50 protein-coding genes and 1 tRNA gene are annotated in these 50,752 nt (G+C 51.6%); 29 read left to right on the forward strand and 22 right to left on the reverse strand.

Translation table 11 applies throughout. The annotated features are described in order from the left end of the window. Positions 1 to 545: 545 nt before the first annotated feature. From McpCs1_RS08710 to McpCs1_RS08750, 9 genes are all read left to right on the forward strand, one after another. Positions 546 to 758, forward strand: a complete 213-nt coding sequence (locus tag McpCs1_RS08710) for a hypothetical protein (RefSeq protein ID WP_338096868.1) — start codon at positions 546 to 548, stop codon at positions 756 to 758. A gap of 339 nt (positions 759 to 1,097) precedes the next feature. Beyond that, positions 1,098 to 1,577, forward strand: coding sequence for a hypothetical protein (locus McpCs1_RS08715; protein ID WP_338096869.1), 480 nt, complete (start codon positions 1,098 to 1,100; stop codon positions 1,575 to 1,577). Beyond that, positions 1,574 to 2,119, forward strand: coding sequence for an HNH endonuclease signature motif containing protein (locus McpCs1_RS08720; protein ID WP_338096870.1), 546 nt, complete (start codon positions 1,574 to 1,576; stop codon positions 2,117 to 2,119). The genes McpCs1_RS08715 and McpCs1_RS08720 overlap by 4 nt, the downstream gene beginning before the upstream one ends. Beyond that, on the forward strand, positions 2,112 to 2,360 hold the full coding sequence (locus McpCs1_RS08725; protein WP_338096871.1) for a hypothetical protein: 249 nt from the start codon (positions 2,112 to 2,114) through the stop codon (positions 2,358 to 2,360). Before McpCs1_RS08720 ends, McpCs1_RS08725 begins: the two co-directional genes overlap by 8 nt. Next, positions 2,357 to 2,860, forward strand: coding sequence for a hypothetical protein (locus tag McpCs1_RS08730; RefSeq protein WP_338096872.1), 504 nt, complete (start codon positions 2,357 to 2,359; stop codon positions 2,858 to 2,860). The genes McpCs1_RS08725 and McpCs1_RS08730 overlap by 4 nt, the downstream gene beginning before the upstream one ends. Next, complete coding sequence (locus tag McpCs1_RS08735) at positions 2,857 to 3,054, forward strand: hypothetical protein (protein WP_338094744.1); 198 nt, start codon at positions 2,857 to 2,859, stop codon at positions 3,052 to 3,054. Before McpCs1_RS08730 ends, McpCs1_RS08735 begins: the two co-directional genes overlap by 4 nt. 519 nt (positions 3,055 to 3,573) lie before the next feature. Beyond that, complete coding sequence (locus tag McpCs1_RS08740) at positions 3,574 to 4,731, forward strand: LL-diaminopimelate aminotransferase (protein ID WP_338096873.1); 1,158 nt, start codon at positions 3,574 to 3,576, stop codon at positions 4,729 to 4,731. A gap of 1 nt (position 4,732) precedes the next feature. Beyond that, entirely contained in the window at positions 4,733 to 6,034 is a 1,302-nt protein-coding gene (lysA, locus tag McpCs1_RS08745; protein ID WP_338096874.1) for a diaminopimelate decarboxylase, read from the forward strand. 2 nt (positions 6,035 to 6,036) lie between these two features. Beyond that, positions 6,037 to 7,332: a hypothetical protein gene (locus tag McpCs1_RS08750; protein WP_338096875.1), complete on the forward strand. Its 1,296-nt coding sequence runs from the start codon at positions 6,037 to 6,039 to the stop codon at positions 7,330 to 7,332. A gap of 4 nt (positions 7,333 to 7,336) precedes the next feature. On the opposite strand, the gene McpCs1_RS08755 is transcribed toward McpCs1_RS08750, so the two are convergent. Continuing rightward, on the reverse strand, positions 7,337 to 7,522 hold the full coding sequence (locus McpCs1_RS08755) for a hypothetical protein (RefSeq protein ID WP_338094748.1): 186 nt from the start codon (positions 7,520 to 7,522) through the stop codon (positions 7,337 to 7,339). A 781-nt stretch (positions 7,523 to 8,303) separates the two neighbouring features. Between McpCs1_RS08755 and radA the strand changes: the two genes are divergently transcribed. Next, positions 8,304 to 9,296, forward strand: a complete 993-nt coding sequence (gene radA / locus McpCs1_RS08760; protein ID WP_338096876.1) for a DNA repair and recombination protein RadA — start codon at positions 8,304 to 8,306, stop codon at positions 9,294 to 9,296. Positions 9,297 to 9,312: 16 nt separating this feature from the next. Continuing rightward, a complete protein-coding gene (locus tag McpCs1_RS08765; RefSeq protein WP_338096877.1) occupies positions 9,313 to 9,996 on the forward strand; it encodes a phosphoglycolate phosphatase in 684 nt (227 codons plus the stop codon). Between the two features lie 62 nt (positions 9,997 to 10,058). Here the strand turns inward: McpCs1_RS08765 and McpCs1_RS08770 are convergent, their stop codons facing one another. Both McpCs1_RS08770 and McpCs1_RS08775 read right to left on the reverse strand, forming a co-directional pair. Beyond that, positions 10,059 to 10,310 carry a PRC-barrel domain-containing protein gene (locus McpCs1_RS08770; RefSeq protein ID WP_338096878.1) on the reverse strand — a complete coding sequence of 84 codons (252 nt, stop codon included), beginning with the start codon at positions 10,308 to 10,310 and terminating at the stop codon, positions 10,059 to 10,061. Positions 10,311 to 10,822: 512 nt separating this feature from the next. Further along, positions 10,823 to 11,701 (reverse strand): CBS domain-containing protein, encoded by an 879-nt coding sequence (locus tag McpCs1_RS08775; protein ID WP_338096879.1) that lies wholly within the window; start codon positions 11,699 to 11,701, stop codon positions 10,823 to 10,825. Between the two features lie 52 nt (positions 11,702 to 11,753). On the opposite strand from McpCs1_RS08775, the gene McpCs1_RS08780 reads away from it, so the two are divergent. Beyond that, on the forward strand, positions 11,754 to 12,779 hold the full coding sequence (locus tag McpCs1_RS08780; protein WP_338096880.1) for an NOG1 family protein: 1,026 nt from the start codon (positions 11,754 to 11,756) through the stop codon (positions 12,777 to 12,779). A gap of 92 nt (positions 12,780 to 12,871) precedes the next feature. Here McpCs1_RS08780 and serS read toward each other — a convergent pair whose 3' ends face one another. Continuing rightward, the gene (gene serS, locus McpCs1_RS08785) at positions 12,872 to 14,149 is read right to left on the reverse strand and encodes a serine--tRNA ligase (RefSeq protein ID WP_338096881.1); all 1,278 of its coding nucleotides are present in this window, start codon (positions 14,147 to 14,149) and stop codon (positions 12,872 to 12,874) included. A gap of 387 nt (positions 14,150 to 14,536) precedes the next feature. On the opposite strand from serS, the gene alaS reads away from it, so the two are divergent. Beyond that, complete coding sequence (gene alaS, locus McpCs1_RS08790) at positions 14,537 to 17,275, forward strand: alanine--tRNA ligase (protein WP_338096882.1); 2,739 nt, start codon at positions 14,537 to 14,539, stop codon at positions 17,273 to 17,275. Positions 17,276 to 17,591: 316 nt separating this feature from the next. Here alaS and McpCs1_RS08795 read toward each other — a convergent pair whose 3' ends face one another. Genes McpCs1_RS08795 through McpCs1_RS08830 form a run of 8 tightly spaced genes read right to left on the reverse strand, consistent with a single transcriptional unit; the run spans position 17,592 to position 23,274 of the window. Then, the gene (locus McpCs1_RS08795) at positions 17,592 to 18,170 is read right to left on the reverse strand and encodes a cobalt-precorrin-7 (C(5))-methyltransferase (RefSeq protein WP_338096883.1); all 579 of its coding nucleotides are present in this window, start codon (positions 18,168 to 18,170) and stop codon (positions 17,592 to 17,594) included. Beyond that, the gene (locus tag McpCs1_RS08800; protein WP_338096884.1) at positions 18,167 to 19,186 is read right to left on the reverse strand and encodes a cobalt-precorrin-5B (C(1))-methyltransferase; all 1,020 of its coding nucleotides are present in this window, start codon (positions 19,184 to 19,186) and stop codon (positions 18,167 to 18,169) included. Before McpCs1_RS08800 ends, McpCs1_RS08795 begins: the two co-directional genes overlap by 4 nt. Further along, positions 19,183 to 19,845 (reverse strand): precorrin-8X methylmutase, encoded by a 663-nt coding sequence (locus McpCs1_RS08805; protein WP_338096885.1) that lies wholly within the window; start codon positions 19,843 to 19,845, stop codon positions 19,183 to 19,185. Before McpCs1_RS08805 ends, McpCs1_RS08800 begins: the two co-directional genes overlap by 4 nt. Continuing rightward, positions 19,793 to 20,554: a precorrin-3B C(17)-methyltransferase gene (gene cobJ / locus McpCs1_RS08810; RefSeq protein ID WP_338094715.1), complete on the reverse strand. Its 762-nt coding sequence runs from the start codon at positions 20,552 to 20,554 to the stop codon at positions 19,793 to 19,795. The genes McpCs1_RS08805 and cobJ overlap by 53 nt, the downstream gene beginning before the upstream one ends. A gap of 5 nt (positions 20,555 to 20,559) precedes the next feature. Next, the gene (gene cbiG / locus McpCs1_RS08815; protein ID WP_338096886.1) at positions 20,560 to 21,429 is read right to left on the reverse strand and encodes a cobalt-precorrin 5A hydrolase; all 870 of its coding nucleotides are present in this window, start codon (positions 21,427 to 21,429) and stop codon (positions 20,560 to 20,562) included. Further along, positions 21,426 to 22,139: a precorrin-4 C(11)-methyltransferase gene (gene cobM / locus McpCs1_RS08820; RefSeq protein WP_338096887.1), complete on the reverse strand. Its 714-nt coding sequence runs from the start codon at positions 22,137 to 22,139 to the stop codon at positions 21,426 to 21,428. Before cobM ends, cbiG begins: the two co-directional genes overlap by 4 nt. After that, positions 22,136 to 22,747: a cobalt-factor II C(20)-methyltransferase gene (locus McpCs1_RS08825; RefSeq protein ID WP_338096888.1), complete on the reverse strand. Its 612-nt coding sequence runs from the start codon at positions 22,745 to 22,747 to the stop codon at positions 22,136 to 22,138. The genes cobM and McpCs1_RS08825 overlap by 4 nt, the downstream gene beginning before the upstream one ends. Next, positions 22,741 to 23,274: a bifunctional cobalt-precorrin-7 (C(5))-methyltransferase/cobalt-precorrin-6B (C(15))-methyltransferase gene (locus McpCs1_RS08830; protein ID WP_338096889.1), complete on the reverse strand. Its 534-nt coding sequence runs from the start codon at positions 23,272 to 23,274 to the stop codon at positions 22,741 to 22,743. The genes McpCs1_RS08825 and McpCs1_RS08830 overlap by 7 nt, the downstream gene beginning before the upstream one ends. 150 nt (positions 23,275 to 23,424) lie before the next feature. Between McpCs1_RS08830 and McpCs1_RS08835 the strand changes: the two genes are divergently transcribed. Beyond that, positions 23,425 to 24,192, forward strand: a complete 768-nt coding sequence (locus tag McpCs1_RS08835) for a protease inhibitor I42 family protein (protein WP_338096890.1) — start codon at positions 23,425 to 23,427, stop codon at positions 24,190 to 24,192. 543 nt (positions 24,193 to 24,735) lie between these two features. Here the strand turns inward: McpCs1_RS08835 and McpCs1_RS08840 are convergent. Further along, positions 24,736 to 24,981 (reverse strand): YwbE family protein, encoded by a 246-nt coding sequence (locus McpCs1_RS08840; RefSeq protein WP_338096891.1) that lies wholly within the window; start codon positions 24,979 to 24,981, stop codon positions 24,736 to 24,738. Between the two features lie 27 nt (positions 24,982 to 25,008). Here McpCs1_RS08840 and McpCs1_RS08845 point away from each other — a divergent pair, with 27 nt between their 5' ends. Genes McpCs1_RS08845 through McpCs1_RS08860 form a run of 4 tightly spaced genes read left to right on the forward strand, consistent with a single transcriptional unit; the run spans position 25,009 to position 27,985 of the window. After that, entirely contained in the window at positions 25,009 to 25,479 is a 471-nt protein-coding gene (locus McpCs1_RS08845) for a Holliday junction resolvase (protein ID WP_338096892.1), read from the forward strand. Positions 25,480 to 25,510: 31 nt separating this feature from the next. Next, a complete protein-coding gene (locus McpCs1_RS08850; RefSeq protein ID WP_338096893.1) occupies positions 25,511 to 26,626 on the forward strand; it encodes a methanogenesis marker 9 domain-containing protein in 1,116 nt (371 codons plus the stop codon). Further along, positions 26,607 to 27,437: a triphosphoribosyl-dephospho-CoA synthase gene (locus tag McpCs1_RS08855; protein ID WP_338096894.1), complete on the forward strand. Its 831-nt coding sequence runs from the start codon at positions 26,607 to 26,609 to the stop codon at positions 27,435 to 27,437. The genes McpCs1_RS08850 and McpCs1_RS08855 overlap by 20 nt, the downstream gene beginning before the upstream one ends. Then, positions 27,425 to 27,985, forward strand: a complete 561-nt coding sequence (locus McpCs1_RS08860) for a DUF447 domain-containing protein (protein WP_338096895.1) — start codon at positions 27,425 to 27,427, stop codon at positions 27,983 to 27,985. Before McpCs1_RS08855 ends, McpCs1_RS08860 begins: the two co-directional genes overlap by 13 nt. Positions 27,986 to 28,270: 285 nt before the next feature. Here McpCs1_RS08860 and McpCs1_RS08865 read toward each other — a convergent pair whose 3' ends face one another. Then, on the reverse strand, positions 28,271 to 29,497 hold the full coding sequence (locus McpCs1_RS08865) for an ABC transporter substrate-binding protein (RefSeq protein ID WP_338096896.1): 1,227 nt from the start codon (positions 29,495 to 29,497) through the stop codon (positions 28,271 to 28,273). A gap of 208 nt (positions 29,498 to 29,705) precedes the next feature. Here McpCs1_RS08865 and McpCs1_RS08870 point away from each other — a divergent pair, with 208 nt between their 5' ends. The 7 genes from McpCs1_RS08870 to npdG all read left to right on the forward strand — a co-directional run bounded on the left by McpCs1_RS08870 (position 29,706) and on the right by npdG (position 36,935). Beyond that, entirely contained in the window at positions 29,706 to 30,614 is a 909-nt protein-coding gene (locus McpCs1_RS08870; RefSeq protein ID WP_338096897.1) for a ketopantoate reductase family protein, read from the forward strand. Beyond that, a complete protein-coding gene (mobA, locus tag McpCs1_RS08875) occupies positions 30,611 to 31,243 on the forward strand; it encodes a molybdenum cofactor guanylyltransferase (RefSeq protein ID WP_338096898.1) in 633 nt (210 codons plus the stop codon). Before McpCs1_RS08870 ends, mobA begins: the two co-directional genes overlap by 4 nt. Before the next feature lie 424 nt (positions 31,244 to 31,667). Next, positions 31,668 to 33,905, forward strand: coding sequence for an efflux RND transporter permease subunit (locus tag McpCs1_RS08880; RefSeq protein WP_338096899.1), 2,238 nt, complete (start codon positions 31,668 to 31,670; stop codon positions 33,903 to 33,905). A gap of 305 nt (positions 33,906 to 34,210) precedes the next feature. Beyond that, positions 34,211 to 34,480, forward strand: coding sequence for an acylphosphatase (locus McpCs1_RS08885; RefSeq protein ID WP_338096900.1), 270 nt, complete (start codon positions 34,211 to 34,213; stop codon positions 34,478 to 34,480). Positions 34,481 to 34,494: 14 nt separating this feature from the next. Next, positions 34,495 to 35,082, forward strand: coding sequence for a pyruvate kinase alpha/beta domain-containing protein (locus McpCs1_RS08890; protein ID WP_338096901.1), 588 nt, complete (start codon positions 34,495 to 34,497; stop codon positions 35,080 to 35,082). Between the two features lie 5 nt (positions 35,083 to 35,087). Next, positions 35,088 to 35,960, forward strand: a complete 873-nt coding sequence (locus tag McpCs1_RS08895; protein WP_338096902.1) for a hypothetical protein — start codon at positions 35,088 to 35,090, stop codon at positions 35,958 to 35,960. 315 nt (positions 35,961 to 36,275) lie between these two features. Beyond that, entirely contained in the window at positions 36,276 to 36,935 is a 660-nt protein-coding gene (gene npdG / locus McpCs1_RS08900) for an NADPH-dependent F420 reductase (RefSeq protein WP_338096903.1), read from the forward strand. A gap of 222 nt (positions 36,936 to 37,157) precedes the next feature. Here the strand turns inward: npdG and McpCs1_RS08905 are convergent, their stop codons facing one another. Then, positions 37,158 to 37,511, reverse strand: a complete 354-nt coding sequence (locus McpCs1_RS08905; protein ID WP_338096904.1) for a hypothetical protein — start codon at positions 37,509 to 37,511, stop codon at positions 37,158 to 37,160. Between the two features lie 37 nt (positions 37,512 to 37,548). Here McpCs1_RS08905 and McpCs1_RS08910 point away from each other — a divergent pair, with 37 nt between their 5' ends. Both McpCs1_RS08910 and McpCs1_RS08915 read left to right on the forward strand, forming a co-directional pair. Then, positions 37,549 to 38,799 (forward strand): Glu/Leu/Phe/Val family dehydrogenase, encoded by a 1,251-nt coding sequence (locus McpCs1_RS08910; RefSeq protein WP_338096905.1) that lies wholly within the window; start codon positions 37,549 to 37,551, stop codon positions 38,797 to 38,799. 124 nt (positions 38,800 to 38,923) lie between these two features. Further along, positions 38,924 to 39,259 (forward strand): winged helix-turn-helix domain-containing protein, encoded by a 336-nt coding sequence (locus McpCs1_RS08915; protein ID WP_338096906.1) that lies wholly within the window; start codon positions 38,924 to 38,926, stop codon positions 39,257 to 39,259. Positions 39,260 to 39,400: 141 nt separating this feature from the next. Here the strand turns inward: McpCs1_RS08915 and McpCs1_RS08920 are convergent, their stop codons facing one another. Continuing rightward, positions 39,401 to 40,234, reverse strand: coding sequence for a fructose 1,6-bisphosphatase (locus McpCs1_RS08920; protein WP_338096907.1), 834 nt, complete (start codon positions 40,232 to 40,234; stop codon positions 39,401 to 39,403). Positions 40,235 to 40,237: 3 nt separating this feature from the next. Continuing rightward, positions 40,238 to 41,128 (reverse strand): class 1 fructose-bisphosphatase, encoded by an 891-nt coding sequence (locus McpCs1_RS08925; protein WP_338096908.1) that lies wholly within the window; start codon positions 41,126 to 41,128, stop codon positions 40,238 to 40,240. A gap of 376 nt (positions 41,129 to 41,504) precedes the next feature. Here McpCs1_RS08925 and McpCs1_RS08930 point away from each other — a divergent pair, with 376 nt between their 5' ends. Both McpCs1_RS08930 and McpCs1_RS08935 read left to right on the forward strand, forming a co-directional pair. Then, the gene (locus McpCs1_RS08930) at positions 41,505 to 42,638 is read left to right on the forward strand and encodes a double-cubane-cluster-containing anaerobic reductase (protein ID WP_338096909.1); all 1,134 of its coding nucleotides are present in this window, start codon (positions 41,505 to 41,507) and stop codon (positions 42,636 to 42,638) included. Continuing rightward, a complete protein-coding gene (locus McpCs1_RS08935; RefSeq protein ID WP_338096910.1) occupies positions 42,635 to 43,396 on the forward strand; it encodes an acyl-CoA dehydratase activase in 762 nt (253 codons plus the stop codon). The genes McpCs1_RS08930 and McpCs1_RS08935 overlap by 4 nt, the downstream gene beginning before the upstream one ends. A gap of 267 nt (positions 43,397 to 43,663) precedes the next feature. On the opposite strand, the gene McpCs1_RS08940 is transcribed toward McpCs1_RS08935, so the two are convergent. The 5 genes from McpCs1_RS08940 to McpCs1_RS08960 form a co-directional block, all read right to left on the reverse strand. Continuing rightward, positions 43,664 to 44,611 (reverse strand): AAA family ATPase, encoded by a 948-nt coding sequence (locus tag McpCs1_RS08940; protein WP_338096911.1) that lies wholly within the window; start codon positions 44,609 to 44,611, stop codon positions 43,664 to 43,666. Between the two features lie 15 nt (positions 44,612 to 44,626). Further along, positions 44,627 to 44,710: transfer RNA gene (locus McpCs1_RS08945), tRNA-Leu, on the reverse strand. 299 nt (positions 44,711 to 45,009) lie between these two features. Then, the gene (gene glnA, locus McpCs1_RS08950; RefSeq protein WP_338096912.1) at positions 45,010 to 46,338 is read right to left on the reverse strand and encodes a type I glutamate--ammonia ligase; all 1,329 of its coding nucleotides are present in this window, start codon (positions 46,336 to 46,338) and stop codon (positions 45,010 to 45,012) included. A 501-nt stretch (positions 46,339 to 46,839) separates the two neighbouring features. Beyond that, positions 46,840 to 49,257, reverse strand: coding sequence for a DNA-directed DNA polymerase (locus tag McpCs1_RS08955; RefSeq protein WP_338096913.1), 2,418 nt, complete (start codon positions 49,255 to 49,257; stop codon positions 46,840 to 46,842). Further along, entirely contained in the window at positions 49,257 to 50,114 is an 858-nt protein-coding gene (locus McpCs1_RS08960; protein ID WP_338096914.1) for a malate dehydrogenase, read from the reverse strand. The genes McpCs1_RS08955 and McpCs1_RS08960 overlap by 1 nt, the downstream gene beginning before the upstream one ends. Between the last annotated feature and the right edge of the window lie 638 nt (positions 50,115 to 50,752).

Consider the following 50,752-nt stretch of genomic DNA (forward strand, 5'->3'; position numbering starts at 1 on the left):
CCCCCCCTCCCGAGCACTTTCACACCACGCGCCCCTCCCTTCATATACTCTCCCCGCAAATCACATCAGTACCAGCTCTCCTTTCGCACCAACCCAGTGCCCAACGAAGAACAACCCTCAGCAGCAACCCACAAAAGCTCCGGTCGCATAACCCCGCCCAGGGAAACACAACCGCGAACAAGCCTCACGATCATGACCGAACAGATCCTCTGAGCCCGGATGTCATCATGGATTCCCAGCTGAGGACAACCGGAACAAAACTATCCGGTGCAACCAGGGAAACGGGACACAAACTCCCGATCAAACTCATCAAACCAAACCAAAAACCACTCCAAAACAGCCTACGCCATTTGAAAAAAATCGCAGATGCAGGAACTTCTCAAAAGTACCGCAGAAAGCAGGACATACCCACACAAACCGCACAAAAACACCAAAAACCAAACAAAACGTGTCAGAAAAACCACTCGTTAAACCAAAGTAGAACCTATTGAATACTGGGGAAGCGGCACCCCACAAAACACACAGCCGCAGACATAGATAACATCATGACACATCAGAGAACAAGAATCCGAAAAAACCTCGGTCAGCTCATGCAGGAAACCTCCCGCCAGAACTACACCGTCAACATCCATGTCCTCACAACCGAAGAAATGGCAGCAGAAATCGTCAACACCATCCGCACAACCGGCATGACACGAAGCGACACCATCCGCCATATCCTCAAAACAGGACTCGACCAGATCAAAAAGGCACCATGACAACAAAAAACAGCGTCTGCCCCATTCCCCGAGTCAAAGCAGGAAACAGAACAGACACTCACTTATTTGTCGTCACCACCTAATCACCGTATCGGACAACAACCGACACGGCCACTCACCCTTTTTGAACCATCAAAATGATGCTAGATACCAGATACCATCTCTCACATCTCAATCCAAAAACACACAACTAAAAAAAATCCCGCACACTCACAAAACACACAACAGTGCTCCGTAAGTACTCTCGTGTTATATCTTTCTTTCTAAAAATATATAAATGTGAGTATTATCTGGATAGAAAAAAACCACCATCACCATCTCACCAAACAGTTGTGAGAAGTGGCATCAAGCATCAAGCATCAAATCTCCACCATCGAGACCATCATGCGAAAACACATCTACCTGATACTCACCAAAGAAGAAAACGACCTTCTTGACGACATCGTTCGCAGTGCAGGATTCAGCACCCGCACCGAATACATCGCCGCCGCCGTAAAAACCACACTCTACGGACTCAACACCGGAGAATGGATCGAAAAAATCCGCAAACTCGCAACCGACAAAAATCGGGCCGAAACAGTATTCTTCGCACTCCTCACCGAACTCGCCTTCCCTGCAATCGCCATGAAAGGCAGCAAAATCGCCCTTGAAGCACTCATCGAAGAACTCAAAAGCGAAATGTACAACAGAACCGGCATCGTCCCTGAAACCAGCGAACTCGAACTACTCGCAGGCGAGTACGAAACCCTCTACCGACCTGAACTCCTCGCATACCGAACCGAAACCCGCACACGCACCTATCTGGAGGAAAACCCATGACCACCGCCCTCTCCCTCATCTCTCCTCCCCCAACCCGCTACTCCCCGCCCCCGCTCATCCACGCAGGCGACTACGCAGCATGGTACAAACACGCAACCGGTGAATGGATCTACGACTTCGTGAACGGCCAGATCACCAACCGCCGCACCGGACGCCTCGTCCCCTTCCGCGTAAAACCGAACGGTTACCTCGAAGCAGACGTCATCGTCAAAGGCGTCCGCATCCATGTCAGAAAACATCGTGCAATCTGGCTTGCGGCGCACGGCATCCTCGCAATCCCGGTCGATTACGCACTTGAAGTTGACCACATCAACCACAACCGCTTTGACTGCCGGCTCGAAAACCTCAGACTTGTTCGGCCCGAAGAAAACCGAAAGAATCGAATCCGCTTCTTCGATGATCCCGCAGTTCGCGAAATCCGCAGACGTCACCGCGAAGAGTCTGCCTCCTTCACCGAACTTGCCCGCGAGTTCGGCGTCTGTGCAAGCACCATCAGCCGCATCGTCAAACGCCAGACCTACAAGGGGGTCTCTGATGACTGACTATCGCGAGACTATCTACACCTGTCCCTCCTGCGGGACCGCCGTCAAAATTCCTGAGTTCGGTGATGAACTGCCGGCGACCGAGCCGATTCTGCTCTGTCCCCGTTGCGGCTGCTTTGCGTACCGCACCAGTTCTGAAGAGCAGTATGTTCTGCAAAGCTTCTGCCGATGCAGAAGAGAGGCAAACACTATCATTACCAGCCGAAATGTGGAGAAAGCGGCAGGAGACAACAGACGATGAAGCTCGCAAGCGAACTTCTCGACTGTGTCGCGAAAGCCTACCCCTGTCCAGAAGTTGAAGCAGATGCCTATGCGGCAGCTTACTGGCATCAGGAGATCGAGTATCTTCTGACCGCGGCCACAGAACTACTCAACGCCCGTCATCAGGAGATTCTTCAGATCATCGAGGACGAGCATCTGGTGTCCGATGCTTTCAGCATCCAGACTCCGGCAGTTCCGATTCGATTCGTAGACGGAGCTGCCCTTCGTGCGGCTCTTCCCGCGGTCTACGATGCAGTCGTCCGCATTCGTGCAACCGATGCTGAGCGGTTTGTGGGACGAAGAAAGCTGTATGAGCTTTCCCGCGAAGTTGCGGGCGCTGAGCGGCTTCGCTCCGCGGAGTTTGTGAATCTCGGCGATCTGTTCCGCGAGCTTCCGGTAAATGAGGCGGAAAACTTTGTTCGGGTTAGGTATAAACCCGGTAAAACCACCGTCATCCGCATTTCCGAGGAGGAAGAATGATCTGGCATCAGTATCCCGAGCTGGTTGACCGCCGCATTCTCTGGGGCTATGTGCAGGAAGGTCTCTCCGTGCGGGAGATTTCTGTGCGGGTCGGCTGTTCCCGCAGCTCGGTCGAGAGTGCTCTCAAAGCGCACGGCATCAGGCGTCCGGTTGTCTCCGTGCCCGAGGAGATGCGGGAGAAGCTTCGGCTGTGAAATTTTATTTTATTTTTTTGAGAAATAGTATAAGGGAGCGGGGGTTTCGTATGTGGCTTCGCTTGGAGTAACCACGGAATGCACGGAAATTTCACGGAGTTTCACGGAAATCGCATGCCTGCGGCCTGCTCACCGCTTCGCGGGAATGCACGGAGAACGCCTGCGGCGCCGGATTCGCATGCCTTCGGCCTGCTCACCGCTTTGCGGGAATGCACGGAAGAATTAAGAGTATGAGTATGTGTTGTCTGCTATTGTTTAGAGATGCCAATCTCCTTATTTCTTCCGTGCATTCCCGCAAAGCGGTGAGCAGGCCGAAGGCATGCGAATCCGGCGCCGCAGGCGTTCTCCGTGCATTCCCGCGAAGCGGTGAGCAGGCCGCAGGCATGCGATTTCCGTGAAGCTCCGTGAAATTTCCGTGCATTCCGTGGTTACTCCAAGCGAGGCCAAGGATAGTTTCCCGAAGCAAACACCACCCTTTCCGTGACTCTTAACTATGTCAAACGCTAACATACTTACATAATGTACGCAAAACGCCTGGACAACTTACCACCCTATCTGTTTGCCCAGATCGACGCCATCAAAGCACAGAAACGTGCCGAAGGCGTTGACCTTATCGACCTCGGTGTAGGGGACCCTGACCTCCCGACCCCCAAACACATCGTTGACTCGCTCTGCGAAGCAGCCCGCGACTCATCCACCCACCACTACCCTGACTACCTCGGCATGCTCGACTACCGCAAAGCAGTCGCCCAGTGGTACAAGAACCGATTCGGCGTCACCCTTGATCCCGTCAAAGAAGTACTCGCCTTAATCGGATCCAAAGAAGGCATCGCCCACATCCCCGAAGCATTCGTCAACCCGGGCGAATACGTCCTCGCATCCGACCCAGGCTACCCGGTCTACAAAACCTCGACCCTCTTCGCCGAAGGAAAATGTCACCTCATGCCGCTCCTCGAAGGCAACAACTTCCTGCCTGACTACGACGCAATCCCAAGAGACGTACTCAAAACCGCAAAACTCATGTTCATCGGCTACCCGAACAACCCTACCGGCGCAGTAGCCCCCATGAAATTCTTCGACGAAACCGTAGAATTTGCCAAAAACCACAACATCATCGTCGTCCATGACAACGCCTACTCCGAAATCTCCTACGACGGCTACATCGCCCCCTCCTTCCTTGAAGCAAGCGGAGCAATGGATGTCGGTATCGAGACCCACTCACTCTCCAAAACCTACAACATGACCGGATGGCGTATCGGCATGGCAGTCGGCAACGCCAACCTCATCGGCGCATTCGGCCGCGTCAAAACCAACATCGACTCAGGCGCATTCGACGCAATCCAGCGTGCCGCAATCACCGCACTGACAGGTCCCCAGGACTGCGTGGCGCAAGCCTGTGCCATCTATCAGGAACGCCGCGACGCACTCGTCGCAGGTTTACAGTCCCTCGGATTCAAAGTCCATGTCCCAAAGGCAACGTTCTACGTCTGGATGAAAGTTCCAAACGCAGTTGAGTTCACCTCAAAAATGATCAACGAAGCAGGAATCGTTGTCACCCCCGGAACCGGATTTGGACCAAACGGCGAAGGCTACGTCCGCTTCGCCATTACGAGACCGGTCGCACGCATCAACGAAGCAATCGAACGCATGAAAAAACTCGGCATCACAGGTACCTGAAATGAAACTCCCGGAATCCCTCGCAATCAAAAGCGGCCACCTCTACTGCGGCGACGTTGACACTGTTCAACTCGCCGAAAAGTTCGGGACCCCGCTCTATATCACCAACGAACGCCATGTGATCAAAAACTACCGCCGCTTTGAAGCAGCCCTCAAAAAATACGTCGACAACGTCCAGCTGCTCTACGCCGCAAAAGCAAACGAAAATCCGGTCCTCATCCAGACCCTCGCACGCGAAGGTGCGGGTGCTGACGTCTTCTCGCTCGGCGAACTGCGTGCAGCCCTTGAAGGCGGCATGCCGGCCGACAAACTGCTCTTCAACGGCAGTTCAAAAACCCAAGCAGACCTCCGTGCCGCAGTAGAACACGGCATCAAAATCTCGGTCGATTCTGTCGACGAACTCCGCCAGCTTGACGCAATCACGCAGGAACTGAAAAAACCGGTCAAGATCGGATTCCGTATCAACCCGGAGATCAACGTCCCGACCCATCCAAAAATTGCAACCGGCATCAAAAACAGCAAATTCGGCATTCCTGCTGAAATGATTCTTGACGCATATAAGGAAGCCCTCGCCTGCAAGTACATCACTCCGGTCGGCATGCACTGCCATATCGGATCCCAGATCCTTGAGATCGAGCCGTTCGCAATCGCCTGCGGCGTCATGATGAAGGTGGCAAAAGAGGTAACCAAACTCGGCGTGAAGCTGGAGTTCGTCGACTTCGGCGGAGGACTCGGCATTCCCTATCACCGCGGAGAAAACCCTGACAAGGCTCCAACTCCGGAAGAGTATGCAGCAGCCGTTATGCCGGTGTTTGTTGCGGCCTGCAAAGAAGCAGGAATCTCTCCTGCGTTCTGGGTCGAGCCCGGACGCTGGATGGTGGGCGAGTCGACCGTTCTTCTGACCAAGGTCAACTCGGTCAAACGCGTTCACAAGACCTTCATCAACGTGGACGCAGGATTCAATCTCCTCATCCGTCCGGCGATGTATGACTCCTGGCATGAGGTCATTGTTGCAAACAAAGCCGACGCTCCCGCAAAAATTACGGCAACCGTTACCGGCCCGATCTGTGAGACCGGCGATATTCTTGCAGCAGACCGGAATCTCCCGGAAACCGTGACCGGCGATATCGTCGCGGTTCTCGATGCAGGAGCATATGGCTATGCGATGTCTTCGCAGTACAACAGTCGTCCGCGGTGTCCTGAGGTTCTCGTGAACGGCGATAAGGCTGAACTGATGCGTCGTGCCGAAACCTATGAGGACATGACGGCAACGGTTGTTTACCCGTCCTGGCACAGGAAATAATCATGCATTACGCACTTGTCTCCGACCTGCTGACCAAAGAAGCGTTTGATGAGCGGGTGGAGAACAAGTGCGAGCAGCTTTGCGGCGCAGTTGACGAAGTCTGCGCCGCTATGCTGGTGGTGGAGGAGCTTGGTCGAAGCCATATTCGAATCGGTGCGATCAAAAGCACCACGACCGCACTCGTGTCTTTTTTTGGAAAAATTCTGGAGGTAACTCCTCCCCGCGAGTTTTCCCGCGAGGGAGGGGGAGGGAGAGAGGGCGAGGAGGCTGAGCCGGGACTCGTCGCCTCGATGATTCTCGGCGATCCGACGGGAACCGTGAAGATGACGCTCTGGGATGCGCAGGCCGCGGCAGTCTCTGAGCTTGAGGTAGGCTCAGTTGTTGAGGTGATTGCAAAACCTCGTTCCGGATACCGGAACGAGGTGACGTGCGCAGCTCTTAGGCCCAGTCAGGTTCGAATCGTTGAGACGAAGCGGCCGCCGAAGTCTGAGGCGATGACGGTCCCGCTCGCAGCAAAAATTCTTTTTATCGCACCGGTTCGCGAGATTCCCCGACGTGATGGTTCGATGTCTGAGCTTCTGGAGATAATTGTCGGCGATTCATCCGGCACGGCACGGATTATCACCTGGTCGCCCGAACTTTTCGAGGAACTCGAAGAGGGAATGTCCGTGAGTTTTGCGGGTCTTACCAGAAAAGAGGAGGAGGATGTGGTTGAGTACGTGGCAGGCGACAATGTGGTGATAACGCCGCATGCCGACATATCTGTCCTCTCCTGCGATGCAGGAGATGTCGTCGAAGGCCAGACCTCTGTTGTCACGGGCGTTGCACTTTCTGCTTCGCAGGTCAGGACGTTTGTTACCAGACGCGGGAACGAATCCCGCGTGAAAAATATTCGGCTCGGCAGCGAGAAAGGCACATCCTTTGTCAATGTTGCCTGCTGGAACGAGGCTGCGGACGCCGCAGTCGTTGCCGGAGATCTGCTGGAGGTCATCAATGCTCAGGCGAAGCTGAACAAATACGGCGAGATTGAGCTGTCGATCGGGCGCGGTTCGGTTCTGCGGGGACGCGAGGGCACGGGAGTTTTTGGAACCGCCGCAGGCATGATAATCCCGCGAGCGGAAGGACTGACGATTGATGACGGTACATGCGCCCGGATTCTTTCCGGTGATACCAAACTTCCTCCGGCAGCGATGGCGAGAGTTTCCGGGTTGTGCACAAACTCCCGCATCTTGGTTGAGGAGGCAGAGGTCGAGGAGCTTTCGCCAGCCGCTCTTCGCGAGCGGCTTTTGCGGCTCTGATTTTTCAGAGTCCTACTTTTTCTTTTATCCGTCTTTTGGCATATGCGGCGAATGCGTCGCGGCATTCGGGTGAGGAGAGGAAGTCGTAGGCTACCTGTTCGATGACCGGCCCAATGACCGGATTTTTTGCGAGATCTCCTGCTGCGCTGAGCAGTGCGGATTTGAAGGATGCGTCGTTGGTTTCTGGCATAGTTTAGGGTGTGATGAGATTGCATATGAGGGTATGGATGGTGACTATTTGCGTGCTTGGTCGTGCTTTGTTGCTCCGCCCACGGAAAATCGGAATACGCGGAAAAACATCACGGAGCAGACGTGAACATCACGGAAGAAAAATTATTTTGGAATAGGACTTACGCGATATGAAATACCATAAGAAAAAGGGATTCTCCGTCCTTGATTTTATTTGGGGTAACCACGGAACACACTGAACACACGGAATTCCACGGAAAAAAAACACAGAATACCGCTTCGCTTACGGAAAACACGGAAAGCCTAAGTGTACGGGTATCGTGTATCTGTCACCGCTTTGAGATGCCAACTTTCTTAGGCTTTCCGTGTTTTCCGTAAGCGAAGCGGTATTCTGTGTTTTTTTTTCCGTGGAATTCCGTGTGTTCAGTGTGTTCCGTGGTTACTCCAAGTGAGACCACCTACAGAAAAATTCCAAACAATGAAACTCATCACCGCGTAACTTCTATTGGAATTTTTGTTATGTCCTTGTCTGCTCTATGATCTTTTTTTGTGAAATTTCCGTGCTGTTCACGTCTGCTCCGTGATGTTTTTTTCGTGTGTTCCGCTTTTCCGTGGGCGGAGCTGACCAATCCCAAACTGTATTCACCAATAAACGAATGTATGATCAAAGCTGATGAAGACAAAAAGGAGCACTTTCACCCCACGCGGTCTGGGGTTTATATGCCGGTCTGTCGATGTTAATAGTATATCTCAACAACATCAAAGAAAGGAGAAAAGAAGATATGACAGCAACTGATATTGAGGACATCCCGGGCGTTGGACCGGCAACTGCCGACCGCCTTCGTGAAGCAGGCTACATCACTGTTGAAAGCATTGCAACCGCAGCACCCGTCGACCTCTCCGAGGCAGCAGAGATCGGTGAGTCAACGGCAAAAAAGATCATCAAAGCCGCACGCGAGATCGCAGATATCGGCGGGTTCAAAACCGGAACTGATGTTCTTGCACGCCGTCAGGAGATTCTCAAACTCAGTACATTTGTTCCTGAGGTGGACGAGCTTTTAGGCGGCGGCATTGAGACGCAGGCGATCACCGAGTTCTATGGTGAGTTTGGTTCCGGAAAGTCGCAGATCGTTCACCAGCTTGCGGTGAACTGCCAGCTTCCCCGCGAGGTCGGCGGTCTTGGCGGCAGCTGTCTGTATATCGATACGGAAAATACCTTCCGTCCTGAGCGTATCGAACAGATGGTTGCGGGCCTCGAGTTTGAAAAACCGGTCCCCGAAGGTTATGAGATTCCGAGCGTGGAAGATTTCCTCGCAAACATCCATGTCGCCCGTGCTCACAGTTCGGACCATCAGATGCTCCTGATCGACTCGGCCCGCGATCTTTCCAATGAGCTGAAGGACAGCGATATGCCGGTAAAGCTGGTAATTGTCGACTCTCTGACCGGTCTGTTCCGTGCAGAGTATGCAGGCCGCGGAACCCTTGCAGGCCGCCAGCAGAAGCTGAACCGTCACCTGCACGACCTCTTCAAGCTGGTGGACGACTTAAACGCAGTCGCTGTTGTGACAAATCAGGTCATGTCAAATCCGGGCGTCTTCTTCGGTGACCCGACCAAACCAATCGGTGGAAACATCGTTGGCCACTCGGCGACGTTCAGACTGTATCTGCGCAAAAGCAAGGCAGGAAAACGTATCGCAAGACTTGTGGACAGCCCGAATCTTCCTGAAGGCGAGGCCACGTTTATGGTCGAAACCGCAGGTATCAAATCCTGCTGACCCAAATATATTTTTCATGCCCAAAGCCTTCATCACCGACATCGATGGAACTCTCACTGATGACCGTCGTCGTCTTTCCACTCGTGCGGTTGAAGAGATCCGCAGAGTTGTGGATGCAGGCATTCCGGTAGTTCTCGCATCCGGCAACACCCTCTGTTTTATCGATGCTCTTTCCAAAATGATCGGAACCGAAGGCGACGTGATCGCAGAAAACGGCGGAGTCTACCGTCACGGCTATACTGGCGACCGCCACTCGGCCGGAGACCGCGAACTTTGTTTTGCCGCATATCAGAAAATCATCGACACATTCCAGCCGAAAGGCGAGGAACTTCGTCTCTACAGCAATGACTACCGGTACTCTGACGTCGCATTTGCCCGCGACGCTGACGTTGACGAAATAAAAAAACTACTTGCAGATATGCCGGTACAGGTAGTTGACACCGGTTTTGCCATTCATCTCCAGTCGGAAGGACTCTCGAAAGGTGCGGCTCTTGAAAAACTCGCAGAACTCATGGGACTTGTGCCCGCAGACTTTCTTGCCGCAGGAGACTCGATCAACGATGTCTCCATGCTGAAAGCGGCAGGCATCGCCGTTACCCCGGCAAATGCCGGACCTGAAGCACGGGCTGCCGCAGACTTTGTTATGAGTAAACCGTTCGGCGAAGGAACAGCTGACGCTCTTGCCAGGTACTTCCCCTGAAAAAATCATGAAGAGATTCTCCAGCCAAAATTTGGAGAAAATACTATTGTAAAATCGCTGCTTTATCGCAGCATGTAACGGTCAACGACAATATAGTCAGTGATGTCTTTTACCGCCTCGAACGGCAGAGTAATCGCATCGCCGTCGAGTTTGTATCCTGATGTGTCAAACATCTGGTCAGGGCGCACCAAAAGATTCAGCAGCTGCCCGGTCGCACTGTCAAAAGAAATGTTCTTGATCTGACCGATAATTTTTCCATCAGTGCTCATCACTCTCTTTTTTCGGATAGAATGGGTAAACTGCTCGCTCTTCATTGTAATCAGTAGTTTTGTATTGAGGACGAAAGTATTTATCAGTTTTGAATGTACTGGCTTCGCATCTTTTGTTCTGCTCCGCCCACGATTCGCATGCCTTCGGCCTGCTCACTGCTTCGCAGGAACACACAGAGCTTCACGGAAATGAATTATTGTATATCATAAAATATTTTATTGGTTTTGTTTCGGAAATTTTTCTGAATAGGAGTTACGCGAAATGAAATAGCATAAGAAGAAAGGGTTTCTCTGTCTTCGGTTTTCCGTGGTTACTCCAAGCGAGGCCACATACAAAAAATTCGATCTCCTTATTTTTCTGTGCATTCCGTGGTTATTCCGAGCGAGACCACCTACAGAAAATCCCAAACAATGAAGTTCATCACCGCGTAACTCCTATCTGGAAAAATTATCGCAGAAATATTTTCATGACATAAAAAAATAAAAAAAAATACTTTTGAATTTCGTGCAGTTCACGTCTGCTCCGTGTTTTCCGTGGGCGGAACGACGAAATAATTTCACAGTGTCGGAAACACCCGAATAATATCCGAGTGCGTGAGAATACCGATCGGCTTCTCCTCATCCATCACAATAACCCGTCCGATATCCTGCTCCTTAAACCTGCGGATGACCTCATACAGCCGCATATCGCCCGGGATGGTTACCACATTACGCACCATAATCTCGCCCACGGATTCTTCCATCGCAAGCCCGCGGTCGATTGCCGCAACAATATCGGTCTGCGTAACAATTCCCAGCAGCTGGCCGTTTTCAATGACCGGAGCGCCGTGAATCCTTCGCTGTAAAAGCGTCTTCATCGCATACGCGATCGTCATATCGGTCTCAAGAGCGATCAAGGGGCTTGTCATATACTCTCTGATCGCAAGTTTTGGAAGAGAGGTCATCTCTGAAGTTGAGATCAAAAGAGCGCTGTTGATCTCATCCTTCCCAAAGACCTCTCCTTTGATCAGAAGCTTGTTGACCGGTGTTGGGCCGATCGTAATTTTGTCACCAACCTCAAACACTCTGACATTGCCGATGACCTTGATCAGCGCATGACAGAGGTCAGCATGCGTGAGCGTGGTAAAATCGATCTCATTCACCCGCACGCCCTCCGTGACCTCTCCATTGCGTAAAATCGCGACCTCGCTCTCCGAGTCGTCAGCGGTTACATGCAGCTCGGTGTAGGCGCGTGCGGTTGGATGATACCCTCCTTTGGGTCCGGGAACGCCGTCCACCAGACCCAGCGCTTTGAGAGCCTGCATCTGATTGCGCACCGTTCCGGGATTACGCTTGATGATATCGGCTATTTCTTCTCCTTTTATCGGATGCGAATATTGATGATAAAGCGAGATAAGAGTAATAAGGATATCTTTTTGGATCAGTGACAAATCCATACTGATTGTTCAGAGCGCCACCCTAATAAAGAAATCGAGTGATTCAACGAAAATGTATTTTGATAATATCCCCACCGTCCCCACCGCCGAGGAGCTTCTGGACCGCAGCTTCCGTCGTGCTGCAAAAAAGATGCAGGAGAAAAGCGGCAGTAAAAGCCGGGCAGACGAGGAGTTCGTTCGTGCCATTACCCAGGCAACGCATGATAAACTGGTCAGTATCATTCAGAGCTTTCCAGAGTTTGAGCAGCTGCCGCCATTTTATCGTGACCTGTGCGATATTCTGTTCGGCATGGATAATCTCAGGAAAGCTCTCGGCATGGTCGGCTGGGCTGCGAAGAATGTGCGTGATGTAGGAAAGAGCATCTCCCGCGGGATGCGGCGTGCGGATTCGCTGACGGAACGCAGGCGTGCGGTCGCGCGAATTGCATCCATTGTGCACCGCTCGGATGAGGCTCTCCGCTACCTGAATGATGTAAGAAATGTGCTTCGGAAATTGCCGGTTATCAGTGCGGATGAGTTTACGATTGTGGTTGCAGGCTATCCGAATGTGGGCAAGTCGTCGTTCATTCGTCTGGTCTCAACTGCGGAGCCTGAGATTGCGTCGTATCCGTTTACAACGAAAGGAGTCATTGTCGGCCACCGGAATGCGGAGCGAAGAAGGCGTATTCAGTTCATCGATACGCCGGGTCTTCTTGACCGGACCGATGAGGAGCGCAATGTGATTGAGAAGCAGGCGCTGAATGCTCTGGTGTATGTTGCGGATCTGGTGCTGTTTGTGATTGATGCGAGCGAGCACTGCGGTTACTCGGTTGAGGCACAGGAAAAACTTCATGATGAGATTGCAGGTATTGTGTCGGTCCCGATGATTACGGTTGTCAACAAGTCTGATCTCAAGAAGACGGAAGGCCGCTTTAATATGTCAACGGTGTCGGGCGAGGGAGTGGAAGAGGTTCTTGCCGAGCTTCTCCGCTTGCGCGGCGAGCTGATGCATGATGAGATTGTTGATATCCGCAGTGAGCTGCCGATGCCTGAGATGAAGCGTCGCGGCGGCCGCTCCGAGATGAAGACTGATTACTAATTTTTTTTTATTTTTTTGAATCTGACTCGCACGATGCAATTTTTATCTGTGTGGTTACTCGAAGTAAAACAACACAAAAAAAGAAAAATAAATCAGAGATATTCCAGATTCTGCATATATGGGCGCAGGACTTTTGGAATCTCGACTCTGCCGTTTTCGGTCTGATAGTTTTCCAGAATACAGCGAAGGGCACGCGACGTTGCAATCGCCGTTGAGTTCAGGGTATGCAGATACTGCTTGGACTCAAAGTCATGCGCATCGCGGACGCGGATGTTTAAGCGGCATGCCTGATATGCAGTACAGTTCGAGCAGGAGACAACTTCACGGTACTCGTTGTCTCTCGGCATCCATGCCTCGATATCGTACTTCTTTGCAGCAACAATACCGATATCTCCGGTACAGATGTTGACCACATGATACGGAAGTCCGAGCTTGGTGAACAGCTCTTCAGAGTTTGCGAGAAGTTCTTCCTGCATCTCCCAGGAGTTCTCCGGCATGCAGTAGATGAACTGTTCGACCTTGGTAAACTGGTGGACGCGGAAAAGACCGCGTGAGTCAAGACCGTGCGCTCCGATCTCGCGGCGGAAACATGGAGAGATGCCGACCATCTTCAAAGGCAGATCTTTTTCCTCAAAGATCTCATCCTGATACATGGCAGCCATCGGGTGTTCGGCGGTTGCGATCAGATACTCGTCGTCGCCGTCAATCTTATACATCACTTTCTCAAAGTCTGCGAGATCGGTTACATCCTCGTAGGATTTGCGGTTCAGCATGTACGGCGGAATGATCGGAGTATAGCCTTTGGCGATAAGCAGGTCAAGCGCAAACCGCTGCAGGGCAAGGTCGAGCATGGCGAGGTTGCCTTTCAGGAAGTAAAATCCTGCGCCTGAAGTTTTAGTGGCACGTTCAAAGTCAGCCCAGTTGTTGCGGACGGCAAGCTCTCCATGGTTGACGAGTTCGAACTCGAACTTTTTCGGAGTGCCGACAGTTCGAATCACGACATTTTCCGTGTCGTCTTTGCCGTACGGAACTGATTCGTGCAGAATGTTCGGCAGCCGCATCAGGTAGTAGCGAACCTGTTCGGTTGCTTTTTCCATGATGTCGTCGTTGTCTTTGATTCTCTGCGGCAGCGCTTTTGCTTCGGCAAACAGCGGGGCCGGATCCTCTCCGGACTTTTTGGCCGCGTTGATCTCTTTGGCAATCGTGTTTCTGCGTGCCCGCAGTTCATTATTTTTTACGGTGAGTTCGCGGAACAGTTTGTCCTGTTCAAGAACGGTATCGACCCATGCAAGTTTCTCGGTGTCGTGGCGTTTTTCCAAGTCCGCACGAACAACCTCCGGATGCGCCCGGACAAATTTGATATCCAGCATACTTGGCATCATTATATGCGGTTGAAGATGAAGAGGATTTGTATATTTACTCATGAGCCGCCCACGGAAAAACGGAGAGTGCGGATTTTTACGGAAATAAAAACATCACTGAGAGGCGTGAACATCACGGAACTTACAATTTTAAAACGATATTTGGTATGAAAATTAAATCTCAATCTACTTTCATCGGAGAACTTGATACGAAGTATCAGAAATATTTCCGTGCTGTTCACGTCTGCTCCGTGACGTTTTTCCGTGAGATTTCCGTGTGTTCTGATTTTCCGTGGGCGGAGCAAAATCAAAGACACACAACATTTCCGAAGCGAATTATTATCTCACCTCCAGACCAACCTATAGTGGTTATTAACCTCAATTAGTGGTTTCTTCATGCTTGAGAATGAATATCAGCTTGACTATTTCAAGCGGGAAGGATTTGTCCGCAAAATCTGTAAAAAATGCGGAATGCCGTTCTGGACACGGGACCCCGAGCGTGAGATCTGTGGCGACGCTCCGTGCGAACCCTACCAGTTCATAGGCAACCCTCTGTTCAAAAGACACACCGTCGAAGAAATGCGTGAGGCATACCTCTCCTACTTCGAGAAAAACGGCCATACTCGCGTCGGCAGATACCCAGTAGCCGCACGATGGCGTGATGACATCTACTTAACTATCGCATCCATCGCCGACTTCCAGCCGTACGTGACGAGCGGAGTCTGCCCTCCTCCGGCAAACCCCTTAACCATCTCCCAGCCGTGTATCCGGTTAAACGACCTCGACAACGTCGGACGGTCAGGCCGCCACTTCACCTGCTTTGAGATGATGGCACATCACGCGTTTAACACCGACGAAAATACCATCTACTGGAAAGACCACTGCGTAGAACTGTGCAGCGGCTTCATCGAATCAATCGGCGGTGACTTAAACAATCTCACCTTCAAGGAAAACCCCTGGTTCGGCGGAGGAAATGCAGGAGCAAGCGTTGAAGTCCTCATGGGCGGACTCGAGGTTGCAACGCTCGTCTTCATGAACCTGTCCCGCAAAAACTCCGGCAAACCACAGGTCATGATTGACGGCAAAGACTACTATGAGATGCCGCTTCGAATCGTAGATACCGGATACGGTCTGGAACGGTTCGCCTGGGCATCGCAGGGAACGCCGACAGCATACGACGCAGTCTTCCCGGAGATGATTCCGCGACTGCTGAACTCTGCCGGCATGGAAGACACGCTCGACAACCCGGAAGTCGCCCGCATTCTCGGCATGAACGCAAAGTTCGCCGGACTCATGGACATTCGCGGAGAAAAGATCCGCGATCTCCGACAGAAGGTTGCTGACGCGACTGGTGTTTCCCTTACAAAGCTCGAAGAGATCATCATCCCCATGGAGAACATCTATGCTCTCTGTGACCACACCCGCTGCCTTGCCTACATGCTCGGCGACTTAATCGTTCCATCCAATGTTCGCGAAGGCTATCTTGCACGGCTCGTGTTGCGCCGCAGCATCAGAATGATGCAGGAAGCAGGCGTGGACGAGGACTTGGGCGATCTCATTATCGCACAGATGGAAAAGATCGGTCTCTCCCAGTTTGAACAGGAGCCGTCAATCGTTCGCGAGATCATCAGCCGCGAGGTTGAGAAGTACGATGCAACGATTGAGCGAGGAACCCGCACGGTTCAGCGCATCGGCCAGAACTATGTCAAGAAGAGCCAACCGGTTCCGCTTGACGAGCTTATCACGCTGTATGACTCGCACGGCATTCCAGTTGAGCTGATGAAGAAGATTCTGACCGAAACTGGTGCAGAGTTTGAGATTCCTGACGACTTCGACTCCCAGATTGCAGATATGCACTCGGAAAACGAGGGAGAAAAACCCGAGTCCCCGCTTGCAAAGTATGCAGAACGGATCGCGGTTCTTCCGGCAACCCGCAAGAGCTACTATGAACGGCCGAGCGATATGGAGTTTGAGGCAACGATCATTGATGTCATCGATGAGTATGTGATTCTGGATCACACGCTGTTCTACCCCGAAGGCGGAGGTCAGCCGTCTGATACCGGTACGTTCGTCAGCACAGACGCGATGGTTCGGGTTGATGAGGTGCTGAAGTCAGACGATGTGATTCTGCACAAAGTGCGGACACAGGGTCTGAAACGCGGCGACCGGATTAAGGGCGTCGTTGACGAGGAGCGACGCTGGGCACTGATGCGTCACCACTCAGGAACCCACGTTATCCTGCGTGCGGCAAAGGAGATTCTCGGCCCCCATGTTCATCAGGCTGGATCGCAGCTTTCAACCGATGCGGCACGGTTAGATATCAGGCATTATACGCATATCACGCCTGAGCAGCTGAAGCAGATCGAGATTGTGGCAAACCGTCTGGTGATGGAGAATTTGCTGGTTATGATCAAGGTGGAGCCGCGAACGAAAGCTGAGCAGAAGTTCGGGTTTGCTTTGTATCAGGGCGGTGTTCCGCCAGGAAAAGAGCTGCGTGTGGTTCAGATGGGTGCTGAGGTTCAGGCATGTGCGGGAACGCACTGTCAGAGCACAGGTGAGATCGGCCCGATAAAACTTCTGCGGCTTGAGCATATTCAGGATGGTGTTGAGCGTATTGAGTTTGCGGCAGGGTTTGCAGCACTTGATGCGATGCAGCATCTTCAGACGCTTCTTGCAGCGTCTGCTGATACGCTGTCGGTGCAGACTGAAAATCTGCCGAGTTCGGTTGAGCGGTTCTTCTCTGAGTGGAAGGATCAGCGAAAGGAGATCGAGCGTCTGCGTGCGAAGATTGCTGAGCTTGAGTTGTCACGTCTTGAGGGTGTGACAGTTTCAGGCGTTGAGGTGGTGGTGAAGCAGGTGGATGTTTCAAGAAAAGAGCTGGTAACAGTTGCGGGCGCGGTTGCAGGCCGCGGCGGCGTTGCGGTTTTGATCACAACAGCTGACGGTGTTGGGGTTGTGGCGTCATCTGGTGTTCCTGAGAAGGTGAATGCCGGTAAGCTGGTCTCTGAGGTCTGTGCTGTTCTTGGCGGCAAGGGCGGCGGAAAGGAGAGCCTCGCACAGGGTGCGGGCGTGGACGCTTTAGCAGTTCCGGCAGCATTGACGAAAGCGGAAGAGCTGGTTTCTGCCTGGCTCTGAGTATTTTTTTGTGAGGGGTTTTCCCCTCAGATTTTTTTTAGTAGAAATTACGCGATGTTATTTTTGAAACGCGAATTACGCGAATAAAAAAATCGCCAATGGCGATTTTTTAAAAAATAAATTGTCTGTGTGTCTCATAACGGATGCATCTGTATGAAAATAAATTATTTTTGTAAATCTCAAAAATTGCCATTGGCGATTTTTTATTCGCGTTATTCCGCGAAGCTGCGAAGCAGTGAGCACGACGGAACGGCGTGCAAAGCGGTGAGCAGGCCGCAGGCATGCGATTCGCGTTTTAAAATCTCATACAAAAAAATCAGTACCCGACAACCACGCAGAACAATCTGCTCCGCACGTCCGGCGGCTGAACAACTGTCCCTTCAGCAACGCGCTCGTACGAATACCCAAGATCCTCACAGACCGCAATCCGCATATCAGCAGACACCGCAGTTAGAGCCTTGGCAAGTTCGGCAACCGAAAAGTCCGGGTCCGCGATCACAAACACCGAGTGGCCTGCCGCAGCATCGGCTACCGCACGAGAAATCGCTGACGCATGATCCTTTCCATGGGCATTCACTACCGCAACATTCGTCCATGATGCCTTCAATCGTGCAAATGCCACCTGCATCGAAGAAATTCCAGGAATTACTTCGCCTGGCAGATACCCGAGTCCTGCCATGAGCGGATCACCGGTCGACAAAACGACCGCGTCGTCTGGAAGCGTGCGGAGAGCCTTGTAGTCGGTTATCTCAATCAGTTCCGCATCAACTGCTGCGTAAGGTTTTGCCAGTTCAATCGCCCGGTCGGACCCATAGATCAACTTCGCCGCACGAATTTTTGCAATCCCCTCTTCTGTCAGCATGCCAGTTCCTGCTCCAACTCCGACAATAATCATGATTCCTCCTCCGAATCGATCAGGACCGCGCCAGAGCGATCGATAATCACAATTCGCAGATTTGAATATCGGCGTTTTGCATCCGCCACCTCAGCAGCAAGCGCTGCAGGTCCTTGTTGAGACGCCATCAGTTCCTCAACCGTTGCAAATCCCCGCGAGGTCGCAGTTTCCGGATGAAAGAATCTTAAAATCAGGCCAGGCAGTCCGCAGATGACAACGTTCCGGCAACTCGCTGCTGCGGCAAGCGCTTCACTGATCTTTGAACCCGCAAGCACCACCTCGTAGTCCGGAAACAGCAGGCGGGAAAACCGCAGACCGGTTCGTCCGGTCGTAATCACTACATCTTTCGCCGCCGAGATCCGCTCGGCAAGCGTCTCGGTCAGATGATCATCCCAGGGTTCCACAAAACCTGTTGTCCCGACAACTGAGATACCGTCAAGCACGCCGACTTTCGGATTCAGCGTCAGGGCACCGATACGTCGTCCGTCTGGAATCGTCAGCAGGACTTCTGCTGCCGCAATGCCTGCCGCACGGCATGCAGATTCGATCGCCGACAAAATCTCATCACGTGCCTGAGGACTGATTGCAGGTTCGCCTTCTGCATAGCGGGGAGTTGCGCGGCTGAACCTGCCGATTCCCTCTCCCGCGATGAGCGTCGTTGCATCAGCAGGCTTTGCTTCTGCACAGATCAGAATACCTGCCGTGATATCATCTGGATAATCGCCGGCAAACTTTCGTGCCTCGCCGCGTCCGTTGCGTCCCTTTGCCGGAACGTTTGCCATAATATTGCAGGGAAGAGTAATCTCCGCCTCGGCGATATCTTCTCCATGAAGTGACGCGACCGCAGCAAACGCTGCTGCGGCCGCGGTCGTTCCGGTCGTAAACCCGCGGCGGAGCACAGTTCCATTCGCCGTCAGAACCCCAACGCCGCTCTCGGCAAGTTCGAGGGCCGCGGGCTCGTCACATTGTGCAACCCAAGCCTCAGGATAGGGAAAACCGCTTACCGGATCGATCATTTCTGCTGTTCTGCAAACATCGTAATAATTTCATTCAGCGACGCAACCGCGATCGGCGTTCCTCCGCGAGTGCCAACGTTTGAAACTGACGGCACGTTTTTCGTGCGGAGAATCTCCTTTGACTCTGCCGCATTCACAAACCCGACCGGTGTTCCCACAATCAGTGCCGGACATATGCCCTCATCCACAAACGAACAGACCGTCAGAAGAGCGCTCGGTGCATTTCCAATAACCACGATCGATCCGGCGAGTCGTTCTTTCAGAGCGACAAAACCTGCCGAGCTGCGGGTGATGCCAAGTCTTTCCGAGATATCTGCGCCGTAATCCAGCGCACACTCCACACTGCATGAGTGGCCGCGCTTCTGAATGCCGGTCAGAACCATTCTGATATCGGTGAAGATCGGAGCGCCTGATTTGATCGCCGCAAGACCTGCGGTGATTGGATCATTCTCGAACCGCAGGAGGTCCGCCATTGCCCAGTCGCCGACAGCAATCGAACATCTCTGACGAATGCGGTCTTCTGGCGTTGCATTGCCAACCATCTCACGCGCCAGACTTCTGCTGCGCGAAGAGATCGAAAATCCCTCCGGCGTATCAGCGCCGATATCAGTATACGTACTTTCGGTGGTAACCGCGGGGTGTAATAATTCCTTTGACATCTCCGTTATCCTCCCAGAATCTGGTTTCTTCGCCGCCGATGATTAAAATCGAGTGCATGTCAACCAGTTCATCATTTTCTCCAAGCGATGCAAGTGTCACGCAGAACGCCTCTTCGCCGTCACGGAACACATTCTTCACCACACCAACAGGCGTCTCGGGCGAGCGGTACTGCATGGCAATATTGATCGCTTTCCCAAGGTTCAGCGGCCGTCCCCTGCTCTTTGGATTGTAAAGTGCGACCGGCACGCCCATCTGGAACGCAAGGTTCAGCCGCTTTTCAATCATCTCCCAGGGTGTTAACAGATCCGACAGGCTGAGGGTTACATAGTCTCCGGAAAGCGGTGAGCCGAGACGTGAAGCAGCCGCAGTAGCCGCGGTTACTCCCGGAATCACCTCAACGTCAGTGTTCGGGAACTCGTGCTCAACAACTTCGAGCACAATGCTTGCCATACCGTAGACGCCGGCATCGCCGCCGGTAATCATTGCCACATTATGGTCTGCTGCGAGGCGTGCGGCTTCTTTTGCACGGTCAACCTCTTTTCCCATCGAGCTTCTGATGACCTGTTTATTCCTTATGAGCGGTTCAAGCATCTCGAGGTAAAACGCGTTGCCGATGATCACATCGGCTGTGGCGATTGCCTTGATTGCGGCCGGAGTCAGTTGTTGCAGACTTCCGGGTCCTGAGCTTACGATCCAGAGAGTTCCCATGATTATTATTGTCCTATGGCAATGGTGACGCGGCCATAGACGGTCTTGTTCAGTATCAGAGTTCCTGACTTTGCGAGAGCCAGAGCACAGGGCTCGGCAACGCCCGCAAGTCCCAGCATCTCCGCGCGGGACGGACTCTGCGGTACTTGTGCGTTAACTGTTTCGTCATCCAAAAAGATGAGATTGCCGGATAAGGACCTGACAGCCTCATGAAGTCCGGCCTCATGAAATTTTTTTACGGTTGTGGCAAATATCGTCACGTCCGCAAGCGATACATCCGCAGTTTTGCATGCAGAGTCGATTGCTGCGAGGATTTCTTCAGCGGTTGTGCCAAGCCGGCAGCCGATACCAATCACGTAGGGTGAACTGTTGACGAGAACTGAAACTCCCGGATTTGCGATGACGATGTGCGGAGGATTTACCCGCACGATTGGAACTTCGCTGTCAAGGATCGCGCCGTTCACCTCACGGGTTGAGGAGCGGTTGACGACTGCGAGGTCCTCGAGCCGTGCGGTCTCTTCCACCGACGGCCTGCCGAGTGTCTCGGTCGCCGTTGAGATGACTGGTTCAATCCCAATCTCTGCAAGACGTTTTGCGCAGAGATTGCCGCCGTGATGACCGCCGAGAACCGGTATCGCGTACTTGAGGTCAGGTGTTACCACGACAACTGCCGGGTCATGCCATTTGTCGGTTAAGAGGGGAGCGCATCCTCTGACTGCAATGCCTGCTGACATGACGGCAACGATTACGTCCACGCTGACATAGAGTTCGGCGAACACGTTTTCCCTGTACGGCACCAGCTCTGCTTCAAGATGTTTCGCGATTTTTTCTCCTGATGAAAGAAATCGGTTCAGAACAACGACAGCTGTAGTCATCCGTAGAGATGTGAGTTGGTGTAGGCTGCTTTGATTCCTTCGACAACGTCTCCCACAATGATGAGAGCGGAGCGTTCGATGCCTTCCTCGTGAACTTTTTCTGCAATCGTTGCAATCGTTCCGCGGACAATTTTCTGATCAGGCCAGGAGGCATGATAGACGACAGCGACCGGTGTGTCTGATGGACGCCTGAGCTTCTGCATCACCGAGTCGATGTGGCCGGTTGACAAAAAGATCACCATCGTTGTTCCGTGGGCGGAAAGTTCGGCAAGTTGGTCTGAGTCCAGCGTCTGGCCTGCCGACCGCGTGACGATCACCGACTCAGAGACTCCCCGAAGGGTGTACTCGGTCTGCAAAGCAGCTGCCGCACCAAACATTGAAGAGACGCCCGGAATAATTTCTGCATGAATGCCGTCCTCTTCAAGAGGGGCAATCTGTTCAACGATCGAGCCGTAAATTGCCGGGTCGCCTGAGTGCAGCCGCACGACAAATTTTCCGGCGCGAACATTTTCTGCGATGACTGAGGTAATCTCCTCAAGCTTCATACCCCATGAGTCGAGTTTGAGGGAGGCAGGAGACTGCGCTACCAGTTCAGGATTTACGAGAGAGCCTGCATAGATGAGAACGTCGGCTTGTTTCAGCAAATCCATTCCTTTGACCGTGATGAGGCCGGGGTCGCCACATCCTGCGCCTACAATATAGTACTTCATACCTTCCTCGCAATCATGATCGAGAAGTAGTTGGTTTTCTCCGGCAGCGTTCCGCGATGGACGCACTCGCCTTCCATATACATCCGCTCAACCACGATGAAGTCATTGTAACCTTCAGCTTCCAGCAGGCCTGCGGCCTCCTTTGGTTTTGTTACCTTCATCAGAATTTTTGTGGCAGGGGATGTTGGCCCGTCAGTTACGAGGAACGCACCGTTCACGGGAATTTTTGCATGCGAGGCGACTGCCGTGATGGAGCTGATGCCGGGAACTGTTTCCACTTCAAGGCCTGGGTAGGACTCTCTCACCATCTCAGCGAGCCTTGAAAACGTTGAGTAGTAGTTTGGGTCGCCAATCAGACCGAAGACCGCTTTGCCTGCTTTTGCTGCGGGCGCGATTTTTTCAGCGTTACGCTGCATGCATTCCGTGATGACCGATTCGTCGCGGGTCATGGGGAACTCAAGAGTAACGATCTGTTTGGCGTAGGGTTTGACCAGCTCGCAGGCGATGCCGCCCGGAACAAATACGGTGTCAGCTTCTTCAAGAATCCTGACTGCTTTGAGGGTCAGGAGGTCTGCGTCTCCCGGGCCAAGGCCGACCGCGGTCAGCATTTTTTACCTCCGTGTATGATATAGATGGGATTTATCGGTTTGAACATAATGCGCTCCACAAGTTCGTAGGATCTGGAGATCTGTAAGTGAACGGCTTCCTGGAATATTCCAAGACTCTGCATGGTATGCATCGCCTCAACTACGGTCTCGATCAAAACCGCATTCACGACAATGCTCCGGCATCCTTCTGCATCGAGTCTGGTGATGATCTCGGCAATGTCGCGGCTTCCTCCGCAGAAGGCGCAGTCGATTTTTTTGCGGGGAGAGGAGAGAAACTCCATTGCTTCTCCTTCGACTGTTTCGACTGTCGTCATTCCCTCGCACGTCTCTTTGGTGCAGGTAATTGCGAGAGCTCTCCGGTCAACCGCATACACATGGCCTCTTGGCCCTGCAAGATGTGCAAGTTCTTTGGTTACCGTGCCGGTTCCGCAGCCGATGTCAGCGACGGTGTCACCTTGCCGTACGCCGAGTTTTGCGAGTGATACTGCCATCACTTCCGGTTGTGTTGGTCCTCCGGGTAGTTCCATTTCTGATCTCCGTTCTCAGATAAAATTACATTAGCGAAATGTTGCTGAATAGTTTTTGCAGGGAGGTGATATAGTTGTATGGAGTTAGCGCGGGTTCAGGTTAACTAATTCCTACTAACCTTCATATATGATAGGGTCATATTTTTATTTATGAGACAATCAGGCATTGTACTTCTTGTGCTGGTTGTCGTTGCCGCATGCGTTCTCGCCGCAGGATGCATTGGTACTGACAACAGTACAGTGACGCCGACTCCAACGCCGACGCCCTCGGTAGAGCCGGTCACCGTTATCACAGTTGACAAATTTGGCACTGCCATTCCGGCAAATGATATGATCCGGTTCATTTTGCCATCGAATCCGACTACCGGCTATCAGTGGATTACCAAGAATGTTTCCGGTCTCGTGATCAATCAGACATATGAGGCAACTCCGGTTGCCGAAGGTATCGTTGGCTCCGGAGGAGTTGAGATCTTCACGATCACTGCAGACAAAGCAGGAACGTATGAGTTCACTGCCGAGTACAAACGCTCGTGGGAGAATGAGACTCCGGCTGCAACCTTTATCCAGTATCTGGTTTATGTCGATGCAACCGACACTCCGGCAGACATTCCGATGCTTTCCGTTGTGTTTGTTGGCGATGTGAATCCGAAAGCAGGCGAGGTGGTCAAGGTGATTACCGAAGGTAATCCGACTACCGGCTATGAGTGGACGATCACGAATGACACGCAGCTGAAAGTGCTGAACTCAACCTTTGCCACCTCGGCAATTCCGGGCTCAACGATGGTTGGTGTTGGCGGCTTCTATGAGTGGCTTGTCACCGCAGACAAAGCAGGAACGTATGAGTTCGCTGCCGAGTACAAGCGGTCGTGGGAGGATGAGCCGGTAGGCAAGTTCTTCTTCGATATCACGTTTGTGTGATTGAAAAAAATTCTTTTTTTATTTTTTGTTGTACGTTCTGCTCCGCCCACGGAAAAACGGATCACACGGAAATCTCGCGGAAAAAAAACATCACGGAGCAGACGTGAACAACACGGAATTTGAAAATAAAAATGTTGTAAAATATTTCTTCACGATTTTTTTTTCAAATGGGAGTTACGCGGTATGAAATAGCATAAGGAAAAGAAATTCTCTGCTCTTGGTCTCACTTGGAGTAACCACGGAAAACACTGAACACACGGAGCACCACGGAAAAAACACAGAATACCGCTTCGCTTACGAAAAACACGGAAAGCCTAAGAAAGTTGGCATCTCATCACCGCGTAACTCCTATTCAAAAAAAAGATCATTAATTTTTTTATGGTATCGCACTGAATCCTAAAAAAATTATTTCCGTGCTGTTCACGTCTACTCCGTGATGTTTTTTTTTCCGTGCGTTTTTCCGTGTGATCCGTTTTTCCGTGGGCGGAGCTGTTACGAAATCATGCGAATCGTTGGCGGAGCAGCGACGAGTGAAGCCTGTCGTTATTCATCATTGTAAATCTGCTGGACTCTGCCAACCTGTCCGCTCGTGAGCCGCACCTTGATTCCATGCGGATGCGTGGATGAGTTTGTCAGAATTTCTGCAACCCTTCCCCATGTTAGGGCGCCTGTCGGCTGATCTGCCTTTAACACCACTGCCACCGCAGTGCCAGCTCTGATATTTTTTCGTACACGTCCGTCAAGCATACCGTTCATGTTGGAGTCTTTACCGCTATAAAAGTTCATCATCTCACAGACGAAACATGAAGAAAAGAAATGGCAAATGATTTCGAGCGTACAGTAGTTACCTGCATTAACCGGTATTTTACCGAACACCGGATGAAAGGATTTGCCTACCGCCTCAAACAGGCACGCTTCAACTCCCAGTACGTTGACATCATCGTCGACTCTTTGGACCCTGCGCATTATCTCGCAATTGAGTGCAAGTCGCTGAAAGGAAAACGACTGTCGTTTTCCAGCAATTTTCATAAAGACAAAGAAGGCGTGCATCAGATCGATAACATCTCGGGTTTTCTCAAATACACCGGCCGCAAAGGATTCCTCGCGGTCGAGTTTCGCGGCAACGGCCAAAAAAACGAAGCATACCTGATGCCCTGGGACAAAGTCTGCGCATTTTATGATATGCAGGCAAGTATTCCAATCGAAGAGTTCCGCAAATGCATTCCTCTCGAGCGCACATCCTATGGATATTATCTGGAATGTTTTTCGGTTTCGCCGTCAGACTAAATATCCCTGAGCGCCAATACGTATAGAATCTATGCGAGGGTCGAACAGATTTTTATCACTGAATGGAAAGCCGGTCAAAACGCCGGTTGTACTCGCATCCATGGCGGGAATCACCAATGCCGCGTACGTTCTCGAACGTGCCGCCCACGTCGGAGTCGCATTTATCGGTGGATTTTCCCTGGACGCTGCCACGCAGGAAGCGGCAAAACAGCTGGTTGCAGCCGGCCGCACCGAGTTTTCCGACAGTCTGGATGACATCGCAACAGAACTTGCAATGCTCGAAGGCTCCCATGTGGTGATCGGTCTCAACCTTCGCGGCTCAACCCCCGATGCTTTTGTTGCGGCCGCCCGCAAATTCGGCAAGGAAGTCATCTACGAAATCGACGCCCACTGCCGCCAGCAGCCCATGATCGATGCCCACTGCGGTGAATATCTTCTCTATAACACCGATGCCCTCTGTGACATCATCCGCGCCCTTCATGCAGAAGGCGTCACCGTCTCGGTAAAAACCCGGGCCGGCGTCGTTGACGACCGGCAGCTTGCGCGAAAAGTCTGGGCTGCCGGCGCAGACATTCTGCATGTCGATCTGATGGATACCGGATACACCCGCATCCGCCAGATCAGAAATAGCTGTCCTCTCATCCTCATTGCCAACAACAGCATCGACTCGCCTGACAAGATGATGGACATGTTCTCGCACGGTGCTGACCTCGTCTCTCTCGCGAGAGGTGCAAGCGTGCCGACTCTTCAGCTTCTTGACCGCTACATTCGCGCGACCGCCGAAGAAAGCGGCTGGTACAACTCCCCGAAACAGCTCTGCCGCGGCGGCGACCTTCGGTCGCTGACGTTCTGCTGCATGCCGGTAAAACAGTGTCCGCTCTTGTCAACCCTTGACTCGATTGGCATGACCCGACAGGATTACCTCGCATTAAAAGAAGGGCTCGTGCAGGACTCGCCAATCTCGCAGGGAAGCCACACCTGTTTCGGCAGCCTTGCCTGGTGCTGCAAATCTTCCACGCCTTGTATGTTCCGCGATATGACACTGAAGGCTGTGCCTCTTCCGAAGAATGAGTACATGGCGCTGAAGCGGGATCTTGCGGATGGTATCATGGAGAAGATCTTCGCTGATGTCCCAACCGACTGCTGAACCGGTAACAATCGCTGAGCTCGCGCAGTTTGCGATGCTGCTCGAGGTCACGGCAAAGCAGAAGCCCGGCAACATCGATCGGTGTCATGATTATGATGATACCTGCCTTACCCATTTTCTGGCGTCCGCGGTTCTGGCAGGGCCGGTGTTTTCCCGTGTCGCGGCTGGCGGCATCTCGCTTGGGGAAGCGATGTACGATGCGGTTGCCAGAACCAATATCCATAACGGCGGCAACACGCATTTCGGCGCGTTCATTCTTCTTCTTCCGCTGATTGCAGGAAAAGGCATTGCCAGCGCGGCAGAGCTGGTGAAGATGACGTCAGTCAACGACGCTGTTCTCTTTTACCAAGCGTTTGGTCTTACGCAGGTGCGGGTCCGGTCTGAGGACCCGATGGATGTGAATGATCCCTCGTCGATTCAGCGGCTGATCGATGAGGAGATAACAATGTATCAGGTCATGGAGTATTCTGCCTCGCATGATATGGTTGCCCGCGAGTGGACGAATGGGTTTCTGCTGACCCGCAAAGCGGCTGACCTGTTGTTTGAACTTGGCGACGGAGCTGAAAACATCACGAGGATGTTTCTGTCATTGATGGCGAAGTATCCTGACACGTTTATTGCAAAAAAGTTTGACGAGGCAACTGCCGCAGCCGTGATGCAGAAGGCGGCCGCAGTTCTTGCCGGCGCACAAACTCTCGCAGACTTTGATGAGGAGTGCATCAGGAAAGGGATCAATCCCGGCTCTCTTGCTGATATATGTATTGCGGGAATTTTTATCGCACTTTTAGAGGGATGGAAATGGGACTGTTAGGCGAAGGAATTACTGAGGTTATTGCGGTAACAAAAGATAATGCGGCCCCGATGGGAATTATTGTGAAGCCCGGAATGTCTCCGCGGATGATTCTTTTTAAGGGGTCGGCGACTGTTGAAAATATTCTCAAACACGGATGGGTTACGGCAAACTTTGTCTCTGACTGTTATCTGTATCCGCAGTATGCATTTTCTAATGCTGCTCCTTCGGATTTTTCCGAGGTGTTTGTTGGCGGTGTTATGATGCAGCGGCTGCTGGGCGCTGATGCGTGGATGGGATTTCTGACGCGGGTTCTTCATGAGACTGAGGAGACGTATTACATCGAGCTGATGCCGGTAGCGTCCGAGTATATCCGTGAGGATCCCCGTCCGATTAACCGGGGTTTCAACAGTGTAATTGATGCAACCGTTCATGCAACGCGGTATGTCCACAGCAGAGATGATTCGCTGAAGATGCTGATCGAGTATCACTTGGGAATTATTGCCAAATGCGGTGGTCCGCGCGAGCGTGAGGCTGGCGTTTTGCTGAAAGAGATCTGCGGGCTGTAATTTTTTTTTTGCGATTTTTCAAGAATGATTTTCAAACACGAACCACACGAAAAAACGTGAAATATTCACCACACAAAATGGTACGAAAAACACGAAATAGGAATTTCGATGCAATGTTTTCGATTTTTTTCACCACTGCTACTTAGTAATTGAATCCTGAATCCAAAACCTGATTTCGCGTTTTTTGAAATATTTCGTGAATTAATTATTTCGCGTTTTTTCGTGTGGTTCGTGTTTCAAAAACAAATTCAAATTAAAAAAGAAAAACGGTTCGAAAACCGTCTCTTACTTTTTGGTCACTACGGTAATGCCTGCGTCTTTGAGTGCTGCTTTGAGCTGCACATCCTGAATCGACCCAAGCTGCGGATCAGCGATCACCACATTGTTTCCTTCAGCGCTGCGGTCCTTGACCCATTTGACAAACAACTGCCAGTCATCTGCCGGAGAGTTGATGGACGCAACAAGGCCTGAACCTTCCTGCATTACCGGAGCGAGAATCTTCAAGCCGACACTGCCGTCACTCATATCAATTGCGCTGATATAAGGCGGAGTTCCGGCAACTGCATACTGAATCGCATTCTGCGCAAGCAGGGTCATCAGCTGCGGTCCGCCAGTTCCCTCAACGAACTTCACATCAGCAATCTTCTCACCATTGATGAAAAGCTCTGCCTCAGAAACCTTTCCTGCCTTGTCCGTGGTCGGCTTCAAGTAGGAGTTGTAGGTGTCTCTGAAGTATTGCCAGTCCTTCAGAAGGACAAACAGCGGAGCATCATGATCGCTTGGCAGGTATCCGATCGAGATCGGTGTCTTTACCGCTGCGGGCGTCGTGAGTTTGCCGCTTGCGATCTGCTGGGTTGCTGACTCGTAAGGGCCGAAGTCATAGAGCAGATCCTTGGACTGTGCCGGAGTAGTGGACGCAAGTTTTCCTGAGATAAGGCCAAGCTCACGCTGGGCATTGATGAACTCCTCATTGCTGTCAAGCCAGGTGTTCGTCACCTTGCTTGAGAACATAATTGTCGGAATTGAAGCCTCCAGCACGTCAACAGAGTTCACGGTGATCTCACCATAGGTCATGTTCTGTTTGGAGAACAGCCAGTCTGCGGTGAGCTCTGCGGCTTTGTCAGGATAGTCGTTGATGTACTTGTTACCCAGAATCGTGAGTGCAACAAGACTTGCGGCGACATCAGGGTTCTTCAGTGCTTCTGAGTTTGCCCCGACAGCACAGCAGGTGTGTTCCACCCACATGCCTTCCGGCGGGAGGTCCTGACTATACGAAACGACTTTGCCGATATCTCCTTCCACACCGACCGCCACAAACGGCTGCCAGATCATGTATCCGTCAACTTTTCCGGTTGCAAGAAGTCCGGGCATAGTGCCTGCTCCGGTGTAGAGAAGTTCTACGGTTGGAGTTTTGTCAGTGTTGTCCGGTGTCGTTACACAACCGGCGACAAAAATCATTGCCACACACACAACAAGAAGACCTGCAGCTGCAAGCAGATGCTTTTTATTCATACATTCATATTGTTCGACAGATATATGTAGTTTATTATAACGTACTGTGTTGATTTGTTCTGATAAATTACTACAATACGTATTGTGATGTATAATTTTGTATAATTTCCCCTTCCGGTTCACGGCGAAACAGATGAGTTTTTTTCGGTCAGGATGTCAATCTGTTGACTTCATGTATTCTCAAAACGAATATAATTCCGCGATTACTATGCGGATACTCATTCTCGGAGCCGGAGCGGTTGGGCTGACTGTTGCTGCCATGTTATCAGAGCATGCGGAGGTCTACGCTGTCTGCCGGAAAAGATATGCTGACGCAATTTCGGCTGACGGGTTTGTGATGACCGGCATCTGGGGAGAAAAGACCTGCCGCTTCCCTTGCGGCGAGTCGGCTCCGGCAGGGTCATGGGATTATATTATCATTTCAACAAAATCTGCTGCCACGAGAGAGATCTGCGAGAAGTATCATCATCTGTTTGGCGATGCTGAGATCGTGAGCCTGCAGAATGGTATCGGCAACGAGGAGATCATCGGCGAGTACACGAGCCATGTAATTGGTGCAATGATCATTACCGGTTTTGAGTGGCGGGGAGACAATGCGGTGTTTGTCTCGGTTGATGGCGGCAAGACAATGTTTGGCAGGTTTCCGAAAGGAACTGATGATGCGGCCAGGAAACTTTCTGTTCTGTTCAATGCATCAGGCATCCGGTCTGATGTGAGTTCTGATATCAAAAGTGTGGTCTGGTCAAAGGCGTTCTACAGCTGTTCACTCAATCCGCTGGGTGCTGTGATGGAGTGTCCGTACGGAGAGTTGCGCAAAGCACCTGCATGGAATATTATTACGAATATTGTGTCAGAAGCGTTTGCGATCTCAAAGGCAGAAGGCGTTGAGCTGCCGCAGAAGAGTGCTTCTGCTTATCTGGATTTTCTGATGCAGGAAAAGATTCCGCCAACCGCGAAGCATTACAGCTCGATGTATCAGGATATTATCAGTGGAAGGCTGACTGAGGTCGATTACATGAACGGTGCTATTGTGAAGCTTGGCAGGAAGCATGGAATTGCAACGCCGGTAAATGAGATGATGGTGAATCTCACGCATTTTAAGGAGGAACTCAGATGACTGAGGTGCGGCGCTCGGCGATGATTCTTGCGGGCGGCGAAGCCAAGCGGGTAAACGGACGCGAGAAGTATTTTTTCTTTTACAAGGGATGTTCGTTTATTTCGCGGCTGGTGATGACGTTTACGGGAATCACGGACGAGATTTTGATTGTTGCCAAGAGTGAGGAGCAGGCAAAGCACTTCGATGGTCTGCCGGTTCGATGCACTTGGGATAAGCTGCGAGGTCTTGGGCCGATCGGCGGGATTTCGTCAGGGATTTGGGAGGTCAAAGGGGAGTTCGTGTTTATTGCGGCATGCGATATGCCGACGATTCACCGCTCGATTGTGACGTATCTGTTCGAGCATATCGGCGAGTACGATGCGATCATTCCTGAGTGGGAGAATACGGATATCGAGCCTTTGCATGCTGTCTACCGCGTTTCTGCACTGCGGCAGTATCTGACCCATCATGAGTCGCTGTCGCTTCGCGATATGGTGAATTCGCTGCATACGCTGCGGGTGAGTTCTGAGGAACTACGCAGGTTTGATCCAAATCTTGAGACGTTCCAAAACATCAATACGCTTGATGAGCTGGAGGCTTTGGGTCCTGATGCTGCGTATGAAGAGAAGCATCCCGAACGTTTAGATTAAACAGTTCCGCCCACGATTCGCATGCCTTCGGCCTGCTCACTGCTTCGCAGGAAAAACGGAGTTTCACGGAATCTGAAAACAACTCATTTGATATGAAAATTAAATCCCAATTCCATTTTTAATCGGGGACTTGATACGAAGTATCAGAAGTATTTCCGTGCTGTTCACTTCTGCTCCGTGATTTTTTTTTCCGTGAAACTCCGTGTGTTCCGTTTTCCCTGCGAAGCAGTGAGCAGGCCGAAGGCATGCGAATCGTGGGCTGAGCGGCAAATGGTGTCTGACAACAAACGAACGTATAGCCAGCATCCCTAAAAAGACTCCCATACTACCATAATTTTCTCAAAATCTTTTGAGTAGCAACTCTACCTTTAAGGGAACAGACGCAGTATCTTTCATCAGACAATACGATTCAGGGGCTCAATTCATGATATCACCGTTTGAGAAAATCAACCACTTCATCAACAAATATCCGTTTATTGTCGGCTGTATTCTCATCCTCATCGTACTCGTCAGCATCTACGGCTCAACAAGCATCACCTTAAGCACCACCATTCAGATGCCTGACAAAAACGACCATGCCGCATACGTGTTTCAGGATTACCTCGACAACTTCGAAACCGACCCCATCATCCTGATGGTCCAGGGCGACGACGTTCGGGACGTCAACATCATGCAAAGCGTCGTCTTGCTCGAACAGCTCATGCGGCAGGAGGACGGCGTCACCAACGTCGAAAGTGTGTATGATATCGTCATCAGCTACACAGACGGCGTAGCTCCTGCCAATCAGGAGATAGCAAACGAAATCTTTGCACAAATTCCTGAAGACGTTCTCTCCTCCAGCATGCCGGATCATCAGCTGCTGCTTGTTGAAATAACCACAACCTACGGTATGTCCGATGACCAGCAGATGAAACTGCTTGATGCACTCGAAACCCTTCTGCCGCTCGTTGATCTGCCGCCTGCCGCAACCCTGACCTTTGCCGGAGACGCAGCGCTCAACAATGATATGGGATCCACGCTCACAACAGAGGTTGGAAAACTGCTTGGAGCAGCGTTTATTCTGATGCTGACCGTGCTTATGGTTCTGTTCCACCACGCACGCTACACTCTGCTGTCCATTGTTTCCGTTCTGAACGGACTTTTAATGACATTTGGTGTCATGGGTCTCCTGAAAATCCCTCTCTCAATGGCAACCTTAGGCGCTCTGCCGATTCTTCTTGGAATCGGCGTTGACTATGCAATTCAGTTTCACTCACGATTCGATGATGAGATACGAGAGCATCCGTTGCCGGACGCGCTCAAGACCACCATCACCAAAACCGGTTCGGCAGTATTTTTCGCCATGATTGCGAGCGCTCTCGGGTTTGTGGCGATGCAGGTCTCAACACTTCCTGACATTCGCCAGTTCGGTTTGGTCGCTATTCTCGGACTTGCCTGCTGTTATGTCTCGGCAATTCTCATCATTCCACTCACGGCAATTCTCACCGATTACAAGCCGAAGCCAATGAAGACCCCGAAGTCAGGGGAAAAACCTCCGCTCACCGTGCGCTACAATGAGTTTCTCAGAAAGACCGCTCTGAAGGTCACCAAATATGCGGTGCCGATTCTTTTGATCTTGTGCGTGATCGGCGTTGTCGGACTTTACGTAGACGAGGAGATCCCGATCAACACCGACATTGAGACCTATGTTCCGGCAGACATGCCGGCACTCATCAACATCAATACCGTCACGAGCGCTATCGGCGACTTGGACGGAATGCAGGTGGAGGTCACTGGCGGAAATCTGTTGAGTCCTGATGCCCTTGAGTGGATGTATGATTGGGGAAACAACGAGCTTGTCGCGCATGAATGGCGATTCATCAGCGTAACAAGCATTGCAACCATCATAGCCGATGCAAATAACGGAGTGCTGCCTGCGTCCCAGCAGGAGATTGATGAAATTTTCGCAACACTTCCTGAAGAGAAGGTGAGGCCGTATCTGAACGGGGGACAGACCGCGATTATTTCGTTTGGTATGAACGAGATCTCTCAGGACCTGGCCAGATCCCTTACCGAACAGGTAACAAGAGATATTGCGTTCTATCAGCCGCCTGCGGATATTGAGGCGGTTGTTACGGGCGCTCATTACTCGGATCTGGAGATGATGAAGGAGATGAAGCTTGGCAAGATGCAGATGACGGTTCTCGCATTCATCATCATCTTCCTGTTCCTGACAATTCTCTACCGGAGCATGGGAAAAGCGGTTGTCCCGCTTATCCCGATTGTGATGATTATCGGCTGGAACGGAGCGGCGATGTATATTCTGGGCATTGAGTACAATGTTCTGACGGCAACGATGGGGGCGATGACGATCGGTATAGCTGCTGAGTACTGTATCATGATGATCGAACGCATCTATGAGGAGATGGAGACAAATGATACACTGACTGCTGTGCAAAATGGTACGGGAAAGATCGGGTCGGCAATTACGGTTTCTGCCTGCACTACCATGGCGGCATTTACCGCGCTGACAGTTTCGGATTTTCCGGTCATCAGCATGTTCGGGGTTGTCACGGTGATTGCAATGGCATTCACGCTTATCGGGGCAATTGTTGCGGTTCCTGCGGCAGCATCGATTGTTCTTCGCGGTAAAGGCAAGGGGGATGCGCAGCCGCGGCTTTGAAAGCGTGGTTCGCGTTTCGCAGCTCCGTCCACGGAAAATCGGAACACACGGAAAAACGCACGGAAAAAATCACGGAGCAGACGTGAACACCACGGAATTCTCAAACAAATTTATTTCCGTGTTGTTCACGTCTGCTCCGTGATGTTTTTTTCCGTGGAGTTCAGTGTGTTCCGATTTTCCTGCGAAGCAGTGAGCAGGCCGAAGGCATGCGAATCGTGGGCGGAGCAGAACGTAAGACGGAAGTTTATCATCAGCAAAACCAAAACAAGTATGTACCCGCTTTGGGATAAATCAGGATAACCAAGATGAAAACGATGGAAATTCTCTTCTCCGGAAAAGTACAGAAGGTAGGCTTTCGCGCCTGTGTGAAAAACGTGGGCCAGAACCTCGGCCTTGTCGGAGAAGTGGAGAATCTGCCGGACGGACGGGTTCGGGCACTCGTGACCGGCGAGGAGGTAATCATTGAAAAGTTCCTTGCCATGGTCTACTCCTGTCCGCGAGCGATCATCCGCGAAATTTCCGCAACCGAGTACGTCTTCACCGAGTTCTCCGACTTCTCGGTGAGACGCGAATAAATAGAGAGATGCCTATGAAAATTACAAAAACCATAACCTACTTCGACAGTCCGGGGCCGAAAAATACCGCAGACTGTGCGGAACTTGCCGTAGAACGCGCAAAAGATCTCGGCATCACAAAAATAGTTGCAGCGAGTTCTGGCGGCGCGACCGCACGCGAGTTTGCGAATGCCGTAAAAGGAACCGGCATTCATCTGGTGATTGTAACCCATGCGTTCGGATTCTCCGAGCCCGGCGTCTGGGAGTTTGACGCAGAGCTGGCAAAAGAGCTGCGGGCGGCAGGACACACCGTTCTCTGCGGAACACATGCCCTCTCAGGACTTGAGCGGGCGCTGTCCCGTTCGCCCCGCGTCGGTGGCGGATCGCGGACAGAAGCAGTTGCCGAAGCATTCCGCAGAACGATCGCGGTCGGCCTGAAGGTTGCGGTTGAGTGCGTTCTTATTGCAGCAGATCAGGGAGCAGTCGGCGTGACCGACGAGGTCATTGCGGTTGGCGGAACAGCTGAAGGCGCAGACACCGTTCTCGTGATTCGTCCGGCACACACTGCGGCATTTTTTGATCTGCAGGTGAGAGAGATCGTGGCAATGCCCAGAAACAGGTGAAAAAAATGGCAATCCAATCGCTGGGACAGGCCTTCGGATGGCTGGTGAAAACGCCGCTGGTATGGCTGAGTGGTATTGCATCGGCAGCCATTCTGATGCTTGGCTGGTATTTGTACACCGAAATTGGCGTGAACACGGCTATATCGGTTGTTCTCGTGCTCTCGTTTGTGCTTCCCGCACTTTTTGCGGGAACCTACGGACTCATTGCCGAGAATAGCACCTCTCCTTCCCTGTTCGGTAAATACGCAGTCCATGGCTACTTCCGCTGTCTTCTGCCGATTCTGCTGACGATTCTCATCGCCTGGGTCATCTGGCAGTTCATCGCCTATCTGCTGATGGCGTTCGGCATGAACCTGATGGCTTCAACGCAGACCGCGATGTTCATCTTAATTCCGATCATCTTCTTCTGCTACTTTGCTGATGTCACCGCAGTTGTAAACAAACTGCGGATGTTTCAGTCGATTAAGGACAGCTTCCTCAGAGTGATGAACGGCTCGATCTTCACCGCGATATTTTATCTGATGAATGTGATGATTCTCATCGCCTCATCCTTTGTGGCCTCGTTTATCTGGACAGTTCTTGCCGCAGACCAGCTGATGCCGCTCGTGAGTATGACGGAGAGTGAAGTTCTTGCAATGACGCCGGAAGAGATTCTCGCGCTCTTCGCTTCCCCTGAGGTAATCTTCGCAACCTTTGTCACGATTTCCTTGTGCGCACTGATACTTGTCCCGCTTTTGACGGTGTACAAAGCGGTCTACTTCAAGAAGACCTCGCCGATCCAGCTGCCAACGAGAGAGGAAGTTGCTGCGGCAACTGCAGCTGTAGCCGAGCAGGAAGGCGAGTACGATGAGAAAGGCCGCTGGTACAAATATAAATAGAAATCATGCGGCGTGAACTCTGAAACGCGAATAGCGCGAATAAAAAAAATCGCCAATGGCGATTTTTTATTCCACGAACCGGTGAGCAGGCCGAAACGACTCCTGAAAGGAGGAGTTGAACACGACGGAACGGCGTGTGGAAGGCATGCGATTCGTGCTATTCGCGTTTCAAAATCTCATCATATCCACTCATCACTAACCAGTTTACATTTTTATTCGCGATAATCGCGTTTCAAAATCTGCCATGATAAACCATGGCACAATCTTTATTCCTTTTTCTCTGCAATTACTATTACAACTGAGGTGAATGTTTTAATGAAAATTGGTATTATTGGCGGCACGGGAGATATCGGCAAGGGTCTTGCCCTTCGTCTCTCCGACAAGCATGAGATTATCCTTGGTTCCCGCGAAGCCTCCAAGGCATGCGAAGTAGCAGAAGAAACAATCAGCACGCTTGGCGGACGCAGCTGCAAGAGCCTCTGCCGCGGTGTTTCCAATGAAGAAGCTGTCCGCGACGCAGATATTGTGGTGATATCAGTGATGTTCCAGCATGTTGCTCCAACCCTTGCCGGCATCAACCCGAAGTATCTGGAGAACAAGATCGTCATCTCTCCGGTAAATCCGATGGGTAAAAAGGACGGCTACTTCTTCTTCAACCCGCCAACAGAAGGCTCCGCAGCTCTTGCAATCAAAAAGATGCTGCCTGAGTCTGCAAAAATCGTCACCGGATTCAATAATATTGCAGCACACAAATGGACGCTGCTTGATGAGGAGCTGGACTACACGGTTGCGGTCTGTGGTGACGACGCTGACGCAAAGAAAGCTGTGATGAAGCTCGTGTCCGAGGTTTCCAAACTTCATGCGGTGGACGCAGGACCTCTCGCGGTCGCAGGAATTGTTGAGAGTCTCACCCCGCTCGTGCTGAACATTGCGATGAACAATGGCATGAAAGACGTGGGCGTCCATTTCAGCTGAATAATTTTTTATCTTTTTTTTGTTTCACTCGCGAGGGTTTCTGCTCCGCCCACGGAAAAACGGGCCACACAGAAAAACGCACAGAAAAACATCACGGAGCAGACGTGAACAACACGGAATTTGAAAATAATAATGTTGCAAAAATATCTGATCGAAATTTTGAAAAACCACGAAATTTATTCGCGGTGTTGCATAATATTTAAAAAATTATTTCCGTGCTGTTCACGTCTGCTCCGTGATGTTTTTTCCGTGAAACTCCGTGTGTTCCCGCGAAGCGGTAAGCAGGCCAAAGGCATGCGTTCCGTTTTTCCGTGGGCGGAGCAACGTAACACACAACACCATTTTTCTCCTTGCGCGTTTACGCAATAAAACCGGTAAAGCAGGTACTTCGACACCCGAATGCATGCTAACATGTAGCATATAAAAAACCCGCTCGAAGCCGTATTCATGATTTTGCCAATTGTCAGATATTTTTTGAATCAGGACGATAATTAACGGCAAAATTATCGGAAATCCAATACCTTTTATATCGGATAACGCCAACATTACAGTTGTCAGAGAGTGGTCAGGATACATGTTTATTGCGAACCACCAATGACAGGAAACAAAAACCATGTCGAAGGTAAACCCGTTTGAAATGGCCCAACACCAGCTTTTGGACTGTGCAAAGATCCTCAAGCTCGACCAGGGCGTTGTCGACATCCTCATGCAGCCGCAGAGGCAGATACAGGTTTCCATCCCGGTCAAGATGGATGATGGAACGACCCGGGTTTTCCAGGGATTCCGTGTGCAGTACAATAATGCACTCGGCCCGTACAAGGGCGGTATCCGCTATCACCCGGACGAGACCATTGACACTGTTCGTGCACTGGCTGCATGGATGACCTGGAAGGGTTCTGTTCTTGGTCTGCCGCTTGGCGGAGGCAAGGGAGGTGTTGTCTGCAACCCGAAGGAGATGTCCAAGGGTGAGCTCGAACGCTTAAGCCGCGGATATATCCGTGCTCTGTGGAAGAACATTGGTCCGGACACTGACGTTCCGGCTCCAGACGTCTACACTGACGGCCAGATCATGGCCTGGATGATGGACGAGTACTCGACCATCCACGGCAAAAACCAGTTCGGTGTTCTGACCGGCAAGCCGCTCGTCGTTGGCGGATCTCTCGGCCGCAGTGATGCAACCGCAAAAGGCGGTATGTACACGCTTCGTGAGGCAGCAAAGGAGCTGAAGATTGATCTGTCCAAGGCAAAGGTTGCAATTCTTGGTTTCGGCAATGCCGGAAGCTTTGCAGCAAGTCTGGTGCAGGAGATGTTCGGTGCAACTGTTGTTGCGGTAACCGACTCCAAAGGCGGTGTCTATGACGCAAATGGTCTTGACATTGCATCAGTTGGCGGACACAAGAAGCAGACGAAGTCAGTTATCGGATACAAAGGTCTGCCGAAGCTGACCAATGATGAGGTCATGGCTCTGCCAGTTGATATTATCATTGCAGCAGCGCCCGAAGAGGGAGCAATCAATGATAAGGTTGCCCCAACCGTGAAGGCAAAGATCATCTGTGAGCTGGCAAACGGCCCGACTACACCGGAAGGAGATGCAATTCTTCACAAGAACGGTGTCCACGTTATCCCTGACTTCCTGTGTAATGCAGGTGGTGTGACCGTTTCCTACTATGAAATGGTTCAGAACATGTACATGCACTACTGGAGCCTTGACGATGTCTATGCAAAGCTGGACACGGCAATGACGGCGTCCTACCACTCAGTGCTTGCAGCATCCAAAGAATACCAGATCAACATGCGCCAGGCAGCTTATGTGGTTGCGGTAAAGCGCGTTGTTGAGGCAATGAAGATCCGCGGCTGGGTATAACCCTGTCTTGGACCTGTTATTTTTTTCTCGCGATTGTTCTGTTTTTGAAGATTTTGATTCCGGCAAATCTGAGGTTTTTAGTACTATCTGAGTATTTATCAGAAACTGCGGCCCATTTCTGAATATGACGAAATCAGAATCATCTGAGCTCTACCTCCCGCTCCTGAAGTCGCTTGCTGATGGGAAACCGAGACGAATTGCAGCACTTCCCGACAAGACCGGAGAGACGTTTTGCGTTCTGCCGAATGATCTTGGTATTAAGGAGCAGAAAGACGGGTCCTGTGATTATCTTGAGCCGATTCTTGCGGCAAGCATGGAACTGGAAAAGGCCTGCCTTATTACGAAGTCAACGGATAATGTCTGTACGATTACCCAGCGTGGTAAGGATCTGCTGAAGGAGAATCCGAAGCTGATTGATACTGCGGTTCTGATGCGGTATCCTGAGTACAAGAAACAGTAACGATGAGAAATTTTTCAAAATATTTTTTTCCTTTTTGGCATGCGAATCATGGTTACTCCAAGCGAGATCAAGGACAGAAAAATCCCAAAACAACGAAACTCATCGCCGCGTAACTCCTATTGAAAAAAAAATCTGAAAAAGTTATCGGCAGGAAATTTTTCCCGCAAAAATTCTTGCAGCTGCAAACGCAGGATTGTCAAACAGATCCACAGGCCCGGAAAGTTTTCCGTTTGCAACCGAAAAGCCGAGAGCGACGACTGGCACAATACCTGACGCAACATTTCCTCCGTCGCAGAGACTCACCGGCATGAGAACGCCATCCGGCGAAACTTTTGGTCTGGCAAACACACCGCAGAGTTCGCTCGTGCTCGGGTACGGGGTTTCCGCTCGCGCGAGCATGACAACGCCCGCGGCAGCTGCTGCGGGCGTGTCAGCGTCAGCTGCAACGCCAATGATTGCCGAAGTTTTTGCAGCGGTAATCAGGCGATGGAGGTCCTGTGGTGTCTGAAACATCGACGCGTCTTCTGTGCAGAACACAAAACCGGTTTTGTCTGCGAGGGACGCAGTCGTAAACGGGTTGGCAAACTGTGCGAGGAGAACAGGGTTCCAGAACTGCGGAGTCGCAGCTCCCGCGAGGAACAGTACAAAAGCCTCACTCTCGCGTTCCGTAAATGAAAGGCCGGTTAGTACCGGCATGTCGTCACGGATCAAGAGTCTTCGTTTCTCGGAAGTCTCGGTCGCGGCTTTGACTGCCGCATCCTTCAGCGCAGCAATAACTGGGGACGCCCCTCCTTCCTGATGCACCATCACCAGAACCAGCCAGTCAGCAATATGCGTCACCAAGGAGTCGGTCAGAACAGTTCCCTCCGCCTCCTTGAGAACCTTTGATGCTTTTTGCAGAACATCAGGAAATACGGTTACCGACCCTGCAACGCCGCCAAGCGGCAGAGCACACACTGAAATTGTCGTTGCCATACCTTACGCGCGGTGAATTTTTTCGATCGCTTCAATCATACCGCGGCTGCCGACATAGATCGGAGTTCGCTGATGCACTTTTGCGGGAGTAATCGCAAGCGTATTTGACACGCCGTTTGAGACCGCTCCGCCAGCCTGAGTTGCAATAAATCCGATTGGGTTTGCCTCAAACACCAGCCGCAGTTTTCCGTCCGGCGACTTTTCCGTTGGTGGATACGCATACACGCCGCCGTACTTCAGCACCTGATGGAAATCGGCAACAAACGATCCCGAGTACCGGTTTTTGCCGCCGGCAGCTTCGATCTCTGCGATGTACTTCGTATGTTCCGCCAGCCACTCAGTGCGAAGCCCGCCCGAGCCGTAGAGGTTGCCTTCCGGCATCTTGACATTGTCCTCCAGCAGCTGATACACACCGTTTGTATTCAGCGCAAAAATCGCAACTCCGCGTCCGACCGTGAGCGTCAGCGTGGTCATGGGGCCGTAGAGCATATAGAACGCTGCCTTCAGATTTTTTCCTGCCTGTAAAACATCGCCGTCGTAGATGCCGACAATTGTTCCGACACACAGGTTCACCGAGATGAGGGATGAGCCGTCAAGGGGATCCATCACGACCGAGTACTTTGCTGCTGACGAGAACGTGGTGATATCGTTCTGTTCTTCTGATGCGACCGCACGCACAAGCCCGCTTCTGGCGAGCACACGGGTGATATGGGTGTCAGACCAGGTATCCATAGCGGCCTGCTGTTCCCCGGACGCATTCGTTGACCCGGCATAGCTCTGGTTGCTGATGAAGGCCGCCCGAATGGGTGCGGCCTGCTCGGCAATCAGGATGATTATTTTGCTGAGGTCTTCATACACGCCTGAGTTTTTAAGATATTCTTGTAAGGTCGTCATGAATATTCACTGTATATTCATTGGATGTTTTTGGTAATAAGAGGGTTCGTCAACTGCGATGCGTCTGGTATGTTTATCAGCTCCGCCCATGGAAAATCGGGACGCATGCCTTTGGCCTGCTTACCGCTTCGCGGGAACACACGGAGCTTCACGGAAAAACATCACGGAGTAGACGTGAACACCACGGAAGAAAAAAATTATTGTGATATTTCCGTGTTGTTCACGTCTGATCCGTGATTTTTTCCGTGCGCCTTCTGTGTTTTCCGCTTTTCCGTGGGCGGAGCTACAATGAGCGTTAGTTGCCATAAACGAATTCATCAGCAACACCTCCCACATCAGAAATGCTATATGCATTTTTTTTCAGATAAGTAGAGTAATGTCTGATCTCCCGTCGGGTTTTGAGAGTTTTTCCGCGTCCCGGAAATCCGCATTCCTCGAAGTGCAAAAGATTGCCGAGACTCAACCAATCGTTGGAACATTCTGTACGTTTGTTCCCCGCGAACTGATTCTTGCAGCGGGAGCTGCACCAATCTCGCTCTGTTCAGGAAATGATGAGGTGATAGCAGCAGCTGAAACTGATCTGCCAGTCAACTTCTGTCCTCTGGTGAAGTCGAGCTATGGGTTTGCAAAAACCGGCAAGTGTCCGCACTTTCACTTCGCCAAACTGATTGTCGGGGAGACGACCTGCGACGGCAAGAAAAAAATGTTTGAGTACATGGGTCAGGGCAAACCGGTTCATGTGATTCATCTGCCGCAGATGACCGATGAGGAGAGCGTCGCGTTTCTGGCAAACGAGTTCCGAAAGTTTGCGAGACGGCTCGAAGAAATATTTTCCGTCACCATCACGGATGAGATGGTGGCAAAACAGATCTCTCTCGTGAATGATGAGCGGCGTGCTTTGCAGGATGTCTACCGGCTCGCGAAGTCTGACCCTCCGCTGTTGTCAGGTAAGGAACTTTTTGTGATGTTCAACACATTCACAACTTCAATAGGCCACGAAGCAAAACTTGCTTCGGCACGGGTCCTGAAGGAACAGTACAGCTCTCGCCCGGCGGGCGCGGGCCCACGCCCAAAACGGATTCTTCTGACAGGTTCTCCGATAACAAAGGCGACGGTCAAGGTGATCGATGCGATCGAGTCTGCGGGAGGGTCGGTAGTGTATATTGAGGGCTGCGTTGGTTCAAGGCCCAACGAACTGCTGGTGGATGAGAAAAATCCTGATGTGTATGATGTGCTCGCCCGCAAGTACATCAAAATTGCCTGTTCCTGCATGACGCCAAACGACGGACGGCTGCAAACGATCGGCGAGAAAATCGATGAGTATCATGTTGACGGGGTTGTGGATATGGGGCTTGTTGCCTGCCACACGTTTAATGCTGAGAGCACGCTGCTGCGCGAGTACGTGACGAAGACGAAGTCTACGCCGTTTATTCATGTGGAGACCGACTACTCGCAGGCTGATTTCGGCCAGTTGTCCACACGTCTGTCGGCATTTCTGGAGATGTTATGATATACTCGCTCGGGGTTGATGCAGGATCAAGGTACACGAAGTTTGCTCTGATGAGTGGAGACAAAATTCTTGATCTGCGTATGGCTCCTTCAGGCTGGAACACGAAGGAACTCGCTCAGGAAATCGCAGACGAGCTGTGTCAAAAGCATGGGATCTCCCGATCTGATCTCAGAATCACGGCGACCGGTTACGGCCGCGTCGCGGTTGAGGCGGACTCGGCGGTGACGGAGATCACCTGCCATGCGCTTGGCGTGCATTATCTGAATCCTGATGTTCGGACGGTGATCGATATCGGGGGTCAGGACAGTAAGGTGATCGTCTGCGATGCGGATGGGTCGGTTGTGGATTTTATTATGAATGACAAGTGTGCTGCCGGCACCGGAAAATTTCTTGAGATGATGCTTGAGACGCTTGGGGCAACGTTTGCGACGCTGGATGATGTGGTGAGGGATGCTGTTCCTATCAGAATCACGAGCACGTGTGCGGTGTTTGCCGAGTCCGAGGTGATCGGACTTCGTGCGAAGGGTGCTGACCGTGCGGAAATTCTTGCAGGCGTCGTTGCCGCGACTGCTGATAAGGCGGCTGGTCTTTCTGCCCGCGTGAGGGTTGCGGATACGGTTTGTTTCTCAGGCGGTCTTGCGTCAAGCGAGGCGGTTCGTGCGGCTCTTGCTGAGCGGCTGGGTCGTGAGGTAGTGACGGCGCCAGAAGCGCAGTACGCGGGAGCGATAGGGGCTGCGGTGAAAGGCGGGATGGGATAATTTTCTGGGTTACACTGGTGTTGCCCATTAAATTCCTGCCTCCTGCCTCCCACGGAAAAACGGAGCACGCGGAAATATACACGGAAAAAACAACACGGAGCAGACGAGAACATCACGGAAGTATAACGTTGAATGTGAGTTCCGTGCTGTTCACGTCTGCTCCGTGTTGTTTTTTTTCCGTGCGTTCCGTTTTTCCGTGGGCGGAGCTACGATGAACGTTAGTTGTCAATAAACGAATTTACGAACAAAACCGATTACACTCCATCCTCATATCTGCCTGAGTGCAGACCCCGCATATCCCGCAACCGCCTCGGAACGCGTGGTAAGAATGATATTCGTCCGCCTGCCGGCATCCGCTGCGAGCCGCATCAGAGCAGAGATATGATCCTCGTCAAGTGCGGTCTCAATATCATCGATCACAATCACCTCAGGCAGATCTTCAGAGACAAAAAGCACCGCATAACAAAGAAGCCTCAGTGTTCCTTCTGAGAGATACTGCACCGGAATTAACATTGGTCTCTTCTGTGACTCCCAGCGCAGAGATTTTTCCGCTCCCTCTTTGATCACGACAAATCTGATGAACTCAGGCTCGACTTCTGAAAGTGCCTGCCGGATTTTTTCAAATGCATCCGGATAATTTTCCGCGAGATAAATCAGGCATGCCTCAAGATTTTTTCCGGTCGGATAGAGCACTCTGCCGGTATCATTTATCTCATGGCTCCTGATCGCCGAGGGAAGCAGAGACCCGATCCACCAGCGGTTCATCTCACGCATGAGCGGATACACCTCGCTCTCCTTTCCATCCATGGGGACCCCGAAGATGCTTTCCCGCTCACAGGTCTTCACCTCGGTCGTCTCAAACTGAGTGGGGTCTTTGTGATCTGCGACAATCAATTTTTCGCGTCTGAGTATGAGCCGTGAAGCATCCTTTGGATCAAGGGCGAGCGCAGCCGTGTAGGACTCTCTGCCCCGCTTCACAGACAACGTAATCTCTTTTGTCTCTTCAGGGCCGAAGTGAAAAAGTGCTCCGGTGTTCGAAAAAACTTCTGTCCAGTCAGCAAGAGACCTTCCGGCAACTGCTGCAAGTAGACGAAACGCTGTCACAATCGATGACTTTCCGGTTCCGTTTTTTCCGAAAAATACCGTCAGACCGTCTGCTTCCACGCAGTATTTTTCAAAATGCCGCAGTCCGTGTATCTCAATTTTTTCGAGCATGGTGATGAAATGGTATGCGAGGAATGGGATTCGAACCCATGAACTCCTTGAGACAGGGTCCTAAGCCCTGCGCCGTTAACCTGGCTTGGCAACCCTCGCGCTGCAAATATGCTCTTAATTATGTGGAACGGATGTAAGATGAACTTTCTGTAAAAGCAGGCGTTATTGTTTCCTTTCCTGCAACTGAGATGGGGAGTGGGGTAGGGCGTTGATCATAATTTTTGGGATTTTAACTGCGGTCTCACTTGGAGTAACCACTGAATGCACGGAAATATCACGGAGCTTCACTGAATGCACGCAGGCGTTCTCCGTGTATTTTTACTTTCCGTGAAACTCCGTGTGCTCTGTGCATTCCGTGGTTACTCCAAGCGAGACCACAGTACCATCAAAAAAAAGCATTAGTAGTTTGCCAGATACCGCTTGATTTCCCAGTCGGTGATGGCGCGGGAGAACTCTCCCCACTCAAGTTCGCCCAGCCGGTTAATCTGAGCAACCACATGCTCGCCCAGCACGTCGCAGAGAAGTTTGTCCTCCATAAGGGCATTGTTTGCCACCTGAAGGTTCCAGGGAAGACAGCGGATGCCGGCTTCGCTGCGTTCAGCTGCGGTCATGCGGAAAATGTTTTTGTCGATACTTTCCGGCGGTTCAATTTTATTGATGACCCCATCCATTCCTGCCGCAAGCATCACGGCGAACGTGAGATATGGGTTGCAGGTCGGATCAGGGCTGCGGAGTTCGGCACGGGTACTTCGTCCACGTGAAGAAGGGACGCGAATCAGTGTGGACCGGTTCATCGCCGACCATCCGACATAGACCGGTGCTTCGTATCCCGGGATCAGCCGTTTGTAGGAGTTGATCGTCGGGTTTGCAACTCTCGTGATGCCGTCGATGTGTTTGAGCAGGCCTGCGATGAAGTGGCGGGCGGTATCGGAGAGCTGATGGTCGCCGTTCGGATCAAAGAATGCGTTCTCGCCGTCCTTCATCAACGAACAGTTGACATGCATGCCGGAGCCGTTGATTCCGTAAATCGGTTTCGGCATAAACGTTGCATGCAGATTGCGTTTCAAGGCAAGCGTCTTTGCCACAAACTTGAATGTCACCACTTTGTCTGCCATGCCGAGCGCATCGCCATAGGTGAAGTCGATCTCATGCTGGCTTGGCGCCACTTCGTGATGCGATGCCTCAATGTTGAAACCCATCTCCGAAAGCGAGATCACCAGATCGCGGCGGACATCTTCGGCCGGGTTTGCGGGAGTCTGATCAAAGTAGCCGTTGTGATCCTGTAAATTCACCGAGGCATGACCGTCCACCATGCGGAAGAGGAAGAACTCCATCTCTGGGCCTACGTTGAAAGTGTAGCCAAGCTTTGCAGCTTTTTCTATCTGTGTCCGCAGAATGCGGCGGGGGTCACCTGGAAATGGTTCGCCGTGCGTTGTGTAGACATCGCAGATAAACCGGGCTGAGCGGAACTGATCGTCAGACCATGGGATTATCTGATAGGTGGACGGGTCCGGACGCAGCAGCATATCGGACTCCTCCAGCCGCGCAAACCCCTGAATAGATGACCCGTCAAAACTGATGCCATCGGTCAGTGCCTTCTTCATCTGTTTCGTCGGAATCGCAACGTTTTTCGGCTTGCCTTCCAGATCCGAGAACTGGAGGAGAACCGACCGTACATTATCACCCTCAAGCTTGGAGAGTATTGCGTCGATTTCGTCAGAAACCATGTGTACATGTGGGTGGTGAAACGATATTAATCTTCGATTCATGGGGAGTTTGCTCACTTGTAATGTCACGAAAAAATTCTGTTGATTTTTGAAAAAAAACGCGAATGGCGCGAATCGCATGCCTGCGGCCTGCTCACCGCTTCGCAGAATAAAAAAATCGCCAATGGCGATTTTTAAGAACTTATGAAAATTACATATTTTTGGATCGTTTTTTTTTCGTTTGGAAAAGTATAGAGATTTTTTCATTCGTGTTTCAGATGTTCATTTTGCGTACCATGACGAACATTTAATAGTTCTAAAGTCTATGATTCAATCAGGCAGAGATACCCCATCTCAATGGTATCTGCCGGGGAGTGATAGCATAACTTCGGTCAAAACCACTACAGCCACCCAAAAATCTCCACATGCGTTGTGAATTAAACCATCCTCATGCACCAAGGCGATCGATTTGGTCTGCCAGACAGATACAATACGAGGGAGGGAACATCCCTCTAATTTTTTTTAAAAAAACATATCCAGCGTCGTCTTCTTCGCCTTCGTTGGATCGAACTCGTCCCAGTCCCATCCGAGAGCATCGAAGATCCGTGTTAACGGAGCACGAATCGTTTTCTCCAGCATCGTCTCCCAGTCGATCTCAAACGCGTCGTCAGGAATCTGATCAGGATACTCAAAGCAGAGCACATCAGTGTTTGGATACTTCTCAGGATCGTTCGAGCGTTTGATGTAGAGCCTCTTGGGCTTGCTGCCGCGTTTGAAGTCAGTCCCAAGATACTTATTCGAGTACTGTGCTCCCCGGCCGTGAGCATCAAGCACCGCATAATCGCCAAGGGCCTTGTTGATGCCGCTTGGAATCCCGGCTTTTTCCAGAGGACACCTCCCTGCCCGATACATCCGCAGAACCTCAGGCAGATACTCCTTCACCTCCTCCTTGCCGTTGCCTTTCAGGATCATCTCCAAAACCCGCTCCTGCACCTCGCGAGTGATAGGCGCTGAATCGGACCGTTTCATCTCAAAGCCGGTAATGTCAATCTTATTGACCTCCTGCCCCTCCTTCCAGATCAAGTGGCCGGCGTACCGCTTTTTTGCCCCGCCCTGAAAAAATCTCCGGTAAATTTTCTCGAACTTGATTGAGAAAAAGTTCTGTTCCGCACCAAGCGTATCGCGGGCAAAGTCGGTGTAGCTCGCATTCAGCTCCTTCTCCAGACTCTCTGCAATCGCCATGGTTTCTTCCAGGGAAATATTTGGCAGCTGCACGAAACAGGAGTCGGTATCTCCGTAGATGACCTCGTATCCACGCGCTGTGATGATGCCTTTCGTGTGCTGAATGATTGCCCGCCCGACCGAGGTGACAGCCGACCCGATGTCACGGTCGTAAAGCCGGAACCTTGAGAATCCCGACACCCCGTAGTAGGTGTTCATGATGACCTTCAGCACACTCTGCTGCATATCATAGAGCTTGTACTCGGGCGAATCGTAGGGGAACGTGTTCCTGAGTTTTTTCCGGTCATCACGTTCGGTCATCAGCTCGCTGATGATGCTGCGGGTCAGACCGTCAGGACTTTTTTTGAACCTGATGCCGTTCGGCGCATGAATTTCGCCGTCCGGCGACTTTGTCTCAGGCGACGCGTTTAACGTCATCATCGCCATTGGATAGAGAGACTTCAGATCCAGCACGATCACATTCTCCTTCACTCCTTTGCTTGGCGCAAAAACGGTCGCGCCTTCAAACTCTTCGCCGGTTGAGTTCCCTTTTGAGGGAAGCACGAATTTTCCGTGAGCTTTTCTGAGAATGTAGATGTCAATTACGTTTGAGGAGTTCAGCGCTTTGTCGAGTGGACACCCGACGTATCGCGAGACCTCCTGATAAAACTCGATGATGTCGTTTTTTCGGTTGATGCCTACGCACAACTCCACATCCTTGAAGTTGTACTCCACCATTTTGAGGGGATCATTGTTCCAGAGATCGCCCAGCGTTCCGGCATACCTGACCTTTCGTTCGCCGAGTTCATCCTCGGCGATCGCGTCAAGCCGGTAGGACTCCTTCTGACTGCTCTGCATCTTTTTGTAGGCGGTCAGAAGATCAAAGATGACGCGGCCGCGCATGGCGTCGCGTTCGGTTGCGCCCGGCAGACGGGCGAAGGCATCGGTTTTGAATCCGAGAACTTCGGCACGCCGGAGAATATACATCGCATCAAAGTCGGCAAAGTTCCAGCCTGAGAGGATGTCAGGATCTTTTTCGCTGATGTAGGTGATGAATGCGGTGAAGAGTTCCTTTTCGGTGTTGTAGACGCAGATTGTGTGGCTGTCACGGACAAAGCAGCCGTTCGCGAGTCCCGGCTGCTGATAGTAGTCGACACGCGTTTTCCCCTGAAGCACGAAGCTGGTGTAGTGATCGTCGTAGGAGTCGTGGCAGGTGAGGCAGATGATCGGGTCGCGTTCGGGTTCGGGAAATCCGTTGCGGTCGTCGCACTCGATATCGCACATGCAGACGCGGGGATGCGACTGCACGACTGCGGGCATGACGTCGCGGTAGCTGCAAATTTCTGCGGGAGCGGTTACTCCGCCGGTGAGGCCTGCGTCGATTAAAAAACGGGTGGCAAACGGAATGTCTGCCTCGTAGTGGTGGTAGCGGTCGCGGACCGTTCTGACGTCGGTCGGTTTCTGGGTATAGATGCGGCGAAGCGGTTCACCTTTGATGGAGACGGCTTTGTCGCTGGTTACTTCAATATTGTCCGGGTGGGGAGCGTCAGCCTCTTTTTCCCAGGCCCAGAAGTACGGGCGGAAGTCTGTTATCTGCAGATGTTTTGCTGTTCCGTCTGTTGTTCTACCGAAGATATGAACGACCGGCCCTCCGGGTGCGTTGGTGTACTCGGCCTGATTGATGGCTATGGTTATCTGGGAGTTTTCTTCCCCGGCCATCAGACTCTCCGGCAGATGTCACGCAGGAATTCTGCTGCATCCTGAAGTTTTTTCTCTTCCCATGCATCGAGTTCCCATGAGTCGTCGACTTTTGCACCATTTTTACCGAGAGTTGCCGGAAGTCCGAGGGCGCAGCCGTCAATGCCGTAAGCGCCGTCAGCAGGAATTGAGCAGGTGATGAGCCGGCACGAGTCGGTTGTAACGTCCTTTATCATGCTGCAGATATGGTAGGCAGGGCCGAATACGGTGCCGGATTTTCCTTTGATGACCGGCATGGAGGAGGCACAAATGTCCTCAAGAATTTGTTCTCGGACTGACTCCGGGACTTCGACGTCGAGCCGCGAAAAGATCGGGACCTGATGATCGCCATGTTCTCCAAGAACGCGTGCGTCGCCTGTAATCCCGCAGGATGCGAGCGCGACGGCAAATCTCCGGCTGTCTAAAAGGCCGCCAAATCCCATGACCTGTTCCTGTGAGAGGCCGGTGTGTTTTGCAAAGTACCAAGTGAATGCATCCATCGGGTTGGTGATGACGATTAAGTGACCGCCGAATCCGCCGAGCATCTCGGTTGCTTCGCGGGCGACCGGTAAGTTTGCTTCAAAGAGGTCGGCGCGCGTTTTGATGTCCGGGGTTCGTGCGGCTCCGGCAGAGAATACACAAAAGTCTGCGTCGCGGAGGCGTTTTGTGTCGGTGGAGACGGTGATGTCCATTGCGTGCATCAGGTCAAGTTTTTGGGCGGTGAGCATGGGCTCGTACATGTCGTGCAGGATTATTTCGTCGGCGAGACCGAGAGAGGCTGCAAGGAATGCAACTTCTCCGCCGATCCGTCCGGCACCAAGGCATGCCAGTATTGTCATATCCTGTAGTATTGATCTGAACAGGATATCAGTATTGGGAAACCTGTCTGTAATATTTTGGATGTCGCTTTGTCGCTTCGTTTCGTAGCTCCGTCCACGGAAAATCGGAAAACACGGAGCTTCACGGAAAAACAACACGGAGCAGACGTGAACAACACGGAATTTTAAATAGGAGTTACGCGGTGTAAAATAGCATAAGAAAAAAGGGTTTCTCTGCCCTTGGTTTTATTTGGGGCAACCACGTATCGCATGCCTTTGGCCTGCTCACCGCTTCGCGGGAACACACTGAACACACGGAATTCCACGGAAAAAAACACAGAATACCGCTTCGCTTACGGAAAACACGGAACGCATGCTTTCGGCCTGCTTACCGCTTCGCGGGAAAGCCTAAGGAAGTTGGAATTTCACATCGGAGACATCTACACATACCCGTACTCTTAGTCTTTCCGTGTTTTCCGTAAGCGAAGCGGTATTCTGTGTTTTTTCCGTGGAATTCCGTGTGTTCAGTGGTACACGGAATGTCAGAAAGGCGTCTCAAAAAAATCGGTAGCAACTGCCGCCATTTAACGATATCTCCGGTTGAGGGAGTAATTACAGAAGACAAGAAAATGTCAAAGTGCTTTGACATTTGTGTGAAA

The sequence above is a fragment of the Methanorbis rubei genome (assembly GCF_032714495.1).
In the GTDB taxonomy this organism is placed as follows: Archaea; Halobacteriota; Methanomicrobia; order Methanomicrobiales; family Methanocorpusculaceae; genus Methanocorpusculum; species Methanocorpusculum rubei.

Excerpts from the sequence above, each read along its gene's own strand:
- McpCs1_RS08710 (WP_338096868.1), top strand. The coding sequence starts at position 546 with ATGACACATCAGAGAACAAGAATCCGAAAAAACCTCGGTCAGCTCATG.
- McpCs1_RS08720 (WP_338096870.1), top strand. The coding sequence starts at position 1,574 with ATGACCACCGCCCTCTCCCTCATCTCTCCTCCCCCAACCCGCTACTCC.
- McpCs1_RS08725 (WP_338096871.1), top strand. The coding sequence starts at position 2,112 with ATGACTGACTATCGCGAGACTATCTACACCTGTCCCTCCTGCGGGACC.
- McpCs1_RS08730 (WP_338096872.1), top strand. The coding sequence starts at position 2,357 with ATGAAGCTCGCAAGCGAACTTCTCGACTGTGTCGCGAAAGCCTACCCC.
- McpCs1_RS08735 (WP_338094744.1), top strand. The coding sequence starts at position 2,857 with ATGATCTGGCATCAGTATCCCGAGCTGGTTGACCGCCGCATTCTCTGG.
- McpCs1_RS08740 (WP_338096873.1), top strand. The coding sequence starts at position 3,574 with ATGTACGCAAAACGCCTGGACAACTTACCACCCTATCTGTTTGCCCAG.
- lysA (WP_338096874.1), top strand. The coding sequence starts at position 4,733 with ATGAAACTCCCGGAATCCCTCGCAATCAAAAGCGGCCACCTCTACTGC.
- McpCs1_RS08750 (WP_338096875.1), top strand. The coding sequence starts at position 6,037 with ATGCATTACGCACTTGTCTCCGACCTGCTGACCAAAGAAGCGTTTGAT.
- McpCs1_RS08755 (WP_338094748.1), bottom strand. The coding sequence starts at position 7,522 with ATGCCAGAAACCAACGACGCATCCTTCAAATCCGCACTGCTCAGCGCA.
- radA (WP_338096876.1), top strand. The coding sequence starts at position 8,304 with ATGACAGCAACTGATATTGAGGACATCCCGGGCGTTGGACCGGCAACT.
- McpCs1_RS08765 (WP_338096877.1), top strand. The coding sequence starts at position 9,313 with ATGCCCAAAGCCTTCATCACCGACATCGATGGAACTCTCACTGATGAC.
- McpCs1_RS08770 (WP_338096878.1), bottom strand. The coding sequence starts at position 10,310 with ATGAAGAGCGAGCAGTTTACCCATTCTATCCGAAAAAAGAGAGTGATG.
- McpCs1_RS08775 (WP_338096879.1), bottom strand. The coding sequence starts at position 11,701 with ATGGATTTGTCACTGATCCAAAAAGATATCCTTATTACTCTTATCTCG.
- McpCs1_RS08780 (WP_338096880.1), top strand. The coding sequence starts at position 11,754 with ATGTATTTTGATAATATCCCCACCGTCCCCACCGCCGAGGAGCTTCTG.
- serS (WP_338096881.1), bottom strand. The coding sequence starts at position 14,149 with ATGCTGGATATCAAATTTGTCCGGGCGCATCCGGAGGTTGTTCGTGCG.
- alaS (WP_338096882.1), top strand. The coding sequence starts at position 14,537 with ATGCTTGAGAATGAATATCAGCTTGACTATTTCAAGCGGGAAGGATTT.
- McpCs1_RS08795 (WP_338096883.1), bottom strand. The coding sequence starts at position 18,170 with ATGATTATTGTCGGAGTTGGAGCAGGAACTGGCATGCTGACAGAAGAG.
- McpCs1_RS08800 (WP_338096884.1), bottom strand. The coding sequence starts at position 19,186 with ATGATCGATCCGGTAAGCGGTTTTCCCTATCCTGAGGCTTGGGTTGCA.
- McpCs1_RS08805 (WP_338096885.1), bottom strand. The coding sequence starts at position 19,845 with ATGTCAAAGGAATTATTACACCCCGCGGTTACCACCGAAAGTACGTAT.
- cobJ (WP_338094715.1), bottom strand. The coding sequence starts at position 20,554 with ATGGGAACTCTCTGGATCGTAAGCTCAGGACCCGGAAGTCTGCAACAA.
- cbiG (WP_338096886.1), bottom strand. The coding sequence starts at position 21,429 with ATGACTACAGCTGTCGTTGTTCTGAACCGATTTCTTTCATCAGGAGAA.
- cobM (WP_338096887.1), bottom strand. The coding sequence starts at position 22,139 with ATGAAGTACTATATTGTAGGCGCAGGATGTGGCGACCCCGGCCTCATC.
- McpCs1_RS08825 (WP_338096888.1), bottom strand. The coding sequence starts at position 22,747 with ATGCTGACCGCGGTCGGCCTTGGCCCGGGAGACGCAGACCTCCTGACC.
- McpCs1_RS08830 (WP_338096889.1), bottom strand. The coding sequence starts at position 23,274 with ATGGAACTACCCGGAGGACCAACACAACCGGAAGTGATGGCAGTATCA.
- McpCs1_RS08835 (WP_338096890.1), top strand. The coding sequence starts at position 23,425 with ATGAGACAATCAGGCATTGTACTTCTTGTGCTGGTTGTCGTTGCCGCA.
- McpCs1_RS08840 (WP_338096891.1), bottom strand. The coding sequence starts at position 24,981 with ATGATGAACTTTTATAGCGGTAAAGACTCCAACATGAACGGTATGCTT.
- McpCs1_RS08845 (WP_338096892.1), top strand. The coding sequence starts at position 25,009 with ATGGCAAATGATTTCGAGCGTACAGTAGTTACCTGCATTAACCGGTAT.
- McpCs1_RS08850 (WP_338096893.1), top strand. The coding sequence starts at position 25,511 with ATGCGAGGGTCGAACAGATTTTTATCACTGAATGGAAAGCCGGTCAAA.
- McpCs1_RS08855 (WP_338096894.1), top strand. The coding sequence starts at position 26,607 with ATGTCCCAACCGACTGCTGAACCGGTAACAATCGCTGAGCTCGCGCAG.
- McpCs1_RS08860 (WP_338096895.1), top strand. The coding sequence starts at position 27,425 with ATGGGACTGTTAGGCGAAGGAATTACTGAGGTTATTGCGGTAACAAAA.
- McpCs1_RS08865 (WP_338096896.1), bottom strand. The coding sequence starts at position 29,497 with ATGAATAAAAAGCATCTGCTTGCAGCTGCAGGTCTTCTTGTTGTGTGT.
- McpCs1_RS08870 (WP_338096897.1), top strand. The coding sequence starts at position 29,706 with ATGCGGATACTCATTCTCGGAGCCGGAGCGGTTGGGCTGACTGTTGCT.
- mobA (WP_338096898.1), top strand. The coding sequence starts at position 30,611 with ATGACTGAGGTGCGGCGCTCGGCGATGATTCTTGCGGGCGGCGAAGCC.
- McpCs1_RS08880 (WP_338096899.1), top strand. The coding sequence starts at position 31,668 with ATGATATCACCGTTTGAGAAAATCAACCACTTCATCAACAAATATCCG.
- McpCs1_RS08885 (WP_338096900.1), top strand. The coding sequence starts at position 34,211 with ATGAAAACGATGGAAATTCTCTTCTCCGGAAAAGTACAGAAGGTAGGC.
- McpCs1_RS08890 (WP_338096901.1), top strand. The coding sequence starts at position 34,495 with ATGAAAATTACAAAAACCATAACCTACTTCGACAGTCCGGGGCCGAAA.
- McpCs1_RS08895 (WP_338096902.1), top strand. The coding sequence starts at position 35,088 with ATGGCAATCCAATCGCTGGGACAGGCCTTCGGATGGCTGGTGAAAACG.
- npdG (WP_338096903.1), top strand. The coding sequence starts at position 36,276 with ATGAAAATTGGTATTATTGGCGGCACGGGAGATATCGGCAAGGGTCTT.
- McpCs1_RS08905 (WP_338096904.1), bottom strand. The coding sequence starts at position 37,511 with ATGTATCCTGACCACTCTCTGACAACTGTAATGTTGGCGTTATCCGAT.
- McpCs1_RS08910 (WP_338096905.1), top strand. The coding sequence starts at position 37,549 with ATGTCGAAGGTAAACCCGTTTGAAATGGCCCAACACCAGCTTTTGGAC.
- McpCs1_RS08915 (WP_338096906.1), top strand. The coding sequence starts at position 38,924 with ATGACGAAATCAGAATCATCTGAGCTCTACCTCCCGCTCCTGAAGTCG.
- McpCs1_RS08920 (WP_338096907.1), bottom strand. The coding sequence starts at position 40,234 with ATGGCAACGACAATTTCAGTGTGTGCTCTGCCGCTTGGCGGCGTTGCA.
- McpCs1_RS08925 (WP_338096908.1), bottom strand. The coding sequence starts at position 41,128 with ATGACGACCTTACAAGAATATCTTAAAAACTCAGGCGTGTATGAAGAC.
- McpCs1_RS08930 (WP_338096909.1), top strand. The coding sequence starts at position 41,505 with ATGTCTGATCTCCCGTCGGGTTTTGAGAGTTTTTCCGCGTCCCGGAAA.
- McpCs1_RS08935 (WP_338096910.1), top strand. The coding sequence starts at position 42,635 with ATGATATACTCGCTCGGGGTTGATGCAGGATCAAGGTACACGAAGTTT.
- McpCs1_RS08940 (WP_338096911.1), bottom strand. The coding sequence starts at position 44,611 with ATGCTCGAAAAAATTGAGATACACGGACTGCGGCATTTTGAAAAATAC.
- glnA (WP_338096912.1), bottom strand. The coding sequence starts at position 46,338 with ATGGTTTCTGACGAAATCGACGCAATACTCTCCAAGCTTGAGGGTGAT.
- McpCs1_RS08955 (WP_338096913.1), bottom strand. The coding sequence starts at position 49,257 with ATGGCCGGGGAAGAAAACTCCCAGATAACCATAGCCATCAATCAGGCC.
- McpCs1_RS08960 (WP_338096914.1), bottom strand. The coding sequence starts at position 50,114 with ATGACAATACTGGCATGCCTTGGTGCCGGACGGATCGGCGGAGAAGTT.